49 protein-coding genes and 2 tRNA genes (1 of these 51 running past the window's edge) are annotated in these 56,560 nt (G+C 69.4%); 17 read left to right on the forward strand and 34 right to left on the reverse strand.

Annotation, left to right across the window (positions count from 1 at the left end):
* Positions 1–55 precede the first annotated feature (55 nt).
* From ACT53R_RS16635 to ACT53R_RS16645, 3 genes are read right to left on the reverse strand one after another with little or no spacing between them, the layout of a single operon-like run.
* Positions 56–1,423, reverse strand: coding sequence for an aspartate aminotransferase family protein (locus ACT53R_RS16635; protein WP_476173032.1), 1,368 nt, complete (start codon positions 1,421–1,423; stop codon positions 56–58).
* A gap of 22 nt (positions 1,424–1,445) precedes the next feature.
* Positions 1,446–2,858: a glutamine synthetase family protein gene (locus ACT53R_RS16640; protein WP_476173033.1), complete on the reverse strand. Its 1,413-nt coding sequence runs from the start codon at positions 2,856–2,858 to the stop codon at positions 1,446–1,448.
* 4 nt (positions 2,859–2,862) lie between these two features.
* Positions 2,863–3,645 (reverse strand): gamma-glutamyl-gamma-aminobutyrate hydrolase family protein, encoded by a 783-nt coding sequence (locus tag ACT53R_RS16645; RefSeq protein WP_476173034.1) that lies wholly within the window; start codon positions 3,643–3,645, stop codon positions 2,863–2,865.
* Positions 3,646–3,884: 239 nt separating this feature from the next.
* Here ACT53R_RS16645 and ACT53R_RS16650 point away from each other — a divergent pair, with 239 nt between their 5' ends.
* The 4 genes from ACT53R_RS16650 (at position 3,885) to ACT53R_RS16665 (ending at position 6,860) form a co-directional block, all read left to right on the forward strand.
* Positions 3,885–5,249: a glutamine synthetase family protein gene (locus ACT53R_RS16650; RefSeq protein ID WP_476173035.1), complete on the forward strand. Its 1,365-nt coding sequence runs from the start codon at positions 3,885–3,887 to the stop codon at positions 5,247–5,249.
* 40 nt (positions 5,250–5,289) lie between these two features.
* Positions 5,290–6,573, forward strand: a complete 1,284-nt coding sequence (locus ACT53R_RS16655; protein WP_476173036.1) for an NAD(P)/FAD-dependent oxidoreductase — start codon at positions 5,290–5,292, stop codon at positions 6,571–6,573.
* 88 nt (positions 6,574–6,661) lie between these two features.
* Positions 6,662–6,737, forward strand: a tRNA-Ala gene (locus tag ACT53R_RS16660).
* A gap of 47 nt (positions 6,738–6,784) precedes the next feature.
* Positions 6,785–6,860 (forward strand) — tRNA-Glu (locus tag ACT53R_RS16665).
* A 50-nt stretch (positions 6,861–6,910) separates the two neighbouring features.
* On the opposite strand, the gene ACT53R_RS16670 is transcribed toward ACT53R_RS16665, so the two are convergent.
* The 3 genes from ACT53R_RS16670 to ppsR all read right to left on the reverse strand — a co-directional run bounded on the left by ACT53R_RS16670 (position 6,911) and on the right by ppsR (position 9,545).
* The gene (locus ACT53R_RS16670; protein WP_476173037.1) at positions 6,911–7,915 is read right to left on the reverse strand and encodes a hypothetical protein; all 1,005 of its coding nucleotides are present in this window, start codon (positions 7,913–7,915) and stop codon (positions 6,911–6,913) included.
* A gap of 182 nt (positions 7,916–8,097) precedes the next feature.
* On the reverse strand, positions 8,098–8,589 hold the full coding sequence (locus ACT53R_RS16675; RefSeq protein WP_476173038.1) for a DUF1249 domain-containing protein: 492 nt from the start codon (positions 8,587–8,589) through the stop codon (positions 8,098–8,100).
* A gap of 134 nt (positions 8,590–8,723) precedes the next feature.
* A complete protein-coding gene (ppsR, locus tag ACT53R_RS16680; protein WP_476173039.1) occupies positions 8,724–9,545 on the reverse strand; it encodes a posphoenolpyruvate synthetase regulatory kinase/phosphorylase PpsR in 822 nt (273 codons plus the stop codon).
* A gap of 96 nt (positions 9,546–9,641) precedes the next feature.
* Between ppsR and ppsA the strand changes: the two genes are divergently transcribed.
* Together ppsA and ACT53R_RS16690 are read left to right on the forward strand one after the other, a co-directional pair.
* A complete protein-coding gene (gene ppsA / locus ACT53R_RS16685; protein ID WP_476173040.1) occupies positions 9,642–12,014 on the forward strand; it encodes a phosphoenolpyruvate synthase in 2,373 nt (790 codons plus the stop codon).
* A gap of 163 nt (positions 12,015–12,177) precedes the next feature.
* Entirely contained in the window at positions 12,178–12,582 is a 405-nt protein-coding gene (locus ACT53R_RS16690; RefSeq protein WP_476173041.1) for a hypothetical protein, read from the forward strand.
* A gap of 10 nt (positions 12,583–12,592) precedes the next feature.
* Here the strand turns inward: ACT53R_RS16690 and ACT53R_RS16695 are convergent, their stop codons facing one another.
* A complete protein-coding gene (locus ACT53R_RS16695) occupies positions 12,593–13,459 on the reverse strand; it encodes an EcsC family protein (RefSeq protein WP_476173042.1) in 867 nt (288 codons plus the stop codon).
* A 40-nt stretch (positions 13,460–13,499) separates the two neighbouring features.
* Positions 13,500–14,081 carry an oligoribonuclease gene (orn, locus tag ACT53R_RS16700; protein WP_476173043.1) on the reverse strand — a complete coding sequence of 194 codons (582 nt, stop codon included), beginning with the start codon at positions 14,079–14,081 and terminating at the stop codon, positions 13,500–13,502.
* 64 nt (positions 14,082–14,145) lie between these two features.
* Between orn and ACT53R_RS16705 the strand changes: the two genes are divergently transcribed.
* Positions 14,146–14,607 (forward strand): DUF2721 domain-containing protein, encoded by a 462-nt coding sequence (locus tag ACT53R_RS16705; RefSeq protein WP_476173044.1) that lies wholly within the window; start codon positions 14,146–14,148, stop codon positions 14,605–14,607.
* A 204-nt stretch (positions 14,608–14,811) separates the two neighbouring features.
* On the opposite strand, the gene tadA is transcribed toward ACT53R_RS16705, so the two are convergent.
* A complete protein-coding gene (gene tadA, locus ACT53R_RS16710; RefSeq protein WP_476173045.1) occupies positions 14,812–15,318 on the reverse strand; it encodes a tRNA adenosine(34) deaminase TadA in 507 nt (168 codons plus the stop codon).
* 153 nt (positions 15,319–15,471) lie between these two features.
* Here tadA and ACT53R_RS16715 point away from each other — a divergent pair, with 153 nt between their 5' ends.
* Positions 15,472–18,540, forward strand: coding sequence for a LodA/GoxA family CTQ-dependent oxidase (locus ACT53R_RS16715; protein ID WP_476173046.1), 3,069 nt, complete (start codon positions 15,472–15,474; stop codon positions 18,538–18,540).
* A gap of 13 nt (positions 18,541–18,553) precedes the next feature.
* Positions 18,554–19,663, forward strand: a complete 1,110-nt coding sequence (locus tag ACT53R_RS16720; protein WP_476173047.1) for an FAD-dependent monooxygenase — start codon at positions 18,554–18,556, stop codon at positions 19,661–19,663.
* A gap of 24 nt (positions 19,664–19,687) precedes the next feature.
* On the opposite strand, the gene ACT53R_RS16725 is transcribed toward ACT53R_RS16720, so the two are convergent.
* The 3 genes from ACT53R_RS16725 to adh all read right to left on the reverse strand — a co-directional run bounded on the left by ACT53R_RS16725 (position 19,688) and on the right by adh (position 22,511).
* Positions 19,688–20,065: a DUF779 domain-containing protein gene (locus ACT53R_RS16725; protein WP_476173048.1), complete on the reverse strand. Its 378-nt coding sequence runs from the start codon at positions 20,063–20,065 to the stop codon at positions 19,688–19,690.
* Positions 20,066–20,111: 46 nt separating this feature from the next.
* On the reverse strand, positions 20,112–20,810 hold the full coding sequence (locus ACT53R_RS16730) for a TorF family putative porin (protein ID WP_476173049.1): 699 nt from the start codon (positions 20,808–20,810) through the stop codon (positions 20,112–20,114).
* Between the two features lie 177 nt (positions 20,811–20,987).
* A complete protein-coding gene (gene adh, locus ACT53R_RS16735; RefSeq protein WP_476173050.1) occupies positions 20,988–22,511 on the reverse strand; it encodes an aldehyde dehydrogenase in 1,524 nt (507 codons plus the stop codon).
* Between the two features lie 220 nt (positions 22,512–22,731).
* Here adh and ACT53R_RS16740 point away from each other — a divergent pair, with 220 nt between their 5' ends.
* On the forward strand, positions 22,732–24,627 hold the full coding sequence (locus ACT53R_RS16740; RefSeq protein WP_476173051.1) for a sigma-54-dependent Fis family transcriptional regulator: 1,896 nt from the start codon (positions 22,732–22,734) through the stop codon (positions 24,625–24,627).
* Positions 24,628–24,643: 16 nt separating this feature from the next.
* Here the strand turns inward: ACT53R_RS16740 and ACT53R_RS16745 are convergent, their stop codons facing one another.
* From ACT53R_RS16745 to folD, 4 genes are all read right to left on the reverse strand, one after another.
* A complete protein-coding gene (locus tag ACT53R_RS16745; protein ID WP_476173052.1) occupies positions 24,644–25,147 on the reverse strand; it encodes a hypothetical protein in 504 nt (167 codons plus the stop codon).
* A 116-nt stretch (positions 25,148–25,263) separates the two neighbouring features.
* Positions 25,264–26,841, reverse strand: coding sequence for a glutamine-hydrolyzing GMP synthase (gene guaA, locus ACT53R_RS16750; RefSeq protein ID WP_476173053.1), 1,578 nt, complete (start codon positions 26,839–26,841; stop codon positions 25,264–25,266).
* 245 nt (positions 26,842–27,086) lie between these two features.
* Positions 27,087–28,544, reverse strand: coding sequence for an IMP dehydrogenase (gene guaB / locus ACT53R_RS16755; protein WP_476173054.1), 1,458 nt, complete (start codon positions 28,542–28,544; stop codon positions 27,087–27,089).
* Between the two features lie 60 nt (positions 28,545–28,604).
* Positions 28,605–29,483 carry a bifunctional methylenetetrahydrofolate dehydrogenase/methenyltetrahydrofolate cyclohydrolase FolD gene (folD, locus tag ACT53R_RS16760; RefSeq protein WP_476173055.1) on the reverse strand — a complete coding sequence of 293 codons (879 nt, stop codon included), beginning with the start codon at positions 29,481–29,483 and terminating at the stop codon, positions 28,605–28,607.
* Between the two features lie 79 nt (positions 29,484–29,562).
* On the opposite strand from folD, the gene ACT53R_RS16765 reads away from it, so the two are divergent.
* Genes ACT53R_RS16765 through ACT53R_RS16775 form a run of 3 tightly spaced genes read left to right on the forward strand, consistent with a single transcriptional unit; the run spans position 29,563 to position 30,958 of the window.
* Positions 29,563–29,865, forward strand: a complete 303-nt coding sequence (locus ACT53R_RS16765) for a hypothetical protein (protein WP_476173056.1) — start codon at positions 29,563–29,565, stop codon at positions 29,863–29,865.
* A 7-nt stretch (positions 29,866–29,872) separates the two neighbouring features.
* Positions 29,873–30,175, forward strand: a complete 303-nt coding sequence (locus tag ACT53R_RS16770; protein ID WP_476173057.1) for a DUF1244 domain-containing protein — start codon at positions 29,873–29,875, stop codon at positions 30,173–30,175.
* 6 nt (positions 30,176–30,181) lie between these two features.
* Entirely contained in the window at positions 30,182–30,958 is a 777-nt protein-coding gene (locus tag ACT53R_RS16775; RefSeq protein WP_476173058.1) for an alpha/beta hydrolase, read from the forward strand.
* Between the two features lie 18 nt (positions 30,959–30,976).
* Here the strand turns inward: ACT53R_RS16775 and ACT53R_RS16780 are convergent, their stop codons facing one another.
* From ACT53R_RS16780 to ndk, 10 genes are all read right to left on the reverse strand, one after another.
* Positions 30,977–31,870, reverse strand: coding sequence for a DUF2272 domain-containing protein (locus ACT53R_RS16780; RefSeq protein ID WP_476173059.1), 894 nt, complete (start codon positions 31,868–31,870; stop codon positions 30,977–30,979).
* 5 nt (positions 31,871–31,875) lie between these two features.
* Positions 31,876–33,069, reverse strand: a complete 1,194-nt coding sequence (moeB, locus tag ACT53R_RS16785) for a molybdopterin-synthase adenylyltransferase MoeB (RefSeq protein ID WP_476173060.1) — start codon at positions 33,067–33,069, stop codon at positions 31,876–31,878.
* Positions 33,070–33,187: 118 nt separating this feature from the next.
* The gene (locus ACT53R_RS16790; RefSeq protein WP_476173061.1) at positions 33,188–34,438 is read right to left on the reverse strand and encodes a molybdopterin molybdotransferase MoeA; all 1,251 of its coding nucleotides are present in this window, start codon (positions 34,436–34,438) and stop codon (positions 33,188–33,190) included.
* The gene (mobA, locus tag ACT53R_RS16795) at positions 34,435–35,040 is read right to left on the reverse strand and encodes a molybdenum cofactor guanylyltransferase (RefSeq protein WP_476173062.1); all 606 of its coding nucleotides are present in this window, start codon (positions 35,038–35,040) and stop codon (positions 34,435–34,437) included. The genes ACT53R_RS16790 and mobA overlap by 4 nt, the downstream gene beginning before the upstream one ends.
* 26 nt (positions 35,041–35,066) lie before the next feature.
* Positions 35,067–36,467, reverse strand: a complete 1,401-nt coding sequence (gene der / locus ACT53R_RS16800; protein WP_476173063.1) for a ribosome biogenesis GTPase Der — start codon at positions 36,465–36,467, stop codon at positions 35,067–35,069.
* An 84-nt stretch (positions 36,468–36,551) separates the two neighbouring features.
* Positions 36,552–37,772: an outer membrane protein assembly factor BamB gene (gene bamB, locus ACT53R_RS16805; RefSeq protein ID WP_476173064.1), complete on the reverse strand. Its 1,221-nt coding sequence runs from the start codon at positions 37,770–37,772 to the stop codon at positions 36,552–36,554.
* Between the two features lie 13 nt (positions 37,773–37,785).
* Positions 37,786–38,418: a YfgM family protein gene (locus ACT53R_RS16810; RefSeq protein WP_476173065.1), complete on the reverse strand. Its 633-nt coding sequence runs from the start codon at positions 38,416–38,418 to the stop codon at positions 37,786–37,788.
* 241 nt (positions 38,419–38,659) lie between these two features.
* Complete coding sequence (locus ACT53R_RS16815) at positions 38,660–39,487, reverse strand: helix-turn-helix domain-containing protein (protein WP_476173066.1); 828 nt, start codon at positions 39,485–39,487, stop codon at positions 38,660–38,662.
* Between the two features lie 87 nt (positions 39,488–39,574).
* Positions 39,575–40,753 carry a dual-specificity RNA methyltransferase RlmN gene (rlmN, locus tag ACT53R_RS16820; protein WP_476173067.1) on the reverse strand — a complete coding sequence of 393 codons (1,179 nt, stop codon included), beginning with the start codon at positions 40,751–40,753 and terminating at the stop codon, positions 39,575–39,577.
* A 22-nt stretch (positions 40,754–40,775) separates the two neighbouring features.
* On the reverse strand, positions 40,776–41,201 hold the full coding sequence (ndk, locus tag ACT53R_RS16825) for a nucleoside-diphosphate kinase (protein WP_476173068.1): 426 nt from the start codon (positions 41,199–41,201) through the stop codon (positions 40,776–40,778).
* 249 nt (positions 41,202–41,450) lie between these two features.
* On the opposite strand from ndk, the gene ACT53R_RS16830 reads away from it, so the two are divergent.
* From ACT53R_RS16830 to ACT53R_RS16840, 3 genes are all read left to right on the forward strand, one after another.
* Positions 41,451–42,080: a TetR family transcriptional regulator gene (locus tag ACT53R_RS16830; RefSeq protein ID WP_476173069.1), complete on the forward strand. Its 630-nt coding sequence runs from the start codon at positions 41,451–41,453 to the stop codon at positions 42,078–42,080.
* A gap of 66 nt (positions 42,081–42,146) precedes the next feature.
* Entirely contained in the window at positions 42,147–44,519 is a 2,373-nt protein-coding gene (locus ACT53R_RS16835) for a 3-hydroxyacyl-CoA dehydrogenase/enoyl-CoA hydratase family protein (RefSeq protein WP_476173070.1), read from the forward strand.
* A gap of 122 nt (positions 44,520–44,641) precedes the next feature.
* Entirely contained in the window at positions 44,642–45,850 is a 1,209-nt protein-coding gene (locus tag ACT53R_RS16840) for an acetyl-CoA C-acyltransferase (protein ID WP_476173071.1), read from the forward strand.
* A gap of 79 nt (positions 45,851–45,929) precedes the next feature.
* Here the strand turns inward: ACT53R_RS16840 and ACT53R_RS16845 are convergent, their stop codons facing one another.
* Complete coding sequence (locus ACT53R_RS16845) at positions 45,930–47,420, reverse strand: GGDEF domain-containing protein (RefSeq protein WP_476173072.1); 1,491 nt, start codon at positions 47,418–47,420, stop codon at positions 45,930–45,932.
* A 309-nt stretch (positions 47,421–47,729) separates the two neighbouring features.
* Between ACT53R_RS16845 and ACT53R_RS16850 the strand changes: the two genes are divergently transcribed.
* On the forward strand, positions 47,730–49,484 hold the full coding sequence (locus ACT53R_RS16850) for an ABC transporter transmembrane domain-containing protein (protein WP_476173073.1): 1,755 nt from the start codon (positions 47,730–47,732) through the stop codon (positions 49,482–49,484).
* 8 nt (positions 49,485–49,492) lie between these two features.
* Here the strand turns inward: ACT53R_RS16850 and ACT53R_RS16855 are convergent, their stop codons facing one another.
* From ACT53R_RS16855 to lapB, 7 genes are all read right to left on the reverse strand, one after another.
* Complete coding sequence (locus ACT53R_RS16855) at positions 49,493–50,086, reverse strand: TlpA family protein disulfide reductase (protein WP_476173074.1); 594 nt, start codon at positions 50,084–50,086, stop codon at positions 49,493–49,495.
* A gap of 16 nt (positions 50,087–50,102) precedes the next feature.
* Entirely contained in the window at positions 50,103–50,627 is a 525-nt protein-coding gene (locus tag ACT53R_RS16860) for a MauE/DoxX family redox-associated membrane protein (RefSeq protein WP_476173075.1), read from the reverse strand.
* Positions 50,624–51,469 (reverse strand): hypothetical protein, encoded by an 846-nt coding sequence (locus ACT53R_RS16865; protein WP_476173076.1) that lies wholly within the window; start codon positions 51,467–51,469, stop codon positions 50,624–50,626. Before ACT53R_RS16865 ends, ACT53R_RS16860 begins: the two co-directional genes overlap by 4 nt.
* Positions 51,470–51,671: 202 nt before the next feature.
* Positions 51,672–52,568, reverse strand: a complete 897-nt coding sequence (galU, locus tag ACT53R_RS16870; protein ID WP_476173077.1) for a UTP--glucose-1-phosphate uridylyltransferase GalU — start codon at positions 52,566–52,568, stop codon at positions 51,672–51,674.
* A 33-nt stretch (positions 52,569–52,601) separates the two neighbouring features.
* Positions 52,602–54,515 carry a polysaccharide biosynthesis protein gene (locus ACT53R_RS16875; protein WP_476173078.1) on the reverse strand — a complete coding sequence of 638 codons (1,914 nt, stop codon included), beginning with the start codon at positions 54,513–54,515 and terminating at the stop codon, positions 52,602–52,604.
* Entirely contained in the window at positions 54,512–55,582 is a 1,071-nt protein-coding gene (locus tag ACT53R_RS16880) for an MraY family glycosyltransferase (RefSeq protein WP_476173079.1), read from the reverse strand. The genes ACT53R_RS16875 and ACT53R_RS16880 overlap by 4 nt, the downstream gene beginning before the upstream one ends.
* Positions 55,522–56,560 carry the 3' portion of a lipopolysaccharide assembly protein LapB gene (gene lapB / locus ACT53R_RS16885; protein WP_476173080.1) on the reverse strand. Its footprint extends 140 nt past the window's final position, so 1,039 of the gene's 1,179 nt are visible here — the last part of the coding sequence; the start codon falls outside the window, past its right edge; it ends in the stop codon at positions 55,522–55,524. The genes ACT53R_RS16880 and lapB overlap by 61 nt, the downstream gene beginning before the upstream one ends.

Below are 56,560 nucleotides of genomic sequence, written 5' to 3' on the forward strand. Positions count from 1 at the left end.
GTGAATGGTCGGACGCATCCGATTAGGGCACAGATCGCGGGCCGGCGGAAGCGGATCAGGCGATGCCGATCGCGTCCGCGGTCTCGTCGAGCGACTTCCATGCCTTCTCGAACAGTTCGTCCACCTGCGTCCGATCCAGGATCAGAGGCGGCGACAGCAGCATTGAATCATAGGTGGCGCGCAGGATCAGCCCGTTGCGCAGCGCGTTGTCGCGACACATCACGCCGACCGTCCCGCGCTCGTCGAAGAACCGGCGCTCGCCCTTGCGCGGCACCAGTTCCAGCGCGCCGACCATGCCGGCGATGCGGGCCTCGCCGACCAGCCGGTGTTCGCCCAGTTCGGCCCAGCGCTGCGCCAGGTACGGGGCGATCTCGTCGCGGGCGCGTTCGACGATCCGCTCTTCCTGCAGGATGCGGATGTTCTCCAGCGCCACCGCCGTGCACACGGGGTGGCCCGAGTACGTGCAGCCGTGGGCCAGTTCGCCGCCCTGCGTCTTGAGCACGCCGGCGACGCGGTCGTTGAACATCGCCGCGCCCAGCGGGATGTAGCCGGAGGTGATGCCCTTGGCGAGGGTCATCACGTCTGGGGTGATGCCGAAGTACTGCGAGCCGAACCACTCGCCGGTGCGGCCGAACCCGCAGATCACTTCGTCGGCGATCAGCAGCACGTCGTACTGGCGACAGATCCGCTCGATCTCCGGCCAGTAGGTCATCGGCGGGATGTAGACGCCGATCGCGCCCATGATCGGTTCGCCGATGAAGGCGGCGACGCGCTCCGGCCCGAGTTCGAGGATCTTCGCCTCCAGCCGGCGCGCGGCGAGCAGGCCGTATTCCTCGGGCGAGAGGTCGCCGCCGTCGGCGAACCAGAACGGCGGATCGATGTGGTGGATGTCGGGGATCGGCAGCCCGCCCTGCTTGTGCATGCTGGCCATGCCGCCGAGGCTGGCGCCGGCCATCGTGGTGCCGTGGTAGCCGTTGTGGCGGCCGATGAAGATGTTCTTCTGCGGCTTGTCCTGCACCGCCCAGAAATGGCGGACCAGGCGCAGGATGGTGTCGTTGGCCTCGGAACCGGAGTTGGTGAAGAAGGCGTGGTTGAGGTCGGCCGGCGTGAGTTCGGCGAGCTTGGCCGAGAGTTCGATTGTCGGCTCGACCGTGCACTGGAAGAAGCTGTTGTAGTAGGCCAGCCGGTCCATCTGCTTGCGCGCGGCCTCGCCCAGTTCGCGGCGGCCGTAGCCGAGGTTCACGCACCACAGCCCGGCAAAGGCGTCCAGCAGCTTGTGGCCTTCGGCGTCCCAGACGTAGGCGCCCTCGCCCTTCACGAGGATGCGGGTACCCTTTTTCGCCAGCGCGGCGTTGTCGTTGAACGGGTGCAGGTGGTGCTCGGCGTCGAGCTGCTGCAGGCGGGCGATGTCGGCGTGGTCCATGGGGGCTCCGGAAAGGTCGGCGTCAGACGTTGAGCAGCAGGAACTCGCGTTCCCACGAACTGATGACGCGGAAGAAGGTTTCGTATTCCTTGCGCTTGACCGAGATGTAGGCGCGGACGAAGCGCGCGCCCATCATGTCGTGCAGGGGCTTGCAGCCCTCCAGCTTGTCGAGCGCCTCGCCCAGCGAGCGCGGCAGCTCGAAACCGACGTCCTGCGCGCTGGTGGACAGCGGCTCGGTCGGCTCCAGTTGCCCGCGCAGGCCCATCAGGCCGCAGGCCAGGGTCGCGGCCATCGCGAGGTAGGGATTGGCGTCGGAACCGGCGAAGCGGCTCTCGACGCGGGTGTTCTCGGGCGTGTCCATCGGCACGCGCAGGCCGCAGGTGCGGTTGTCGTAGCCCCACTGCACGTTGATCGGCGCCACCTGCCCCAGCGCCAGCCGGCGGTAGGAATTCACGTTCGGCCCGAAGAACGCCATCGCCATCGGCACGTACTGCTGCAGGCCGCCGAGGTAGTGCTCGAACGCCTTGCTGTGCTCGCCCGACTTGCGGCCGGCGAAGATGTTGCGCCCCCTGCGGTCGAGCACGCTCTGGTGGATGTGCATCGCGCTGCCGGGCTCGTTCTCCATCGGCTTGGCGAGGAAGGTCGCGTACACGCCGTGGCGCAGTGCGGCCTCGCGCATGGTGCGCTTGAACAGGAACACCTGGTCGGCGCGCGACATGGCGTCGGCGTGCAGGAAGTTGACCTCCAGCTGCGCGGCGCCGGATTCGTGGATCAGCGTGTCCACGTCCAGCTCCATCGCGTCGCTGTAGTCGTACATCAGGTCGAGGATCGGGTCGAACTCGTTGACCGCGTCGATCGAGTACGACTGGCGCGCGGTCTCCGGGCGACCCGAGCGGCCGGCGGGCGGCTGCAACGGGAAATCCGGGTCGGTGTTCTTCTGCACGAGGAAGAACTCGACCTCCGGCGCGACCACCGGGCGCAGGCCCTCGGCCTCGTAGGCGTCGAGCACGCGCTTGAGCACGTTGCGCGGCGCCAGTTCGTGGCGCTCGCCATCCTTCGTGTAGCAGTCGTGGATGACCTGTGCGGTGGGATCGGTGGCCCACGGCACCAGGCGCACGGTGTCCGGGTCCGGGCGCAGCAGCATGTCGGCGTCGGAGGGCGTGGTTAGGTCGTAGTAGTCGTCGGGGAAATCGCCGGTGACGGTGGTCGCGAAGATGCCTTCGGGCAGGCGCGTGCCGTAATCGTGCGAGAACTTGGCGGCCGGGATGATCTTGCCGCGGGCGTTGCCGGTGATGTCCGGCACGAGGCATTCGACCTCGGTGATGCGGCGGTCCTTCAGCCAGCGGACCAGCGCGTGTTCGCCGGCGGTGGCGGAGGGCGCGGCGCGGACACCGCGCCGGGCGGAAGGCTTGCGGGAAGACTTTTTCGGGCTCATGCGTTCATCGTAGCCGCTGCGCGGTCTGTTGTCGGGCGGCGCGCTGCCGGCAGGCGTCGCCGAACGCGCGGAAGATGCCGTGGTAGAAGGCGTTCTCGGTGACGCGCCACTCGGGATGCCACTGCACCGCAAGCAGGAAACCATCGCCGTCGCGGCGGAACGCTTCGACCAGCCCGTCGGGTGCGGTCGCTTCCACCGTCAGCCCGTCACCCAACCGAGCGATGCCCTGCCCGTGCAGCGAGTTCACGCGCGCCTTTTCCGTGCCGGCGATGCAGGCGAGCAGCCCGCCCGGCGCGAGCGCGATCTCGTGCGCCGGCGCGTACTGCACGTCGAGCGGGTCGTCGGTGTTCTCGCGGTGGTCGCGCATGCCCGGCAGCGCGTGCACTTTCTGGTGCAGGCGGCCGCCGAAGGCGACGTTGATCTCCTGGAAGCCGCGGCAGATGGCCAAGATTGGCAGGCCGAGTTCGATCGCCATCGGGATCAGCGCGAGGGTGTTGGCATCGCGCACCGGGTCGTGGAGGTTGCCCTCCCAGCTCGGCTCGTCGGAATAGTGGTGTGGCTCGATGTTGCTGACCGCCCCGGTCAGCAGCAGCCCGTCCAGCCCCTCCAGCATCTGGCGCAGGCCGACCGGCGGTTGCAGGCCGGGCAGCAGCACCGGGAGGCACTCGGCGCCGTCGACCACCGCCCGGACGTACTTCTCCCCCACCGCCAGGAACGGATGCGGACCGATCGTCTTCCGGTCCGTCGGCAGGCCGACCAGAGGCATCCGGGGAGAGGTTCGGGGCATGCGGGACGCTCGTGGTGCGTTTCCGGGAGGGCTTCCGCACGGTAACGGGGCCGTTCGATTTCTGCAACATCCCCGCCGGAAATCCGATTCGAGCCTCCGCATTTGCTGCGTCGCGACATCGGATCCATGCGCATTTGAGGCCAAACGGTGGCATGATCCCCGTTGAGTATTATTGACAATTCGCCGACGCAGCCCGCTGCTGTCACACTGTCGCCCGCCTTTCGAGTCCCTCCGACATCATGCCCGACACCTTCACGCCCGATGATCGACTGAGCCTGCAGCAATTGCCGGACTGCGAGCAGGTCGACCTGCTCCTGCCCGACATGAACGGCCTGCTGCGCGGCAAGCGCATCGCCCGCAGCGCACTGGAGAAGGTCTACGCCGACGGCGTCTGCCTGCCGATGTCGCTGATCGCCACCGACATCACCGGCAACACGGTCGAGGAGACCGGCCTGGGCTACGACATCGGCGACGAGGACCGGATCTGCCGGCCGATCCCCGGCACCCTGCGCCCCGTGCCGTGGTCGCCGCGGCCGATGGCGCAGGTCCTGCTGGGCATGGAGGACGCGCAGGGCGGCATGTTCGAGGCCAACCCGCGCGAAGTGCTGAGGCGCGTGCTGGCGCGCTACGAGGCCCTCGGCCTGCGGCCGGTGGTGGCGGTGGAACTGGAGTTCTACCTGTTCGACCGCCTGCCCGACGCCCACGGCCGGCCGCAGCCGCCGGTCAACGCACACACCGGGGCGCGCAACACCAGCACGCAGGTCTACTACATCGAGGACCTGGACGATTTCCGGCCCTTCATCGACGGCGTCGCCGCCGCCTGCCGCGCGCAGGGCGTGCCCGCCGACACCGCGGTCGCCGAATACGCGCCCGGGCAGTTCGAGATCAACCTCAAGCACCGCGACGACGCCCTGCTGGCCTGCGACGACGCGATCTACCTCAAGCGCGCGATCAAGGCCGTGGCGCGGCAGCAGGGCTACCAGGCCAGCTTCATGGCCAAGCCGCTGGCCGACCAGGCCGGCAGCGGCCTGCACGTGCACGTCAGCGTGCTCGACCGCAACGGCGACAACATCTTCGCCTGCTCGCCGGAGCAGCCGGCCGAGGCGCTGAAGCATGCGATCGGCGGCCTGCAGCGCAGCGCGAAGGACTGCCTGCTGCTGTTCGCCCCCAACGCCAACAGCTATCGGCGCTTCGTGCTCAACGCGTTCGTGCCCTTGAACGAGGTCTGGGGCTTCAACAACCGCACCGTCGCCATGCGCATCCCGCACAGCGACGAGAAGAACACCCGCATCGAGCACCGCATCGCCGGCGCCGACGCCAACGTCTACCTCGCGACCGCCGCGGTGCTGGCCGGCATGCTGGAAGGCATCGAACGCGGCCACGATCCGGGCCCGCCGATCGTCGGCAACGCCTACGACCAGACCGAGATCCGCACGCCGTACTGGCGCGACACCATCGCGGACTTCATGGACAGCGATTTCGCCGCCCGCCACTTCGGCGAGACCTTCCGCCACATCTACGGCCAGCAGAAGCTCAAGGAACTGCACACGTTCTATCGCGAAGTGACCACGCTGGAATACGAGTGGTACCTGCGGTCGGTGTGAGCCGGTCGCCGTCACGCCGACCCTCGCGAGGAGCCTGCCCTTGACCCCAGCCGCCTACCCGCCCAGCTGGTACGCCGCCAGCGCCGAGCCCCTGCCGCCGCAGCCGCGGCTGGAAGGCGACATCGACGCCGACGTCTGCATCCTCGGCGCGGGTTACGTGGGCTTGTCGGCCGCGCTGGAACTGGCCGAGGCCGGCTACCGGGTCGTGGTGCTGGAGGCGCAGCGCATCGGCTGGGGCGCATCGGGCCGCAACGGCGGCCAGGTGATCTTCGGCTTCGGCTGCGGCGAGGCGAAGCTGGCGGCGCTGCTCGGCCGCGAGGACGCCCGCAAGCTGTTCGACTGGTCGGTCGAAGGTGTGCAGATGATCCACGAGCGCCGCGGCCGCTACGGCATCGACTGCGACTGGCGCGACGGCCACATGCACGTGGCGATCAAGCCGCGGCAAGTGACCGAACTGCAGACCTGGCAGCGCGAACTCGAGCACGACTACGGCTATCCCCTGCCTTGGTGGGATCGCGACCAGCTGCGTGCGCAACTGGATTCCCCGCGCTACCTCGGCGGCCTGTACGACGTGCGCTCCGGCCATCTGCATCCGCTGAAGTACGCGCTGGGCCTGGCACGTGCCGCACTGGCGGCCGGCGTGCGCATCTTCGAACACAGCCCGGTGCTGGACATCGCGCATGGCCCGCGCCCGCAGCTGCGCACGGCGCACGGCACGGTGCGCGGCGATTTCGCGATCCTTGCCGGCAACGCACTGGTGAAGGGCGTGGCGCCGGAACTCGATCGCAAGATCATGCCGGTCGGCACCTACATCGCCGCCACCCGCCCGCTCGGCGAAGCGCGTGCCCGTGAGCTGATCCGCAACGACATGGCCGTGGCCGACGTGAACTGGGCGCTGGACTATTTCCGCCTCGGCGCCGACCACCGTCTGCTCTTCGGCGGCCGCGCCAGCTACTCCAACTTCCAGCCACCGAACCTGGCGTGGGTGATGGCCCGACGCATGCGCAAGGTGTTCCCGCAGCTCGCCGGCGAACCGTTCGAGCACGTCTGGGGCGGCACCATCGATATCAGCTTCAATCGTGCCCCGCACTGGGGCCGCATCGGCCGCGACAACGTCTATTTCGCGCAGGGCTTCTCGGGACACGGCGTCGCAGCCGCGGGCCTCGCGGGCCGGGTGATCGCGGAAGCCGTGCGCGGCCAGGGCGAACGCCTCGATGTCTTCGCGCGGATCCCGCATCTGGATTTCCCCGGAGGCCGCACCTTCCGCACGCCGATGCTGGTCGCCGCGATGGGCTGGTACAAGCTGCGCGATGCGTTGTGGTGACGGGCCCGGATCGCCGCATTCACTTTTTTGCATCGCAACGCTTGACGATCCCGAAGGGCCTTCCTAAAATGTCGGTTCTCCAGCAAGTGGGGCCATAGCTCAGCTGGGAGAGCGCCTGCATGGCATGCAGGAGGTCGCCGGTTCGATCCCGGCTGGCTCCACCAACTTCCGAACCACCAGGCCGGTTCGAGAAGGGAAGCAGTTACACGACGTCCCCATCGTCTAGAGGCCTAGGACATTACCCTTTCACGGTAGCGACCGGGGTTCGAATCCCCGTGGGGACGCCAACGTTTCAACGACGAAGCCCGCCTCGCGCGGGCTTCGTCGTTTTCGTGCGTCACATCCGGCGATACACCCAGAAGCTGCCGACGTTCATGCCGATGTGGCCGCGACCGCTGCCGGTGTAGATCTCGGGCCCCACGAGTGCATAACGCAGGACGTAGTTCGATGCCGTCGTGGAATAGCCGAGGCCGTAGCGGCCGTTGATGTCGCTCAGCATGCGGTTGAACTGGGTCGGGCTGATGCAGAAGCCGCGATCCTTGTCACCCGCCACGACACTGCCCTTGCGGAACGGTTCCAGCGGGTTGCCGTATCCCGGCACTGGCGAGCTGTACACGGAACCGTTCTGGTTCTGCGTCTGCAGATGGGTGATCACGATCGGCTTGTGCGCGCTGTTGACGTCGGTGTCGACCAGCAGCGCGTCGGTCGCGGAGTAGCCGGAGCGCGAATCGAACATCATCACGTTGACGTGGAAGCCCTGCGCGGTGTTCGCCTGGTTCTCGAAATACAGCGTGACCATCGCCTGGTTCACCGAGCCGGCGGTGTAGGACGAGGCGAGGTTCATCGTGCCGCTGACACACAGCAGGTCGGACTTGTTCCAGACGACGCGGTTGAGATCGACGCGGTACTGCAGCGAGTGGTGTTGCGCACCGCCCGGGAACCCGGCCGGGCCGAAGGTGTTCAGATGCATGCCGACGGCGGTGCCGTTGCGCTGGACGATCGTGGCGCCGTAGCCCGGCGCGGTCTCCGCGGCGCCCTTGGCGGCGCGCTGGCTGGCGGTGCTGCGATCGGCCGGATCGAGCCCGGTCCAGGGGGCACCGGACCACGTGTTCGGGCTGAGCCAGGCGAAGGTCGCGCCCGCGCTGACGTCGAGGAAGTTGTTGGCGAGCAGATTGAGCCCGGCGACCGGAGCCGATGACAGATAGCCCGGGTTGTTGACGATGAGCCGCGAGAGATCGGGCGTCTGCGGGGTGTAGTAGAACTCGGTGTTGGTCCACGCGCCCGCCTCGGCTGACAGCGACAGCAGTACGACGGCGGCGGCAGTGGTGAAGCGTTTGGACATGGCGTGACTCCTTTCGTGGCAGCGGGAACCTTCCCGGGAACCTCCAGTCTGGGCGCAGACCATCGCGTGAAACGAGATCGCGTTGGCGGAGGCGTCATGCCGGATGTTGCCCGCCTCCGCCACGGTCGTATCCGGCCGGGCGTCGTCTGCATCCCCGCGTTTCCGGTGCTTCCCGCCCGGGATCACGGCGAGAGACTGCGCTCCGGCCTGTCGCTGGTGCGCATCAGCGTCCCCACCCCGTGCCCGCGCTCGGCGAGGTATTGCAGCCACTTGCCGAGGAAGGTGTTCATGCGCAGGCGGTGGTCGAGCACTTCCGCCGGCGGCGGGTGCAGGCCGATGGCGTCCTGCCAGCGGCGACCGATGTAGCAGTGGGTGGCTTCGACCAGTTGCGCGTCGCGGTACAGGCGCAGGAAGGCGGACGGGTCGGGCTCGCCGGTGACCGGATCGAGCAGCGCGTAGCTCAGGCGGTACTCGACGGTGTAGGCGTGCTGCGCCATGACTTCGAGGTGCAGGTCGAGGCCGTCGCCGATCGAGGACACGTATCGTCCTTCGGTCAGCAGCGCCGGTGCGAACAGGCGCTGCAGGCGCTGGTGGTTCTCTGAATACAGCGCCATCAGCCACGAAAAACGGCTGATTTTCTGGGCTTCGATGGGGCGGGCAACGACGTGCGACATGCGTGGATCGTACACAGCGCACCGTGGCCGCGACAGCATTGACGACATCGATGGCCGGCGGCGATGATGGGCAGGCCCCGCGCGTTCGCGATCCGAACGAATCCTCGGAACCGATCGCCTCGGAACCGATCGCCTCAGAACATCCCGCGCTGGATCCCCAATGTCGTCATCACCTTGCTCGCGATCTCCTCGATGGAGGTGTGCGTGGTGCTGAGCGTGGGGATGCGCTCGGCGCGCAGCATGGCCTCGGCAGCGGCCACCTCGCGACGGCAGGTGTCGAGCTGGGCATAGCGCGAATTCGGCCGCCGTTCCTGGCGGATCTGCGCCAGCCGTTCCGGATCGATCGTCAGCCCGAACAGCTTGCGCCGGTGCGCGCGCAGCCGCGGCGGTAGGCGGTCGTGCTCCAGGTCCTCGTCGGTCAGCGGATAGTTTGCCGCACGTACGCCGTGATGCAGGGCGAGGTAGACGCAGGTCGGCGTCTTGCCCGCGCGCGAGACCGCAACCAGGATCACATCCGCCTCGTCGTAGTTGGTGGCGATGCCGTCGTCATGGGTCAGCGCGAAGTTCATCGCGTTGATGCGGCGGTGGTAGGTGTCGAAGTCGACCAGGCCGTGCGCCTGCCCCACGCGCGGAAGCCGCTGCTGGCCCAGTTCGCGCTCCAGCGGCTCGATGAAGGGGGCGAACACGTCCAGCATCAGCGCCCCGCTCTCGGCCAGGGCTGCGGTCAGGCGGGCGTCGACGCAGGAATTGACCACGATCGGGCGCAGACCATCGCGCTCGCCGGCGGCGCGGATGCGGGCCGCGGCCTCGGTCGCCTTCTCGGGCGTGTCGACGAAGGGCATCCGGTGGGTCCGGAAATCGGTGCCGTTGAACTGGGTCAGCAGGCTGTGGCCGATGGTTTCGGCGGTGATGCCGGTGCCATCGGAGACGTAGAAGACCGGTCGGACGAGGGTCATGGGGCGCTTGGGACGGAAGTCGAAGGCGGCGCGGAAGCCGGTGTTGCTAAAATACCGCTTTCCCCGGCCCCCCGCCGCGCCCGTCCGGAGCACCCCTTGAACGAGAACATCCTCTGGCTGCAGGCCCTGCGCCTGTCCGACCTTGCCCGCGTGGGCGGCAAGAACGCCTCCCTCGGCGAAATGATCGGCCATCTGGCCGGGCTGGGGGTCTCGGTACCGGGGGGCTTCGCCACCACCGCCGAGGCGTTCAAGGCCTTCATCGCCCACAACGACCTGCACCAGCGCATCTACGACAAACTGGCGACGCTGGACGTGGACGACGTCCCCGCCCTCACCGCCGCCGGCGGCGAGATCCGCGGCTGGGTGATCGACGCGCCGCTGCAACCCGAACTCGACCGCGACATCCGCGCCGCCTACGCCCAGCTCTCCGCCGAGAACGGCGGCACGGACATCGCCGTCGCCGTGCGCTCCTCCGCCACCGCCGAGGACCTGCCCGACGCCTCGTTCGCCGGCCAGCAGGAGACCTTCCTCAACGTGACCGGCGCCGACGAGGTCGTGCACAAGGTCAAGGAAGTGTTCGCCAGCCTCTACAACGACCGGGCCATTGCCTACCGGGTGCACCACGGCTTCAAGCACGAGGACGTGTTCCTCTCCGCCGGCGTGCAGTTGATGGTCCGCTCCGACGTCGGTGCCTCCGGCGTGCTGTTCACGCTCGACACCGAATCCGGCTTCCGCGACGTGGTGTTCGTGACCGCCAGCTACGGCCTCGGCGAGATGGTCGTGCAGGGCGCGGTCAACCCCGACGAGTTCTACGTCTACAAGCCGACCCTGCGCCAGGGCAAGCCGGCGATCCTGCGCCGCGCGCTGGGCAGCAAGGCCATCCGCATGGTCTATTCCGACAAGCCCGGCGAGCGCGTGCGCACCGAGGACGTCCCCACCGACCTGCGCGGCAGGTTCTCGATCACCGACGCCGACGTGCAGGAGCTGTCGAAGCAGGCGCTGGTCATCGAACAGCACTACGGCCGCCCGATGGACGTCGAATGGGCGAAGGACGGCGTCACCGGCAAGCTGTTCATCGTGCAGGCGCGCCCGGAAACCGTGAAGTCCCGCGCGCACGCGACCCAGATCGAACGCTACAGCCTCGAAGCGCGCGGCGAGATCGTCGCCGAAGGCCGCGCCATCGGCCACAAGATCGGCAGCGGCACCGCGCGCGTCGTGCGCTCGCTCGCCGACATGAACCGCGTGCAGCCGGGCGACGTGCTGGTCGCCGACATGACCGACCCCGACTGGGAGCCGGTGATGAAGCGCGCCGCGGCGATCGTGACCAACCGCGGCGGCCGCACCTGCCACGCGGCGATCATCGCTCGCGAACTGGGCGTGCCCGCCGTCGTCGGCACCGGCAACGCGCTGGACCGCATCGAGGACGGCCAGACCGTCACCGTGAGCTGCGCGGAAGGCGACACCGGCTTCATCTACGCCGGCGCCCTGCCCTTCGAGCGCATCGTCACCGACCTCGACAACATGCCGCCGGCGCCGCTGAAGATCATGATGAACGTGGCGAACCCGGAGCGCGCGTTCGACTTCGCGATGCTGCCGAACGCCGGCATCGGTCTGGCACGGCTGGAGATGATCATCGCCAGCCACATCGGCGTGCATCCCAAGGCGCTGCTGGAGTACGCCGACCAGGACATCGAGACGAAGCGCAGGATCGACGCGCGCATGGCCGGCTACGCCAGCCCGGTCGATTTCTACGTCGACCGCCTCGCCGAAGGCATCGCCACCATCACCGCCTCGGCCGCACCGAATCCGGTGATCGTGCGCCTGTCGGACTTCAAGTCGAACGAATACGCCAACCTCATCGGCGGCAGCCGCTACGAGCCGCACGAAGAGAATCCGATGATCGGGTTCCGCGGCGCCAGCCGTTACGTCGACCCGTCGTTCCGCGAGGCGTTCGCGCTGGAATGCCGCGCCGTGCGCAAGGTCCGCGAGACCATGGGCCTGACCAACTGCTGGGTGATGATCCCGTTCGTCCGCACGCTGGAAGAAGGCCGCAAGGTCGTCGAGGTGCTGCGCGAGAATGGCCTGGAGCAAGGCAAGGACGGGCTGAAGATCATCATGATGTGCGAGGTGCCGTCGAACGCGCTGCTGGCCGACGAATTCCTCGACATCTTCGACGGCTTCTCGATCGGCTCCAACGACATGACGCAGTTGACGCTGGGCCTGGACCGCGACTCGGCGATCGTCGCCGAGCTGTTCGACGAGCGGAACCCGGCGGTGAAGAAGATGCTGTCGATGGCCATCCAGGCCGCGAAGCGCAAGGGCAAATACGTCGGCATCTGCGGCCAGGGCCCGAGCGACCATCCCGATCTCGCACAGTGGCTGATGGAGGAAGGCATCGAGTCGGTGTCGCTCAACCCGGACACCGTGGTCGACACCTGGCTGAAGCTGGCGAAGGCGAAGAAGGGCTGATCGCACGCGGCGACGCCTGCGCGATCGACTCCGGAAAAGGGCGCCGCTGGCGCCCTTTTTCGTGCATGCCGGACGTCATCGTGCCGAACGACAGGCGCCGGACGCACGCGTTGCGCAGTACGGTCGTCGCCATCGCCCTCCGCGGGCATCACGGACATCGCGCATGGACGAGGTCTCGACCTTCCGGCTCAACCTGATGCGTGCGCTCTACCTGCTGATGTTCGTCGGCCAGGCGGTCGTCACCGGGCCGGCGATCCTGCATCCGCCCGCGGATCTCGATCTGCCGCACAGCGTGATCCAGAGCTTCCTCGGCACGATCTCGCTGCTGTCGATCCTCGGCTTGCGCCATCCGCTGAAGATGCTGCCGCTGCTGCTGTTCGAATTCACGTGGAAGGCGCTGTGGGTCGGCGCGTTCTGGCTGCGGCTGTGGTACGGCCACGTGACGACGCCGGCGATCGATGAGACCTTCTTCGAGATCATGCTGGGCGTGGTGCTGGTGCCCTTGGTGATCCCGTGGGGTCACGTCTGGCGCCGTTACATCACGGCGCCTGCGGAACGCTGGCGCTGAGGCGGCGCCGTCAGCCGGAACGCGGTACCGGCAGGCGCCTTTCCTCTGCGATCCTGCGGTAGGTGGCCTCGACGACGTCCGCACCGTGCCTCGCTTCGAGCCGCTTGACGATGAAATGGCCGCGGGCGACGTCCTGGTAGTAGTCGACGAACAGCGCGTTCAGCGCCGCGCCGCTGAGCGCGCCGATCACCGGCACCGCCTGTGCGGCGAATTTCTCGGTGACCACCACGCCGAAGCGCGAGGCGATCTTCTCGATCACGGACGCCAGCCACTTCGCCGCATGCTTCGAGGTCGCGCCCGACGCATGCCCGCTGCCGTGTTTCGCGGCGACCTGCGCCAGTTCCTTCGACAGATGGCGCATGGCGTCGGTGGTGAACCCGCGCACCGCGTAGTAGCCGACGTCGCCGGCATCGTCAGCGGTCGACGGACCGCCGAATGCGAACACTTCGAGGCAGGCCTGCTTCGTCGCGAGATCGTGCAGGTCGAAGCCTTCGCTGCGCGCCACGTCGGCGACCGCCCGCATCATCATCGTGGTGGTGACCGGCAGTTCGATGAACAGCGCGGCGAAGCCGAATGCGCCACCGACCGCGCCGGTGCCGGCCGCGGCGAGCTTGTGCAGGCGCGTGGATGCGGGTTTGCCCGGGGCGTTGTCCATCGACCACAGCGCGGCGCCGGCCGCCTTGGCGAGGGCCGCCTCGACGGCGCCGTGGACCCGCGACGCCACCGGGCGCGGCAGCCGCTTCACCAAGCCTTCGACCGGCGAACCCACGAGGCTGGCGATGCGCATCGCGAGCGACGGCGATTCCAGCAGCGCGACGGCGCGACGCAGGTCGTCCGTGTCGGCGGGCGACAGCGCCGCGGGAACGAGTTCGGTCATGGTGTTCCACTCCCCTCGCGGATGACGCTGGCCCGCGGGTTCACTCCGGCGATGCGAGCTGTGCCAGCCGCGCGCGGTAGTGGCGCAGTTCGGCGATCGAATCGCGGACGTCGCTCAGCGCGGTGTGCGCGGATTCCTTCTGCACGCCCTGCAGCACCTGCGGCGCCCAGCGCCGGGCCAGTTCCTTCAGCGTGCTGACGTCGAGGTTGCGGTAGTGGAAGAACTTCTCCAGCTCCGGCATCTGCCGGTGCAGGAAACGCCGGTCCTGGCAGATCGAGTTGCCGCAGATCGGCGACGCCTTCGGCGCGACCCAGGCCTGCAGGAACTCGAGCGTGCGGCGCTCGGCCTCGGCCATGGACACGCCCTGCGTCAGCACGCGGTCCCATAACCCGGACTTGCGGTGCTGATTGCGGTTCCAGTCGTCCATCGCCTCGAGCGTGGCAAGGTCGTGGGCGATGGCGAACTCCGGTCCCTCGGCCAGCAGGTTGAGCTGCGCGTCGGTCACCGCGGTGGCGATCTCGATGATCGAATCGCGGTCGGTGTCGAGCCCGGTCATCTCCAGGTCGATCCAGATCAGGCGGCCTTCGGACGCCAGGCTTTCGGTCGCGGGTGAAGTCGCCATGCGCTCGCAGGATGATTCGGGAAGCCGCATGATAGCCCACCCGTCCGCAGCATCCGGGTCCGCCATGGCACTCCACATCCCGACCGACCACCAGACCATCCTCGGCGCGATGCTGGCCCCGGCGCTGTTGATGGCCGCCACCGGGTCGCTGCTGGTCTCGGCCAACGCCCGGCTGGCACGCGTCGTCGACCGGCTGCGTTCGCTGATCGTGGCCTGGGAGCACGACGCCCCAGACCGCAACGAGCGTGACACCCAGATCCGCCGCCACCGGCATCGGTCGGCGCTGGTGCTGCGCGCCTGCCGGCTGCTGTACGCGGCGCTGGCCTGCTTCATCGGCACCAGCCTCGCGCTGGCCGCGGACGCGCTGCTCGGTTTTCCGTTCGTGGGCGCCGTGCCGACCGTGCTGGCCGTGGCCGGCATGGCCTGCCTGCTCGGCGCCAGCCTGACGATGGGCCGCGAGGTCAGCTTGTCGGTGCGCAGCTTCGACGAGGAACTGGACCAGGAACTCGCGCGCAAGCGCAATTGACCGGCCGGCGTTGTCGAGGACTGCTGCTCTTGGCAAGCATCGGTAGAGCGGCCTTCAGGCCGCTGATCCTCGCGAGGCAGGATCAACAGCAGCGGCCTGAAGGCCGCTCTACCGAAAGCAAAGCGGCCTGGTGTCCAACCGCCGAATGGCGGGTCAGGCCGCCCGACCGAAAGCAATGCGTTGCGATGACGCGCGGGTGACGCCTCACACCGGCGGCTTGCCGCGCTTGCGCCGGAAGTAGTTGGTGAGCATCGTCCCCGCCTCCTCGGCCAGCAGACCGCCGTCGACGGCGACGCGGTGGTTGTGGCGCGGGTCGACCAGCAGGTCGAACACGCTGCCGGCGGCGCCGGTCTTGGGATCGGTCGCGGCGTAGACCACGCGCGCCACCCGTGCATGTACCGCCGCCATCGCGCACATCGCGCAGGGCTCCAGCGTGACGTACAGCGTGCAGCCGGTCAGGCGATGGTTGCCCAGCGTGCGGCCGCCTGCGCGCATGGCGACGATCTCCGCGTGGGCGCTGGGATCGTGATCGCCAATGTTGCGGTTCCAGCCCTCGCCGACCACGCGCCCATCGGCGTCGACCAGCACCGCGCCGACCGGGATCTCGTCGTGCTCGCGCTCGGCGCGGACGGCGAGCGCCAGCGCGTGGCGCATCCAGTGCAGATCGGCGTCGGTCCACGCCGGCGTCGAGGCGTCGTCGGCGGCCGTCATCGGGCCGCTCCGGTCTGGTTTCCACGTTGCATCGGCCAATGATGGGCATTCGCTCGGCCTGTGTCATCTTGCAGGTTCGCGGCGCACGCGGCAGCGGCTACGCTCCGTGTCTCGAAGGATTCCGCGCCACGTGCGCACGACAGGGGACGTTCCATGACCGCACCGACCACTCCATCCGCCGCCGCATCCGCCGGCGGCTGCACGCCCACGCCCGTCCGCCTGCCGCCGACGCTGCCGCCGGAACCGTGCTGCTGCGACAGCGACCCGATCGAAGGCCTGAAGCAGCTCTTCGTCGACTACTTCCAGGGCCGCGGCATGGCCGCCGGGCGTGATCCGGCGACGCGGCCGGTGTTCCTGCGCCTGCACGGCGCGGCGCACGGCCGCTTCCTCGTCGATCCCGACCTGCCGCAAGACCTGCGCGTCGGCGTGTTCGGCCAGAAGACCGAATACCCGGCCTGGGTGCGCTTCTCCTCCGACGTCCAGCCCGGCACGCCCGACCTCAAGGGCACCTGCGGCATCGGCATCAAGCTGTTCGGCGTCGACGGCGAGAAGCTGCTGGCGCCCGACCGCGAGGCGACCACGCAGGACTTCATCCTGCAGAATCACGACGTGTTCTTCGTCGACACCGCGAAGGACATGTGCGAATTCACCTGCGCGTCGCTGCACGGCAAGGGCGATGCCTACCTCGCCGCGCATCCGGTGACGCAGCAGGTGCTGGACGCGATGGAGAAGGTCGTCGATTCGGTGCTGACCACGCCCTACTGGAGCGTGCTGCCGTACCGCTTCGGCGAATCGCGCTACGTGAAGTACTGGCTGGAGCCGCTGGAGGCGCCGCCGGCCGACGCCGCGCCGGACTTCGACGATCCGTTCTACCTGCGCGCCGACCTGCACGCGCGGATGCGCAAGGGCGCGGCACGGTTCCGCTTCCTCGCGCAGTTCCGCACCGACGACGCGACGATGCCGCTCGACGCCGCGACCGTGCGCTGGAGCGCCGAGGCCAGCCCGCCGGTGGCGCTGGGCGTCCTCGAACTGCCGATGCAGGACCTCGACGCCCGCGGCCAGTCGACCTACGGCGAGAACCTCGCCTGGAACCCGTGGCATGCGCTGCCCGAGCACGCGCCGGTCGGCAGCATTTCCGACGCGCGCAAGGTGGTGTACCGCGCCTCGGCCGACAACCGTCGCAACGTCAACGGCGTGCCGCTGGCCGAACCCGCGGCGCCGCGCCCGGCCGAGTACGCGCCCGGCGTGCCCTACCCGGCCGCGAAGGACACCCGCGTCGTGCGCGCGGCGATCCATCCGGCGATCGGCATCGCCCGCGTCGGCAACAGCCTCGACGCGTACTACATCGGCCCGCAGGTCATCGACCCGCCGCCGCAGCCGCTCGGCTTCTACCGTGACCCCACCGGTGCGCTGAAGCGCGAGGCCGCACAGTTCCGGATCTACGGCTACAACGCCGCGGGCGAAGTGGTGCGCGAACTCACCTCCGACTGGGCCGACATCAGTTGGACGGTGCACCTCGCCAACCGCAAGGCGGCCTGGTACCAGTGGCAGATCGCGATGGACATCCCCGAGGCGGCGACCACCGTGTTGCCGCGCCGCAACGCCAAGGTGAAGGATCGCGACAGCCTCGTCATCGACGCCGGCCCGCAGCAGATCGCCGGCCGCGACACCGCGCCGGTGACCTGCGCCGGGATGTTCACCGACGTGCCGGTGACAATCGGCGAGCTGCGCACCGACGCCAGCGGCCGCCTGCTGGTGCTGCCCGGCCACGGCATCTCCGCCTCGCCCACCGGCGCGCCGATCTTCATCCCCAGCGACGGCAACTCCTTCATCAACGCCGACGGCTGGTATGACGACACCTGCGACGGCACTGTGGAGGCGACGGTGAACATCGAAGGCCGCGCGATCCCGGTCGAAGCGGCATGGGTCGTCACCGCGCCGCCGAACTACGCGCCGCAGGTGAAGGCCGAGCGCACGTTGTACGACCTGCTGCACGATCTCTACGTGCAGGCGGCGTGGCTGCCGGCGCCAGCGACGGTGTCGTTCACCGACGACGTCTACCCGATCCTCCAGCGCCTCAGCGGCCTGCAGTGGGTGAACCAGGGTTTCGCCACGCTGTTCGGCCACGGCGGGCAGTACGACTTCGAGTCGCCGGCACTGATCGCGCGCCTCTCCGCACTGCCGCCGCCGGGCGAGTACGACCCGAACGCGGAATTCCGCCGCCAGGTGTTCAACAGCTTCCGCCCGCCGAATCCGCCCGACGGCAACCAGTTGCCGTGGCCATGGCTGTACGGCGATGCGATGACCGTGCCGGCCGGCGAAAGCCCGCGCCAGAACGCCGCGATCACCACCACGCAGTGGACGGTGCTGCAGCGCTGGGCGAACGGCGAATTCGTCGCCGACTGGAATCCCGCGTCCGTGCCGCCGGCGAACATCGACGCCGTGCCGCTGGCGAAGCAGCCGGCGATGCTGGATCGCGCCGCGCTCGACTTCTGTCTCGCCGACGCCTTCCATCCCGGCTGCGAAATGACGTGGCCGATGCGACACCTGTCGCTGTACGAAGCGCCGTTCCGCATCCGCCGCCGCCCGCCGGGCACGCCGGAACCCGACTACGGCAGTACGCTCGACCAGACGACCACGCTGTCTGCGGACGGCCCGCTGCACGCGCAGGGCCCGGGCGACATCAATCGCTGGATGGGTTTGCCGTGGCAGGCAGACACCGCCTACTGCCGCGCCGGCTACGATCCCGACTACGACCCGTTCGCGCCGACGTTCTGGCCCGCGCGCGTGCCCAACCACGTGCTGACCGCCGACGACTACGCGATCGTGGTCGATCCGTCGCAGCCGATGTCGCGCCGCATCGCCGCGTTCTCCGACCGCACCAGCTGGAACAAGCCGCTGCACGGCACCACGGTCGAACAGATGCTGCAGATGGTGCGGATGTTCGGCTCGATGGGCCTGGTGGAAGTGCGTCCCGGCGTGCAGGGCGATCCCGCGTTCCCGGCGACGATGATGGTCGCGTCCTACGGCCCGGGCGTGGCACCGGCCGACGCCGCCACCATCGCGCACGCCCCGCCGGACGCGCCGAGGCTGAAGGCCGCAGCCGACGGCGACGCGGCACACCTCAAGGCGCGTCGCCTGCCGCACGGCGCGAACTTCGCCAGCCGCGAGGACGCCGACGCCGCGCCGCTGCCGGTGCGCCACGGCAAGCCGCGCGATTGAGCGTGGCGTGGCGATGACGACGGTCGATGTCGCCATCGCCGGCGGCGGCCCCGCGGGCGCCGCCGCCGGCCTTGCGCTCGCCCGCGCGGGGCTGCGCGTGCGCCTGTGCGAGCACGACGCCACGCGCCCGTTCCGCGTGGGCGAAGGCCTGCCGCCGTCGGCGCGCTCACTGCTGCGCGATCTCGGCGTGCTCGACCGCATGGCCACCGACGGCCATCGCCCCAGCCCCGGCACGCTGGCGTTCTGGGGCAGCGACGCGGCGCACGCCGAAGACACGCTGTTCGGCGTGCATGGCCACGGCTGGCAGCTGGATCGCGTCCGTTTCGACGCGAGGCTGCGCGAGACGGCAATGGCAGCCGGTGCGGACGTGCACACCGCGACGCTGCGGCTGGATGCAGCGGGCGATGCGCAGACGCCGCATCGGCTCGTCGCGCCCGATGCGCGCGGCGACGAAGAAATCATCGAGGCGCGCTGGCTGATCGATGCGAGCGGCCGCGCAGCGACGTTCGCACGCGCACTCGGTGCGCAGCGCATCGCGCACGATCGGCTGTTCGCGGTGCACCAGCGGCTGCACGGTGGCGCCGAGCGCGATCACGACGGCCGCACCTGGGTCGAATCGGTCGCGGACGGCTGGTGGTACAGCGTGCTGCTGCCGTCGGGCGAACGGCTGATCGCCTTTCTCTGTGATGCCGACGCGGACGATCGCCGACGCCTGCTCGACGGCGATGGTCTGTGGTGCCACCTCTCGGGGGCGCCGCAGTTGCACGCGCTGTGCACGGCGCACGGCTGGACGCCGCACGGACGCGCGCACGGCGCCGAGGCATCGAGCGTCGAACTCGATCGCGCCGCCGGCGAGCGCTGGCTGGCGGTCGGCGATGCCGCCCTCGCCTTCGATCCGCTGTCGTCGAAAGGGATTTCCAGCGCGCTCTACACCGGCCTGCGCGCCGCGCAGGCGCTGCTGGCCTGCGAACGCGGCGATGTCACGGCCCTCGATGCCTATGCGCAGCATCTTCGCGACATCCACCGGGTCTACCGCACGCAGTTGCGCGCCTTCCACGCGATGGAAACACGCTGGCCGACGTCGCCGTTCTGGCAGCGACGGCAGCGGGACGCCGCGGCCTGAGACCGATCGGTCGGTGTCGGCCGCCTAGACGTGGCCCGCCGCTTCCAGCGCCGCGTATTCGTCGTCGCCGAACAGGCGCGAACGCACCAGGAAACGCACGCCCTCGCCGTTTTCCAGCGAGAACATGCCGCCGCGGCCTTCGACCACGTCGATGATCAGCTGTGTGTGTTTCCAGTATTCGAACTGCGGGCGGCTGATGTAGAACGGTGCGCCGCCGATCTCGCCCAGCTGCACATCGTTGTCGCCGACGAGGAAGTCGTCCTGCGGGAAGCACATCGGCGAGGAGCCGTCGCAGCAACCGCCGGATTGATGGAACAGCACCGGCCCGTGCCGCGTGCGCAGCTTGTCGATCAGCGCGAGCGCGGGCAGCGTGGCGATCACCTGCAGGGGCAGCGTCGGCATGGCGATGATTCTCCGGCGCCCGGCCCTCGGGCCGGGCGCCCTGTGGTCAGAACGCGACCTTCACGGTGCCGACGAGGCGGCTGTCGAACAGGTCGCCGAGATCGTGCTGGTCGGTGTCGTGGTAGCGCACGTCGAAACTCACGTGCTTGAACGGAGCGTAGCCCACGCCGACGTTCCAGGTCGAATAGTCGATCGTCTTCGACGTGTCCTGGCGACCGACGGCGCCGCTGATCGACCACTGGTCGTTGAGCGGGACGCTGCCGTTCACTTCGTAGTACGTGCCCGAGCCATCGCTGCCGAAGTAGTCCGGCGTGTGCAGCACGGCGCCGCCGAGGCTGCCCTTGCCCACCGGATGGCTGACCGCGACCTTGTATTCGACGGTGTCGATGTCGACGCCGGCCGGCTGGTTGCGGTAGCCGTAGCGCACCACGCCGAGATCGAAGGTGAAATCGCCGGCCTTGGGCTTCCAGCCGACCCAGGCGTCGTATTCGAGGTCGATGTCGTTGCCGAAGTCGACGTTCTCGGCGCCGATGCCGCCGTAGAAATCGCCGGCGGTGACGTCGAGCGTGCCGAAGACGAAGGGATCCTCGTTGGTCTGGCTGACGCCGCGGAACACGTAGTCGGTGGCGGCGCCGAGGGAGCCGCTGACCTTCACGTCGGATTCGGCGTGGGCGGCGCCGGCAAGGCCGGACAGCAGCAGGAAGGGCGCGGCGAGGCGCGCGACGGGAAGACGGGGTCGGTGCATGGTCGGTCCTGGGTGCGTGGTAGTGGAATACGGAACCCGGGCCGAGCGCATCCTGCCCGGGCCGGAACCCGGGAGCGATGCGTCGGACGGGAAGGCCTCTCGACGTGGGGGAGGACAGGCCTTCGGGAGTGGCCTTGTGGAGCAGGCCTGCGAGAGATCAGGCCGGAGCACCGGCGATCAGAAGAAGCCGAGCGCCTTCGGCGAGTAGCTGACCAGCAGGTTCTTGGTCTGCTGGTAGTGGTCGAGCATCATCTTGTGGGTCTCGCGACCGATGCCCGACTGCTTGTAGCCACCGAACGCGGCGTGCGCCGGATAGGCGTGGTAGCAGTTGGTCCACACGCGGCCGGCCTGGATCGCGCGACCGAAGCGGTACAGGCGGCTGGCATCGCGGCTCCACACGCCGGCGCCGAGGCCGTACAGCGTGTCGTTGGCGATTTCCAGCGCTTCGGCCTCGGTCTTGAAGGTCGTGACCGACACCACCGGCCCGAAGATCTCTTCCTGGAAGATGCGCATCTTGTTGTGGCCCTTGAACACCGTCGGCTTGACGTAATAGCCGCCGGCGAGGTCACCGCCGAGTTCGTTGCGCTCGCCACCGATCAGCACTTCGGCGCCTTCCTGCTTGCCGATGTCGATGTAGCTGAGGATCTTCTCGAGCTGCTCGCCGGAGGCCTGCGCGCCGATCATGGTGTTCGGGTCGAGCGGGTCGCCCTGCTTGATCGCGGCGACGCGGGCGATCACCTTCTCCATGAACTTCTCGTAGATCGATTCCTGGATCAGCGCGCGCGACGGGCAGGTGCAGACCTCGCCCTGGTTGAAGGCGAACAGCACGAAGCCTTCCACCGCCTTGTCGAGGAAATCGTCGTCCTCGGCCATCACGTCGGCGAAGAAGATGTTCGGCGACTTGCCGCCGAGTTCCAGCGTCACCGGGATCAGGTTCTGGCTGGCGTACTGCATGATCAGGCGGCCGGTGGTGGTCTCGCCGGTGAACGCGATCTTCGCGATGCGCGGGCTCGACGCCAGCGGCTTGCCCGCTTCCAGGCCAAAACCATTCACGACGTTCAGCACGCCCGGCGGCAGCAGGTCGCCGATGATCTCCATCAGCACGAGGATGCTCGCCGGGGTCTGCTCGGCGGGCTTGAGCACCACGCAGTTGCCCGCGGCCAGCGCCGGCGCCAGCTTCCACGCGGCCATCAGCAGCGGGAAGTTCCACGGGATGATCTGGCCGACCACGCCCAGCGGCTCATGGAAGTGGTAGGCGATGGTGTCGTGGTCGATCTCGCCGACGGTGCCTTCCTGCACGCGCACCGCCGAGGCGAAGTAGCGGAAGTGGTCGGCCATCAGCGGGATGTCGGCGTTGAGCGTCTCGCGGATCGGCTTGCCGTTGTCCCAGGTCTCGGCATGCGCCAGCAGTTCGAGGTTCTGCTCGATGCGGTCGGCGACCTTGTTGAGGATGTTCGCGCGCTCGGTGGCGGACATCTTGCCCCACGCATCCTTCGCGGCGTGGGCGGCGTCGAGCGCGAGTTCGATGTCGTCCTTGCTGGAACGCGGGATGCGGGTGAAGGCCTTGCCGGTGATCGGGGTGATGTCGTCGAAATATTCGCCGCCCTTCGGCGCGACCCATTGGCCACCGATGTAGTTGCCGTACTGGGCCTTGAAGATGCGGGAATGGTCGTGCAGGTGCGGCTTGGCCATCGCGTTCATGGAACAACTCCGAAAGGTGGTGGTGTCCCCGCATACCGCAAGGCCGGTGCCAAGTGCCGCATGGTGCGACGCAGCAGCGACGAATGCCTGATGCGGCGGGCAGTTGCGTCGTCGCATGTTGCAACGCACAACAAGCGACCCTTGCGCGGCGCGGTTTCGTGTGTTGTTTATCGGAACAGCCGCCACTGCGACTGTCGCAGAATGCGACACAGGAGCCGCCATGACCCGCATGCGCCCCATCGACGAACTCGCCCACGCCCGCCGGTCGTTCTTCGAGCGTGGCAACGCCGTCGGCGCCGGCGAACTGCCGCAGACGATCCTGCGCTCGTGGCAGCGCTGCCGCCGCCTCGGCCTGCCGGAACGCGACACGCCGTCGATCGAGCCGGTGCCGGAAAGCCGCCTGCACGAGATGCGCGAGCGCAACGAACGCCTGCGCCGGCTGGCGCGCGCGGAGCTGGAACAGCTCGCCGCCGATGCCGACGGCAGCGGCAGCATCGTCGTGCTGACCGACGACACCGGCTGGATCCTCGACGCCACCGGCCATCCGCAGTTCCTCGACAAGGCCAGCCGCGTGGCGCTGCGTCCCGGCGCGTGCTGGAACGAATCGCAGGCCGGTACGAATGCGATCGGTACCGCGATCGTCGAGCGCCGCGCGGTCGAAGTGCGCGGCGGCGAGCACTACCGCGCGCCGCACGGCATCCTCACCTGCACCGCCACGCCGATCCACGACCCGTACGGCCAGCTCGTCGGCGTGCTCGACATCAGCGGCGATGCCCGCGCCCAGCACCTGCACGCGCTGGGGCTGGTGCGGATGGCGGTGGCGAACATCGAGCACCGGTTCTTCGAGGGCGGGCTCGACGGCTGCGAACTGCTGCGGCTGCAGCGCGACCCCGCCCTGCTCGGCTCGACCCGCGAAGGCCTGCTCGCCTTCCGCAACGGCACGCTGGTCGCGGCGAACCAGACCGGACTGGCGCTGGCGGGGATCACGCGCGACGACCTCGGCCGCGTCGCCTACGACCTGCTGTTCGACGATCCGCTCTCGCGCCTGCGCAGCGAAGGCGCGCTGCGCGATCGTTGCGGCCGCGCGCTGTACGGCCGCGTGGACGGCGCGCCGTCGCGCGTGCAGATCGCGCTGCCACCCGCACGCGCGGGCGAGGCGCGCCCGCGCACCGCGCCGCCGCGTCCGCCGGTGGACGACGGCCCATTCTTCGACGCGGCTTGCGCCGCCGCGCTGGAGCGCGCGCGCCGGGTCCTCGACGCCGGCCTGCCGGTGCTGGTGCAGGGCGAGACCGGCAGCGGCAAGGAAGTCTTCGCACGCGCCCTGCATGCCCGCTGCGCGCGCGCCGGCAAGCCGTTCATCGCGGTGAACTGCGCGGCGCTGCCGGAAGGGCTGATCGAGGCCGAACTGTTCGGTTACGAGGAAGGCGCCTTCACCGGCGCACGCCGCCAGGGCAGCCCCGGCTTGCTGCGTCAGGCGCAGGGCGGCGTGCTGTTCCTCGACGAGATCGGCGACATGCCGCTGGCACTGCAACCGCGGCTGCTGCGCGTGCTGCAGGAGCGCGAACTCTCGCCGCTGGGCGGCGGCAAGCCGGTGAAACTCGACTTCGACCTCGTTTGCGCGACGCATTGCGATCTCGACGCCGCAGTCGAGGCCGGCCGCTTCCGCGCCGACCTGTTCTACCGCATCGCCCACCATCGCGTGCGGCTGGTGCCGCTGCGCGACTCCGCCGAACGCGGGGCGATCGTCGATGCGCTGTGGCGGCGGGTCGCGGCCGGACGCACGCTCTGCGCGGATGCCCGGGCGGCCTTGGCCGCGCACCGCTGGCCCGGCAACCTGCGCCAGCTCGACGCCTGCCTGCGCACGCTGGTCGCGCTGAGCGATCCGGGTGAATGCGTCGGCATGGACGCCCTGCCCGCCGAACTGCAGACGCATGTCGCGTCCGAACCGGCGCCGGTCCGTCCCGGCGGCATCGCCCAGCTCGACGTGCTGGAGGAAACCGCCATGCGCGATGCCCTCGCCGCCTGCGGCGGCAACGTCGCCCGCGCCGCGCGCCTGCTCGGCGTCAACCGCAGCACGCTGTATCGCCGTGTCGGTCGCCCGCAGCGGACGCAGTGAGCGCGCCGCTCCGGGGTCAGCGCATCTTCATCGAGGCGCGGCCTTCGGAGGCGATCGAACGGACCTCGCCGAGGTTGCGCACCAGCGTTTCGGTGCCGGTGGATTCGAGCGACACGCGACGGCCGATCTTCAGCGAAGACCGCAGCTTCACCACCGCCTGCCGTCGATCCGGTGACAACGTCACCGATTCGATCGTGTACTTCACGTCGGGCGCGGTCTTCGTCGGCTTGGCGATCTTGTAGAGCACCCGCATCGACTCGCGCGTGGCGGCACAGGCGGCATCGCGATCGAGCTCGATCCGCTGCTCGCCCTTGGGGGTGCGATCGATCACCACCTGGCGGTAGTCCTTCGCCATCGTCGCGCACAGGGCCTTGGCATCCAGCCGGCGCAGCGCGTTCACTTCGTCCTGGTAGTGGGCATAGACGATGTCCTCGTCCAGCCGGCTCATCTTGCGCTGGATGGCGTACATGCCGACCACCGCGGCCGCCAGCACACCCACACTGACGATCATCGTCCTCATCGCATGTCCCGTGTTTCGTCGCCCCTGTCCCGGGGCGATCATACCCCAGTGCCCGCCGGGTGCAGACGGGCACGCAGCGGGCGGACCGGGCCACCGCGGCGGCCCGCGTCAGCCGCTCACTCCCACTCGATCGTCGCCGGCGGCTTGCCGCTGATGTCGTAGACCACGCGCGAGATGCCGCGCAGTTCGTTGATGATGCGGCGCGAGACTTCGTCGAGGAAGTCGTACGGCAGGTGCGCCCAGTGCGCGGTCATGAAGTCGATGGTCTCGACCGCACGCAGCGCGATCACCCATTCGTACGCACGCGCGTCGCCGACCACGCCGACCGACTTCACCGGCAGGAACACCGCGAACGCCTGCGAGGTCTTGTCGTACCAGCCCCACTTGCGCAATTCGTCGATGAAGATCGCGTCGGCCTGCGCCAGCAGTTCGGCGTACTCCGGCTTCACTTCGCCGAGGATGCGCACGCCGAGGCCGGGGCCCGGGAACGGGTGGCGGTAGACCATCTCGCGCGGCAGACCGAGTTCGACGCCGAGGCGACGCACTTCGTCCTTGAACAGTTCGCGCAGCGGCTCGACCAGGCCGAGCTTCATGTGCTCCGGCAGGCCGCCGACGTTGTGGTGGCTCTTGATGACGTGCGCCTTGCCGGTCTTGCTGCCGGCGGACTCGATCACGTCCGGATAGATCGTGCCCTGCGCCAGCCAGCGCGCGTTCGCGAGCTTGTTCGATTCTTCCTCGAAGATCTCGACGAACAGGTTGCCGATGATCTTGCGCTTGGCTTCCGGATCGGTGACGCCAGTGAGCGCACTGAAATAGCGGTCGGCGGCGTTCACGCGGATCACTTTGACGCCCATGTGCTCGGCGAACATCGCCATCACCTGGTCGCCTTCCTTCCAGCGCAGCAGGCCGGTGTCGACGAACACGCAGGTCAGCTGCTCGCCGATCGCGCGGTGCAGCAGCGCCGCGACCACCGACGAATCGACGCCGCCGGACAGGCCGAGGATCACCTCGTCGCTGCCGACCTGAGCGCGCACGCGCGCGATCTGGTCGTCGATGATGTTCGCCGCCGTCCACAGCACCTGGCAGCCGCAGATGTCGAGCACGAAGCGGCGCAGCAGCGTCTCGCCCTGCTTGGTGTGCGTCACTTCCGGATGGAACTGCACGCCGTACCAGCGGCGCGCCTCGTCGGCCATCGCGATGATCGGCACGCTGTCGGTGCGGCCGGTGACGCTGAAACCATCGGGGATCTGCGTGACGCGATCGCCGTGGCTCATCCACACGTCCAGACCGTGGCGGCCCGGGTGGTCGGTCAGCGCGCCGAGCAACTTGTCGTTGCCGAGCACCTCGACTTGGGCGTAACCGAATTCGCGATGATGCCCGCCCTCGACCAGACCACCGAGCTGCATCGCCATCGTCTGCATGCCGTAGCAGATGCCCAGCAGCGGCAGCCCGCTGTCGTAGACCTGCTGCGGCGCGCGCGGCGAACCGGCTTCCGTCGTCGACTCCGGCCCGCCCGACAGGATGATGCCCTTCGGGTTGAACGCCGCGATGTCGGCAGGGTCGTGGTCCCACGCCCAGATCTCGCAGTAGACCCCGATCTCGCGGATGCGCCGCGCGATCAGCTGCGTGTACTGCGCGCCGAAGTCGAGGATGAGGATGCGGTGGGCGTGGATGTCGCTGTGGAGGTCGGTCATGGGGCCGTGACTCGGAAAGCCGGGGATCGGAACGTCGCTGTCATCCCGAGCGCAGCGAGGGACCTGCTTCTGCTTGCTCGCGGCGGGAAAAGCAGGTCCCTCGCTGCGCTCGGGATGACAGCGGAAATGCATGTGTCGCGATGCCATCCGTGGCGGCACAGCGTCGGACGGGAGATCGCCCGGCCCATCCATCCGTGGACGGGCGTTCGGCGACGCGCGAGCCGGTGGCTCGCAAGCGCGTCGCCTCACCCCATCCTGTAATTCGGCGGTTCCTTGGTGATCTGCACGTCATGCACATGGCTTTCGCGCTGGCCGGCGCCGGTGACCTTCACGAAATACGGCTTCTTGCGCATCTCGTCGATCGTGGCGCAGCCGACGTAGCCCATCGTCGCGCGCAGGCCGCCGGCGAGTTGGTGCACCACGTTGCCGAGCGGGCCGCGATACGGCACGCGGCCTTCGATGCCTTCGGGCACCAGCTTGTCGGCGTCGCTGGCGTCCTGGAAATAGCGGTCCTTCGACCCTTTCTCCATCGCGCCCAGCGAGCCCATGCCGCGGTAGCTCTTGTAGCTGCGGCCCTGGAAGAGTTCGGTGTCGCCCGGGGCTTCCTCGGTGCCGGCGAAGAGGCCGCCGATCATGATCGACGACGCGCCGGCGACGATCGCCTTGCCGATGTCGCCCGAGTAGCGGATGCCGCCGTCGGCGATCAGCGGGATGCGATCCTGCAGCGCCTCGGCCACCATCGACACCGCGGTGACCTGCGGCACGCCGACACCGGCGACGATGCGGGTCGTGCAGATCGAACCGGGACCCACGCCGACCTTCACCGCGTCCGCGCCCGCGCCTTCCAGCGCCAGCGCCGCGTCGCCGGTGACGATGTTGCCGCCGATGACCTGCAGGTTCGGGTACTGCTTCTTCGCCCAGGCCACGCGATCGATCACGCCCTGCGAATGGCCGTGCGCGGTGTCGACGATGATCACGTCGACGCCGGCTTCGACCAGCGCTTCGATGCGCTGCTCGGTGTCGCCGCCGACGCCGACCGCGGCACCGACCAGCAGGCGTTCGCTGAGGTCGTAGGCGGCGTTCGGGTTGTCGCGCTTCTTCTGGATGTCCTTCACGGTGATCAGGCCGCGCAGGTGGAAACCGTCGTTGACCACCAGCACCTTCTCGATGCGGTGCTTGTGCAGCAGTTCCAGCACTTCCTCGTCGCTGGCGCCCTCGCGCACCGTGACCAGCTTGTCCTGCTTGGTCATGATGTGGCTGACCGGATCGTCCAGCTTCTTCTCGAAGCGCATGTCGCGGCCGGTGACGATGCCGACCAGCTGGCCGCCATCCACCACCGGCACGCCGGAGATGTTGCGCGCCCGGGTGAGCTTGAGCACGTCGCCGATGGTGGCGTCGGGGCCCACGGTGAAGGGCTCCTTGATCACGCCGGCCTCGAATTTCTTGACCTTCGCGACCTCGGCGGCCTGCTGCTGCCAGGTGAGGTTCTTGTGGATGATGCCGATGCCGCCGAGCTGGGCCATCGCGATCGCGAGGCGGGCTTCGGTGACCGTATCCATGGCGGCCGACACGATCGGCAGATTCAGCCGCAGGTCGCGGGTGAGCCGGGTGGCGAGGGAAACGTCCTTCGGGAGGACGGTGGAATGCGCGGGGACGAGCGAAACGTCGTCGTACGTGAGCGCTTCAGCCTGGATGCGGAGCATGGCCGGTCCGGAGGGGATGAAGCGCGACATTCTAACCCGCCGGCGCCCCTGCCCGCACGCTCAGGCCGCGGAACCGGCCGTCCCGTCGGCGGCCTCGGCCGCCTCCAGCGTGTTCTGCATGAGGGTCGCGACCGTCATCGGGCCCACGCCGCCCGGGACCGGGGTGATCCAGCTGGCGCGTTCCGCCGCCGCGGCGAACTGGACATCGCCGACCAGCCGGCCATCGTCCAGGCGGTTGATGCCGACGTCGATCACCACCGCACCCGGTTTCACCCACTCGCCCGGGATCAAGGCCGGCTTGCCGACCGCGACCACGAGGATGTCGGCCTCGCCCACGTGCCGGCGCAGCACGTCCGCCGGGGTGAACTTGTGGCAGCTGGTGACGGTGCAGCCGGCGATCAGCAGTTCCAGCGCCATCGGCCGGCCAACGTGGTTGCTCACGCCGACGATGGTGGCGCTCTGCCCGCGCACCGGGCGGTCGGTGTAGGCCAGCAGGGTGGTGATGCCGCGCGGGGTGCAGGGCCGCAGGCCGAACTGGCGCAGGGCCAGGTGGCCGACGTTCTCGGGATGGAAGCCGTCGACGTCCTTGCGCGGGTCGATGCGGTGGATCAGCCGGGTCGCGTCCGGGATGCCCGGCAGCGGCAGCTGCACGAGGATGCCGTGGACCGTCGGATCGGCATTGAGGCGGTCGATCAGCGCCAGCAGCTCGGCCTCGGACGTGCCCGACGGCAGGTCGAAGTCGAAGGCGCGGATGCCGACCTTCTCCGCCGCCCGGCGCTTGTTGCGCACGTACGATTGCGAGGCCGGGTCGCTGCCGACCAGCACCACCGCCAGCCCCGGCCGGGCCTTGCCGGCGGTCACGCGGGCATCGACCTGGGCGCGGAGGTCGTCGAGCAGCGAATCGGCGATGCGTTTGCCGTCGAGGATGCGTGCGGTCATGGACACGTTGTTGCAGGAACGGGCCGCCATTATCGCCGAAGAGGCGGGCTAAGACCGCAAAGACCGCAGGAGACATGTCGTGAATCGACCGCAGGCCCGTGACGTCGCCGCAGGCTTCGCCGCCGCCCGGCGCCGGTTCTTCCTCCTGACCGCGCTCGAAATGGCGGTCTTCCTGGCGCTGCTGGCAGGCTGGGCGTTCCTGCTCATGCCGCGGGTGCATGTCTTCTGGCTGCTCGTCCCGGCGCTGCCGCTGCATCTGCTGTTCGCATGGATCACGCGCCGCCGGATCGTCTGCCCGGCCTGCCGCGCACCGCTGGCCGGCGACGACGGATTCGCGCCGTTCGCCGAAGCCTGCGACCATTGCGGCGCCCGTTTCCGATGAACCCGCCATGGACCCGCAGACCGTCACCGAACTCGAAGCCGCCGCCTTCCGCCGCCTGCGCGATCACCTCATGCACCAACGCCCGGACGTGCAGAACATCGACCTGATGATCCTCGCCGGCTTCTGCCGCAACTGCCTCGCCGACTGGTACCGCGAGGCCGCCGCCGAACGCGGGATCGGGATGACCAAGGACGCCGCCCGCGAGACCGTCTACGGCATGCCCTTCGCCGACTGGAAGGCGCGGCACCAGCGCGAGGCCACGCCGGAGCAGCTGGCCGCGTTCGAGGCGGCGACGAAGCGGCACGCGTAAGTCGTCATGCGCGTCTTCCTGATCATCGTCGCGACCCTCGCGCTGCTCGGCTATGCCGGCGCCTGCGCCTTCCTGTACGCGAAGCAGCGCGAGCTGATGTACTACGGCTGGGCGACGGCCGTCGACGCCAACGGCACCGATTACACACTGCGCCGCCCGGATACGGTGCTGCGCGGCTGGGTCGTGCAGCCGGAGGCCGGGGCGCCCGTTCTCTATTTCGGTGGGAACGCCGAGCACGTCGAGCAGAACCGCGAGGATTTCGCGCAGTGGTTCCCGGGCCGCAGCCTGTATTTCCTCGCGTATCGCGGCTACGGCGCCAGCGACGGCGCGCCGTCGCAGGACGCGCTGGTCGCGGACGCCGTGGCCTTCTTCGACGACGTGCAGGCGCGGCATCCCGGGCAGCCGATCGACGTCGTCGCGCGCAGTCTCGGCACCGGCATCGCCAGCCAGCTCGCGGCGCGGCGCCCGCTGGCGCGGCTGGTGCTGGTCACGCCGTTCGACAGCATGCGCGCCACCGCGCAGGCGCACTACCCGGCCTTCCCGATCCGCTGGCTGCTGAAGGACAGCTACGATTCGGCGTCGGCGCTGCACGGGTTCCGCGGGCCGCTGCTGATCGTGCACGGCGGCCGCGACGACGTGGTGCCGGAAGCGAACACGCAGGCGCTGATCGCGTCGCTGCCGGCGCGGCCGACCGTCGTGCGCATTCCGACCGCCGACCACAACGACATCGCGGCGCATCCGGAATTCGGGCCGGCGCTGGCGGCGTTCCTGCGCCGGCCGTGACGCCGGGCGCGGCCCCGCTCAGTCGCGCAGTTTGAGCAGCGCCACCCACGCCTTCGCGTTGAGGCTGCACGCGCGTTCGCGATTGATGCGGCACGTGGCATCGTCGGGCGCGGCGCGCGGCGGCACGAAACGGCCCGCGGCGTTGAGCGACAGCTTGCGCAGCATCACCGTCTGCAGCACGTTGCCGCCGATCGTGTAGAGCTTGCGATCGCCGTTGAGGTCGACGCCCACGACGATGTCGCAATGCGTCTTCAGGCCGATGCCGCCCGCATCGAGGAAGGCGACGAGGTCGGCATGGGTCGCCACCCGCGCCTCGCGCGAGTAGCACAGCAGGTCGCCGACTTCGGGACGCTCGCGATCGGGCGCGACGAGGCGATAGCGCGGCCGTTCGGCCTTCGCGGCATGCGCCGCACGCAGATAGGTGATGTGTTCCGCCGAGAACGCGAAGTCGTCGACGCCGGCGCGCTTCATCACGTACGACACGAACGCAGCGGACCACGGGTGATCGAGGATGAAGGCGCGGCAGGCCGCACTGTCTTGCCAGGCACCGGACGGTGCCTCGCATTCCTTCGCGCCGTTGGCGCCGCGCAGGTTGTCCAGCGCCGGCGTCGAACGCCAATACTCGGCCACGCGCCGCCATGGTGTGCCGCCGCTGGCGAGCTTCTCGCTGCCGCCTTCGGCCTCCATCGGAATGTGGCCGTCCCGCCAGCCGACGCGGCCCTCTGCGTTGATGAAGGGCGCGTACCACTCGGCATTCTCGCGACAGGCGGTTTCGGCGATGCGCTGGCGAAGTCCGCCCGGCGCATCCGCATCGTCGGGAAATTCGCAGGGCAGCACCGTCGCACCGGCGCGTGCGGACAGCGCCAGCGCGCAGCAGACGAACAACGCGCGCCAGCGCGACATCGCGCGCATGTGCTTCATCCCTGTCCCGCGCAGAACGCGGCGTAGTCGATGTAGCCCGGGAAATCGCGTCCCGGCGCGCAAACGGGACAGTCGGGGTCGGGCGACAGCCGCAACTCGCGGAAACGCATCGCCAGCGCATCGAACTGCAGCAGCCGGCCGGTCAGCGGCGCGCCGATGCCGAGCAGGAGCTTCAGCGCCTCGGTCGCCTGCACCAGACCGATCACGCCGGGCAGCACGCCGAGCACGCCGGCCTCGGCGCAGTTGGGCGCGTCCTCGGCCGACGGCGGCTCGGGGAACAGGCAGCGGTAGCACGGCGCTTCGCCACGATGGCGGCCGGCATCGAACACGCTGGCCTGCCCCTCGAAGCGATGCACGGCACCGTACACCAGCGGTTTGCCGAGCTTCACGCAGGCGTCGTTGAGCAGGTAGCGCGCGGCGAAATTGTCGGCACCGTCGATCACCACGTCGACGCCGTCGAGCAGGCGTTCGACATTGTCCGACGTCACTCGCTCGCGCACGGCCTCGATGCGCGTCCGTGGATTCAGCGCCGACAGCGCGGCCGCGGCGGAGTCGACCTTCGGCGTGCCGATCGCGGCCTCGGTATGCAGGATCTGGCGCTGGAGATTGCTGCGATCGACCACGTCGTCGTCGGCGATGCGCAGATGGCCGACGCCCGCCGCCGCGAGATAGAACGCCACCGGCGAGCCGAGTCCACCCGCGCCGACCAGCAGCACGCGCGCGGCTTCGAGCCGCTTCTGCCCGTCGATGCCGACCTGCGGCAGGCGCAGGTGGCGCGAATAGCGCTCGGCGAAGTCGGCGTCGATGCCGGCGTCGGGCAACACCGTCGGCAGGCCATCCGCGATCCAGCGCGCGGTGCCGCCGGCGACCGACGCGACATCGGCGTAACCCTGCTCGGCGAGCGCGGCCGCGGCGATCATCGACCGCCGGCCGCTCTGGCAGATCAGCAGGATCGCGGCGTTGCGGTCCGGCAGGTGCGCAGCGGGATCGGCCAGCAGCGCGCCCATCGGCAGCGCGAGCGCGCCTTCGGCCATGCCGGTCGCGTGCTCGTGCGGTTCGCGCACGTCGACGAGGAGGCTGCCGCCGCGCTGGCGGTCGCGGGCGTCCTGCGGAGCCGGTTCGGGAATCGCGGTCATGGCGTGCATTCTCCCATGCTCGTGGCTGCGAAGTGGCCGCATCTCCGTTGTCATCCCGAGCGGAGCGAGGGACCTGCTTCATCGTGCGACGCATGCCATGGGAAAAGCAGGTCCCTCGCTGCGCTCGGGATGACAAGAAAACGCTCCGCTGCTGCGGCCTTTGCTCCTGGCCTCAATACGTCAGCACATCGACGACCGCGCCGGCGTCGAGCGCGCATTCGCCCTCGCCCAGCACGATCAGCGCGTCGGAATCGGCGGCGGCGCGCATGCGGTGCGAGCCGTCGGCGGGGTTGGGTTCGACCCACAGCGCGCCGTCGTCGTCGCAGGCCAGCCGGCCGCGCAGGAATTCGAGGCGGTCGTGGGTCTTGCGCCACGGCGCGCGCAGGCGCGCACGCAGCCGCGGGCGGGCGTCGGCGCGCCCCTGCAGGCCTTCGAGCAACGTGCGGCCCAGCGTCAGGTAGGTCGCCAGCACCGACACCGGATTGCCCGGCAAGCCCAGGAACAGCGCGTCGCCGAGGCCGCCGCTGCCGGGATTCTCCAGCGCCGAATGCGAGCCGGCGAACAGCACCGGCATGCCCGGCTTCATCCGCACCTTCCAGAAATGGATGACGCCCTCGCGCCGGAACAGTTCGGGCAGGTGGTCCTTCTCGCCGGCCGACACGCCGCCGCAGGTGATGACGACGTCGAAGGCGTGCCCCGCGTGGCGCAGCGCGTTCTCGATGGCCGCCGGATCGTCCGGCAGCCGCGGCCACGCCACCGGCTCGAAGCCGTCGGCGCGCAGCAGGCCCATCAGCAGTTCGCGGTTGCTGTCGTACAGCTCGCCGGGGCGCAGCGGCAGGCCGGGTTCGACCAGTTCGTCGCCGGTGGTGAACACCGCCACGGTCGGCCGCTTCGCCACGTCGAGTCGGTCCATGCCCTGCCCCGCGGCCAGCGCGACGCGAGACGGCGTCAGCACCTGCCCCGCCGACAGCAGCGCATCGCCGACGCGCACGTCCTCGCCGGCGCGGCGCACGTGCTGGCCGGGCTTCGGTGCGATTCGCACGGTCACACGATCGCTTTCGACCAGCGTGTTTTCCTTCATCACCACCGTGTCCGCGCCCGCCGGCAGCAGCGCGCCGGTGGTGATGCGCAGGCATTCGCCGGTGCCGACGACGCGATCCGCCGCCAGCCCGGCGAACTGTTCGCCGACGAGGCGCAGCGTCGTCTCGCCGTCCGCGGCCAGATCGGCATGGCGCAGCGCGAAGCCGTCCATCGCCGAATTGTCGAAACCGGGCTGGTCGACGACCGCGGCGAGGTCCTGCGCGAGCACGCGGCCGTGCGCGCGCGCCAGCGGCACGCGCTCGGCAGGCAGGCGGCGGTCCGCGGCCACGCGCGCGAGGATGGCGCGGGCCTCGTCGAAGGCGATGCGTGTCGGAAAGGTCATGGCGTGGCGCGTGTCGGGGGCGGATCGAAGCCCGCGGCGTGGAGGTCGTCGGGCGTGTTGAGGTTGCCGAAGCGGAAGCCGGAGAACGTCACCGGCGGCAGATCGAGGCGTTCGCGCAGCGCGTGCACGGCGCGCGCGTCCGCGGCGATTGCCGCGGCGCAGGCGTCGCGCAGCGCGTCGACGCGCCACAGCGCGACCAGCGGCTGCGGGCCGTCGTCGTCGATCGCGAACGCGCCATCGGCGCCGCGCTTCGACGCGAGCGTGCGGATCAGGCAGTCGTTGGCGCCGACCAGATCGACCGGCAGCGTGAGCAGCCACGGCGTCGTGCAGGCCGCGGCCAGCGCGTCGAGGCCACCGAGCGGGCCGAGGCCGGGCGTGCGGTCGGCGACGGCGGTCATGCCTTCGGCGGCGTAGCGATCGGGATCGCGATTCGCCGACACCAGCACCGGCCCGTGTTCGCCCGGCCAGCGTCGCGCCCAGCGCAGCACCTGCGGCACGCCGTTGCGCGTCAGCCAGGCCTTGTCGATGCTGCCGAGGCGCGATGCGTTGCCGCCGGCCAGCAGGCCGAGGGTGAGATCTGTTGGCGGAATCGACGATGCCACGCGAGGACGGCGGGCCGGGGCCCGCCCTACTTGTTCCGCTTGTGATGCCGGATCATCCGCTGGCGCTTCTTGAGCTGACCCTCGGTCAGGACGTTCTTCTTGTCCTTGTACGGGTTGTCGCCTTCCTTGAAGACGAAACGCACCGGGGTGCCGATCAGCTTGAAACGGCGGCGGAAGAAGTTCTCGAGGTAGCGCCGGTAGCTTTCCGGCAGCGTGCGCAATCGCGTGCCATGCACCACGAACGTCGGCGGGTTCTCGCCGCCCGGATGCGCGAAACGCAGCTTCGAGACGTGGCCGCGGATCGACGGCGGCGGATTGGTCTCGTAGGCGATCTCCATCGCCTGGGTCACTTCGGAGGTGCTGAACTTGTGCGTGGCCGAGCGGTGCGCGCGATGGACCGCGGCGAACAGTTCGCGCAGGCCCGAGCCGTGCTTCGCGCTGATGTGCACGGCCTCGGCCCAGTTCACGAAGGACAGTTTGCGCGACAGCAGGCCGTCGGTCTGCTCGCGCTGGTACTGCGACAGGCCGTCCCACTTGTTGACCGCCACCACCAGCGCGCGGCCGGCGTCGAGCACCGCGCCGAGCACGCTGGCGTCCTGCTCGGTCACGCCTTCGCTGGCGTCGAGCATGATCACCGCGACCTGGCACTGCTCGATCGCCTGCAGCGTCTTCACGATCGAGAACTTCTCGACGGCTTCCTCCACCTTCGATTTGCGGCGGATGCCGGCGGTGTCGATCAGGCGGTACTTGCGGCCGTCGCGTTCGAGGTCCACCGCGATCGAATCGCGGGTGGTGCCGGGCACGTCGGAGGCGATCATCCGCTCCTCGCCGAGGATGCGGTTCACCAGCGTCGACTTGCCGACGTTGGGGCGGCCGACGAAGGCGATGCGGACGCGTTCGGGATCGTTGTCGAGCACCTCGGTGCCGCCTTCGGCGGGCAGCCGCGACAGGACGTCGGCGAGCAGCTTGTCGAGGCCGGTGCGGTGCGCCGAGGAAATCGCGATCGACTCGGCGATGCCGTAGCGCGCGAATTCGGCGATCGCGGCGCGGCTGTCGATGCCGTCGGTCTTGTTGACCACCAGTAGCGTCGGCCGGTCGGCCTTGCGCAGCCAGCGCAGGATCTCGTCGTCCAGCGCCGACGGGCCTTCACGGCCGTCGACGATGAACAGGACGAGGTCGGCCTCTTCGGCCGCGGCCCGCGACTGGCGCGCGGTGGCGCCGGCCAGGCCTTCCTCTTCGCCGGCGATGCCGCCGGTGTCGACGATCACGAACGACCGCGCCTCGTCGAGGCGACAGACGCCATAGTTGCGGTCGCGGGTGACTCCCGGCTCGTCGTGGACGAGCGCGTCGCGGGTACGGGTCAGGGCGTTGAACAGCGTCGATTTGCCGACGTTGGGACGGCCCACGAGGGCGACGAGAGGCAACATGGCAGGGAGATCACGAAAGAGTCGGAAACGCGCGACCCCGGGCAGTCAGCCTACCCGGGGCCGCGAAGGTTGACCAGCGGGGGCTCAGTTCAGGCGCCAGGCGCTGAGCTTGCCGTCCACGGTCTCGACCACGAGCACGCCGTTCGCCACGACCGGCGCGGCGCGCACGGCGTCGCGGGCGACGCGGGTGCGGGCGGCGAAGTCGCCGTTGTCCAGGCGCAGCCAGTGCAGGTAGCCCTCGGCATCGCCGACCACGGCGAATTCGCCCTGGACCGCGACGCCGCTCAGGCCGCGACGGGCCAGACCCGCTTGCTGCCACACCGCCGAGCCGCCCGACTTGTCGAGCGCCCAGACCGTGCCGGCGGGATCGGACACCACGACGCGGTCGGCGGCCACGCCGATGCGACCGGGGCCGCCGTGTTCCTGCGACCACAGGGCGCGGCCGCTGGGGCCATCCACCGCGACGGTCTGCTTCTTGTAGCTGGTGGCGTACAGCGTGGCGCCGTCCAGTGCGGGCGTGCCGTCGACGTCGGCCATGCGGTCGAGCTCGGTGCGGCCGTCGGGCTGGCCGACCGGCACGCTCCACAGCGGCCGGCCATCGAGTAGCGACAGCGCGGAAAGCGTGCCGTCGTCGTTGCCCACGAACACGAAGCCCGGGCCGAGCACCGGCGCATCGTTGCCACGCACGCTGAGCGACGGCAGGTCGTGGTTCCAGAACCAGCGGCGTTCGCCGGTGCTGGCGTCGAACGCGGTGATGCGACCGTCGTTCGAACGCACCAGCACCGCGCCCTGGCCGATGGTCGGCGCGGCGATGACTTCATTGGTGACCTTGGCGGTCCACTTCTCGGTGCCGGTCGCCGCGTCGAGCGCGATGACGCCGCCATCAAGCGTGCCCACCACCACGAGGCCGTCGCCGGCGCCCGGGCCGCCCGTCAGCGCCTGCTTCTTGGTGCGGTATTCCCAGATGCGGGCGCCGGTCTGCAGGTCGAACGCGCGGACAGCGTCATCGGCCGCCGCGGCATAGACATGGCCGTCGGCGATCGCCGGGCCCTGCACCACGCCCAGCTTGGGCTGGCCGCCGCCGGCATCGGCGGACCACATCCGCGCGACGGTGGCGGACGGGACGAACTCGGTCAGTTCGGCCGGCTTCGCGGCCGCCTTGGCCTCCGCGGTCTTGCCGACCTCGAACCAGCCCTTCACGGTCTTGCAGCCGGGCAAGGCGACCATCACGGCGGCCAGCAGGGCGACGCGGAGCAGTGCGCCGCGCGGCGCGGAAGAAACGGGGTGCAACCGATTGGGAGTCATCGTGCGGGTCTGATCAGGAAGCGGAGTCGGATTTCTTCGGAGTGCCGCCGGCCTGCGACAACTTCAGCTCGATGACCGGCCGCAGCTGCGAGCCCTCGTCGAGCCCGGTGAGGGCCTGTTCGTAGGCCTTCTGTGCCTGCTCGCGGCGGCCGAGGGCGAACAGCGCGTCGCCGCGGACTTCATGGGCGAGCGGTTCGTCGATGCCGTCGAGCAGCGAGAGCGCTTCCTGGCCCTTGCCGGCGTCGATCAGCAGTCGCGCGAGGCGTTGCGACACCACCGCCTTGAGCGCGGTGTCTTCGGTCTTCACGGCGCGAAGGGTGGCGATGGCGTCGTCACGCTTGCCGCCATCGATCTGGGCCTTGGCGATGTCCAGCGCGGCGAGCGCGGCAAAGGAAGTGTCCTTCAGGCCCGCGGAAGCGGCCTGCGCTTCCTTGAGCTTGCCGGCCTTCAGATCGGTGATCAGCGCCTGGTACTGGTCGCCGGCCTTGCGCTGCTGGGCGCTCTGCTGGTCCTGCCACCAGAACCAGCCGTAGATGGCCGCGAGGCCGAGGGCGACGCCGCCGACGAGGCCTGCGGCATTGTTGCGCAGCCAGATGCGGACGCGTTCGCTCTGTTCGTGTTCGTCGAGAAGGTCGTCGATCGCCATGGGTCGGTTGTGGTCTCGGAAGTGCGGCTGACGTGGTGGGCATCCGGACGCCGACCGCGGGTTGCGCGAACGCCGCGATGTTGTAGCAGGCGGCGCCTGAATCGATCACCGCCGGCGGCGGGAAGGAAGCAGGCGGCGGGTCGGGATCCGGGATCCGCCCCTGCACGGCGACCGCGGGCGGGTCGCCGGAGGAATGTCGGACGCGCGCCCGTGGCGCTGCGCCGTGACCTGCCGGGACCCCTCAGCGATCGACCGGCTGGAGAGAACCGTCAGAGGATACCGTAAAGCGCACCACGTTCGCGCGGATGTACGGGGTGAGGTCCACCGGCTGGCCGTGCACGCGCACGCTGATCGCCTGGGCGTTGCCGAGCACGGCCTTGCCCAGTTCGCCGGTGCGGAAGGCGCGCGTCTGGCCCGAAGCGACCAGCGCCTGTTCGATCACGTTGCCGTCGGCGCCGCTCAGGCGCACCCAGCTTTCGCCGGAGAACGTGATGGCGAGATCCGTCGCCGCTGCCGGCTGGGCGGACATCGGCGGGGTCATCGACGCCACCAGCGGGCCCTGCGGCGCGGGGGGCGGCGCAGGCTGGTCACCGGACGTCCCCGGCTTGCCGGCCGGCGCCACCGGCAGAGGCGAACTGTCCAGCGAGACCGTGTCGACCTTCGTGTCGAGATGGGAGCGCGTGGCCAACCAGATCGGTACTGCGATACTCGCGGTGATGACGACGTAGACGAGCCGGCGCGCCGTCTGTTCGACCGCACGCTGCGCCCACGGGGTATAGGTGCGCGGCACCAGCTCCGGCACTTGCGGCGCGGGCACGGCGGCGTTCGCGGCCATCGCGTCCTCGGGCAGGCCCAGCAAGCGCGCGTAGCTGCGCAGGTGGCCGCGGACGAAAACCGGTGCGCCGATCCGCGCCCAGTCCTCGCGCTCCAGCGCCTCGACCACGTGGGTTGGGGTCCTGAGCTTCTGCCCGGCCTCGGCCGGCGTCAGCCCGGCGCGGACGCGGGCCTGACGCAGTTTCTCGCCGATGCCGCGCACGGTCTCGGGCATGGCGGTGTCGTTGGATGTCATCGCGAAGCGCTCCCCAAAGCAAAGCATCCATTCATTGCAGCGACGCTCGCCGGAGCGCCGGGTCCGATGGTCGGAAGGGGCCGCGGCTCATGCCGCATCCGCTGCCCCGGTCGTGATGTCGTCCGCGTCGCGCCCCCCGGGCGTCGCGAGCGTCTTGCGGAATTCGGCCTGCCGGCGGGTGCGGTCGACGACCTGCCCCTTCAGCTGGCCGCAGGCCGCGTCGATGTCGTCGCCGCGGGTGCGACGGACCGGCGCGATCATGCCGGCCTCGTTGAGCAGCTTCTGGAACGCGCGGATGGCCGCGTCGTCCGGGCGCTGGTAACGGGTGCCGGGAAACGGGTTGAACGGGATCAGGTTGATCTTGGCCGCGTCCTTCATCTGCACCGCGCGGTCGAACGCGCGCAGCAGGCGGACCAGTTCGCGCGCATGCGCGGGCTGGTCGTTCACGTCCTTCATCAACGTGTATTCGAACGTCACCGATTCGCCCTTCTTGCGCAGCGCATAGCGCACGCAGGCATCCATGAGTTCGGCGATCGGATATTTTTTGTTCAGCGGCACGAGCTGGTCGCGCAGTGCGTCATTGGGCGCATGCAGCGACACCGCGAGCGACACGTCGCTTTCCTGCGCGAGGCGGTCGATCATCGGCACCATGCCGGCGGTCGACAGGGTCACGCGCTTGTTGGCGAGGCCATAGCCGAGGTCGTCGCGCATCACGCTCATCGCGCGGACGACGTTGTCGAAGTTCGCCAGCGGCTCGCCCATGCCCATCATCACGACGTTGGTGAGCCGACGCTGCTTGTGCGGCACGTTGCCGAGGTGGCGCGCGGCGGTCCACACCTGGCCGACGATTTCGGCGGTGGACAGGTTGCGGTTGAAGCCCTGCGTGGCGGTCGAACAGAACGTGCAGTTCAGCGCGCACCCGACCTGCGAGGACACGCACAGCGTGCCGCGGCCCTTGTCGGGGATGTAGACGGTTTCGATGGCGTTCTTGCCGTCCATGCCCAGCAGCCACTTGTGGGTGCCGTCTTCGGACGGTTTGTCGAACTGGACCGTCGGCACGCGCACTTCGGCGTGCGTTTCGAGCTTGGCGCGCAGCGCCTTGCCGAGGTCGGTCATCTCGTCGAACGTGGTGACGTGGCGATGGTGGATCCACTTCATCACCTGGTGGGCGCGGAAGCGCTTCTCGCCGAGGGTCTCGGCGAAGAAGCGCTCCAGGCCCTCGCGATCGAGGTCGAGCAGGTTCTGTTTTTGCGCGGCCTCGTTCACGTCGTGCGTTTCTTCGGCCGGATTACCGCGGGCACAGCTCGGTGGCGCTGAAGAAGTACGCGGTTTCGATCGCCGCGTTCTCCAGCGAGTCGGAACCATGCACGGCGTTGGCGTCGATCGACTGCGCGAAGTCGGCGCGGATCGTGCCCGGCGCCGCGTCCTTCGGGTTGGTCGCGCCCATCAGTTCGCGGTTCTTGGCGACGGCGTTATCGCCTTCCAGCACCTGGATCATCACCGGGCCCGAGGTCATGAACTCGACCAGCGCGCCGAAGAAGGGACGTTCGCGATGCACGGCGTAGAAGCCTTCGGCTTCCTTGCGCGAGAGATGCTTCATCTTCGCGGCGACGACCGTGAGGCCGGCCTTCTCGAAACGCGAATAGATTTCGCCGATGACGTTCTTGGCGACGGCATCGGGCTTGATGATCGAAATGGTGCGCTCAAGCGCCATGACAGTGGGTCTCCGGGGGTAGACGACCGCAGTCGAGCGGCCGAACGATAACATGTGTGGGCAGGAAAAACCCGCGTGGGGACGCGGGTTTAGCCGATTCGGCTGGAGAGGATTCTAACCCGGCGCGGGGTCTCTCTGCATCCTTGGCGACGATCACGTTTTGCGGGCCCGGGGGAAAGGGCGTATCCTGCGCCCGCGCTCAAACAAGCGTTTGATTCAGCCCACCCCTTGCCGGAACCCGGAGGCCCCATGAGCAAAGCCCAGTTCTCGACCAAGGAAAGGATTCTCGACGCCGCGGAAACCCTGTTCGCCCAGTACGGCTTCGGCGGGACCTCGCTCCGCCAGGTCACCAGCCAGGCGGACGTCAACATCGCGGCGGTGAACTACCACTTCGGCAGCAAGGAGAACCTCGTCAACGAGGTGTTCCGCCGCCGCATGGACGAAATGAGTGCCCAGCGCCTCGGCCGGCTCAAGGCCGCGACCGATGCCGACGCGGCCGACCTCGACGGCATCCTCGCCGCCTTCGTCGAGCCGCCGCTGGCGATGGCCCAGGACCGCCACGGCGGCGGCGCCTTCATCCGCGTGATCGCCCGCGCCTACGCCGAGAAGAACGACGGCCTGCGCCGCTTCCTTTCCGAACAGTACGGCCACGTCCTGCGCGAGTTCGCCCGCGCCATCTCCCGCTGCCTGCCCGGTCTGAGCAAGGAGGAGCTGTACTGGCGGCTCGACTTCCTCGCCGGTGCCCTGACCTACGCCATGGCCGACTTCGGGATGATCAAGCGCCCGGCCGGCATCAGCGAGGTCGAGCACCGCCAGCGCGCGGCGAAGGAACTCATCCGCTTCGCCTGCGCCGGCTTCCGCGCCGGCCAGGTCAACTGACCCCAGCCTTTCCGAACTCCGACATTCCGATCCGGAAAACCCCACGCAATCAACAGGATGCAGAACATGTCCCAGAAACCGCTGATCCGTCGCGTCGCCGTCCTCGGGGCGGGCGTCATGGGCGCGCAGATCGCCGCGCACCTCACCAACGCCGGCGTCGACACCGTGCTGTTCGACCTCGCCGCGAAGGAAGGCCATCCGGACGGCGTGGTGCTGAAGGCGCTCGCCAACCTCGGCAAGCTCTCGCCTGCCCCGCTCGCCTCGAAGTCGCTGGCCGAAGCGATCACCCCGGCCAACTACGACACCGGGCTGGAGCACCTGCGCGGCTGCGACCTGATCATCGAAGCGATCGCCGAACGGATGGACTGGAAGCAGGACCTGTACAAGAAGATCGCCCCGTTCGTGCCCGCGCACACCGTGCTGGCCAGCAACACCTCGGGCCTGGGCATCAACAAGCTGTCGGAAGTGCTGCCCGAGGAACTGCGCCACCGCTTCTGCGGCGTGCACTTCTTCAACCCGCCGCGCTACATGCACCTGGCGGAACTCATTCCGGCCGCGACCACCGACCGCGCCATCCTCGAAGGCCTCGAGACCTTCCTGGTGACCACCCTCGGCAAGGGCGTGGTCTACGCCAAGGACACCCCGAACTTCATCGGCAACCGCATCGGCGTGTTCTCGATCCTGGCGACGATCCACCACACCGCCGCGTTCGGCCTGGGCTTCGACGAAGTCGACGGCATCACCGGCCCGCTGGTCGGCCGCCCGAAGTCGGCGACCTACCGCACCTCCGACGTGGTCGGCCTGGACACCATGGCCCACGTCATCAAGACCATGGCCGACACCCTGCCGGACGATCCGTGGCACAAGTACTTCAACGCCCCGGCGTGGCTGGGCGCGATGATCCAGAAGGGCGCGCTGGGCCAGAAGACCGGCGCCGGCATCTTCCGCAAGGTCGGCAAGGACATCGTCGTCGTCGATCTGGAGAAGCAGGACTACCGCCCGGCCGACCGCGGCGCGGCGCCGGAGGTGGTCGAGATCCTCAAGACGAAGAACCCGGCCGAGAAGTTCGCGAAGCTGCGCGCCAGCGAGCATCCGCAGGCGAAGTTCCTGTGGGCGATGTTCCGTGATCTGTTCCACTACAGCGCCTACCACCTGGCCGACATCGCCGACACCGCGCGCGACGTCGACCTCGCCATTCGCTGGGGCTACGGCTGGTCGTTGGGCCCGTTCGAGACCTGGCAGGCCGCCGGCTGGAAGCAGGTCGCGGCGTGGATCGCCGAGGACATCGCCGCGGGCAAGGCCATGAGCGACGCCGCGCTGCCGGCGTGGGTCACCGACGGCCGCGACGGCGTGCACGGCGCGACCGGCAGCTACAGCCCGGGCAAGGGCGCGGACGTGCCGCGCTCGTCCAACCCGGTCTATCTGCGCCAGCGCTTCCCCGATCCGCTGCTGGGTGAGCGTTTCGCCCCGGGCGAGACGGTGTACGAAAACGAAGGCGTCCGCCTGTGGCATGACGGCGACGGCATCGCGGTGGCGTCGTTCAAGACCAAGATGCACACCGTGAACAACCATGTGCTCGATGGCCTGCAGGAAGCGATCGGGATCGCGGAGCGCGACTTCCGCGGCATGGTGATCTGGCAGCCGAAGGAACCGTTCTCGGCCGGCGCGGACCTCGCCGGTGCCCTTGGCCTGCTCGCCGCGGGCGACGTGAAGGGCTTCGAGGCGATGGTCGCCAACTTCCAGGCGACCAGCCAGCGCATCAAGTACGCGCTGGTGCCGGTGGTCGGCGCGGTGCGCGGCCTCGCCCTCGGCGGCGGCTGCGAGTTCCAGATGCACACCGCGCGCACCGTGGCGCACCTCGAAAGCTACATCGGCCTGGTCGAAGCGGGCGTGGGCCTGCTGCCGGCCGGCGGCGGTCTGAAGGAATTCGCGGTCCGCGCCTCGCAGGCGGCCGGTCCGGGCGGCGACGTGTTCGCCCAGCTCAAGCCGCTGTTCGAGAACGTGGCGATGGCCAAGGTCTCCGCCTCCGCGCTCGAAGCGAAGGAGATGGGCCTGCTGCGCAAGGACGACGTGATCGCCTTCAACGCGTACGAGCTGCTGCACATCGCCAAGCAGCAGGCGCTGGCGCTGGCCGAATCCGGCTACCGTCCGCCGATGCCCGCGCGCCGCGTGCAGGTCGCCGGCAACGTCGGGATCGCCACCTTCAAGATGATGCTGGTGAACATGCTGGAAGGCCGCTTCATCTCCGAACACGACTACGAGATCGCCTCGCGCATCGCCACCGTGCTGTGCGGCGGCGAGGTGGACCGCGGTGCGATCGTCGACGAGGAGTGGCTGATCCGCCTGGAGCGCGAGCACTTCGTCGCGCTGGCGCAGATGCCGAAGACGCAGGCCCGGATCAAGCACATGCTCGAAACCGGCAAGCCCCTCCGCAACTGACACCCACGCCTCCTCTCCCGCTCGCGGGGGAGGACCGAGGTGGGGGCCGTTGCCGCAGGCGCCGCTCCCATCCCGACCTTCCCCCGCACGCGGGGGAAGGAGACCATCGAGGACACGAGACCATGACCAAGATCGTTCAAGACGCCTACATCGTCGCCGCCACCCGCACCCCGGTCGGCAAGGCCCCCAAGGGCGTCTTCCGCAACACCCGCCCCGACGAAATGCTCGCGCACGTGCTGCGCAACGTCGTCGCCCAGGCCCCGGGCATCGACACCTCGCGCATCGACGACGCCATCATCGGCTGCGCGATGCCCGAGGGCGAACAGGGCATGAACGTCGCCCGCATCGGTGCGCTGCTCGCGGGCCTGCCGAACACCGTCGCCGCGCAGACCGTCAACCGCTTCTGCTCGTCCGGCCTGCAGGCCGTGGCGCTGGCCGCCGACCAGATCCGCCTCGGCCACGCCGACCTCATGCTCGCCGGCGGCACCGAATCGATGTCGATGGTGCCGATGATGGGCAACAAGGTCGCGCTCAGCCCGGAAGTGTTCGCGAAGAACGAGAACGTCGCGATCGCCTACGGCATGGGCATCACCGCCGAGAAGGTCGCCGAGGAATGGAAGATCTCGCGCGAGGACCAGGACGCGTTCGCCCTCGCCTCGCACCAGAAGGCGATGGCTGCGATCCAGGCCGGCGAGTTCAAGTCGGAAATTTCGCCGTATGAAGTCATCGCCCGCATCCCCGACCTCGCCGGCAATGCGGTGAAGGTTAAGAAGACGCTGGTCGAGATCGACGAGGGCCCGCGTCCGGATTCGTCGATCGAAGGCCTCGCCAAGCTCAAGCCGGTCTTCCGCAACGGCATGTTCGGCGGCACCGTCACCGCCGGCAACGCCTCGCAGATGAGCGACGGCGCCGGCGCGGTGCTGCTGGCCTCCGAACAGGCGATCAAGGACTACGGCCTGACGCCCCTCGCCCGCTTCGTCAGCTTCTCGGTCGCCGGCGTGCGCCCGGAAGTGATGGGCATCGGCCCGATCGCCGCGATCCCGAAGGCGCTGAAGCAGGCCGGCCTGACGAAGGACCAGCTCGACTGGATCGAGCTCAACGAAGCCTTCGCCGCTCAGGCGCTGGCGGTGATCCGCGACCTCGGCCTCGACCCGTCGAAGGTCAACCCGCTGGGCGGCGCGATCGCCCTCGGCCATCCGCTGGGTGCCACCGGCGCGATCCGCACCGCCACCATCGTGCACGGTCTGCGTCGCCGCCAGCAGAAGTACGGCATGGTGACGATGTGCATCGGCACCGGCATGGGCGCCGCGGGCATCTTCGAAGCGCTCTGATCGGCAGACGCTGCATCTGGCTGTACCGCGACGGGGCGCTTCGGCGCCCCGTCGCTTTCCGGGACATGCCCGGATGCCGTCAGCAGCCCTCTTCCTGCGCGATCCGGTCGCGGCCGCCGCGCTTGGCCACGTACAGCGCCGAGTCCGCGCGCAACCACAGGCTTTCGTAATCCTCGCCGCTGTCCTGCACGGTCGCGACGCCGATGCTCAGGCTGGGGCGCAGGTCGGTGAGGAACGTATAACGCGCCGCACGGACCGCGGCCAGCAGTCGCTCGGCCGTCTGCGCGGCGCGTGCCGCGTCGCTGCCGGGCAGCAGCACGCAGAATTCATCGCCGCCGAGTCGGCCGAGCAGGTCCTTGCCGCCAAGCGCCTCCATGCACACGCGGACCACCAGCGACAGCGCGTGGTCGCCGGCGGCGTGTCCATGGCGATCGTTGATGTCCTTGAGGTTGTCGAGGTCGATCATCAGCATCGACACCGGTTCGCCGCGCGCCCGCGACTGCTCGATCGCCTTCTCCGACATCTCGACGAAGAAATGCCGGTTGTAGGCACCGGTCAGCGCATCCTGGATCAACAGCCGGCGCAGGCGCGCGTTGTCGGCGTAGAGATTGGGCACGGCCATGCCGAAATAGCTGCCGGCCGCCAGCGTGACCATCGCGAATTGCAGCACCAGCGCGTGGTCGATCAACTGCAGCACGCGCACCAGCACCACCAGCATCAGGCTGAACACACCCACCGAGATCAGCGATTCGGTCGCGCCCTGGGTATGGACGATCCACAGTTGCAGCACGATCGCGACAGAGATCAGGAACAGCAGCGGCTGGTTGGCGGGCATCGCCGCCATGGCCAGCAACGACAATGCGCTGGCGCCCAGCACCAGCAGCAGCTTCATCAGCAGTCCGAACGGATTGCGCAGCGGGCGCGGCACGTCGTCGAACGCGTGCAGGCGATGCGGGCAGCGGATCGCGAGGCGGTCGGCGAACGCGCGGAAGGCCAGCACCAGCAGCGGCCCCAGCGCCACGAGGCCGGTGTAGTCGCCGACCAGCAGCGGCAGCGTCAGCGGCCAGATGCCGTCCCGGGACAGCAGCCCCAGCGCCGAGGTCACCCAGGCCGAAGCACCGGCGGCCATCAACGCCGCCAGCAGGCCGGCGATCAGGAACGTGGCCACCGCACGCGGCAGCGCCGACGCGGCATGGCTGCGCGGGATCGAGCGCAGCACGCATTCACCGAGGATCCAGTACGGCATGCCGTGGGCCAGCGCATAGCCGAGGCCGGCGACCAGCGTGTGCGACGCATCGAAACCGGCGCCAGCGGCGATCAGCGTCTGCCGGGAAATCCACAGGTTCGCCAGCACGACGGCCGGCCATGCACGCCAGCGGAACACCACGAAGGCCGCGAAGCCGACCGCGGCCGGCGGATACCAGAGACTGGCGGTGCCGTGATATTCGAGCAGTGACGCGGCATGGAACGCCAGCAGCCAGCACGCGACGACGAGCCCGGTGATCCACGCGCCATTGGACAATGCGTCCCGCCAGCGCCGGCTGCCGTCGTACCCCTTCGCTTCCCCCATCCGACGCCGCCCCCACTGCCCGGCCCATGATCGATCGCGGCATCCCGGCCCGTGCATCCCGAGGCCCTCCCGTGCCCCGGTCGATGGAGCATAGCCCAGCCCGCCTTGCCTGAACGACCGCGTCGGGCACATTGCGTGAGGCCCGTTCAGGAAATCGGCGCATCCGGCGAGCCAGCCGTGCGGCCGGGGCCGGACCACCGGCGACGATCGGAAAACCCGATAGACTGCGGCGTCGGGCCGCCGTCGGCGCCCGCTTCGTTTCGGGCCAGGGACGGCTGTCGTCGGGCTCGCTCGTCCCGCGTACCGTCGATGCCCGCCCCCACACCGCCCCGCGTCACTCTCGTCGCCCTCCGTCATCTCTGGCCCTTCCTGCGGCGTCAGGGCTGGCTGCTCGCGCTGTGGCTGCTCAGTCTCGCCGCCTCCAGCGCGGCCACGCTGGCGGTGCCGAAGACGCTGGGTGTGATGATCGACGAGGGTTTCCGCCAGGGCGCCACCGTCGACCACGCCTTCACGCTGATGCTGCTGGTGTCGGTCGCCTTCGGTGCCAGCGCCGCCGCGCAGTTCTGGTGCATGTCCTACCTCGGCGAACGCGTGGTCGGCGACCTGCGCATGCGGCTGTACGGCCATCTCATCGGGCTGGACGCCGGTTTCCACGACGCCAACCGCAGTGGCGAACTCCTGTCGCGGCTGGGCGCCGATGCCGAACTGCTGCGCCACGTCATCGGCACGTCGCTGCCTGCCGCGATCGGCAGCGGCATCGCGGGCATCGGCAGCGCCTGGCTGCTGATCGCCACCAGCCCGGGGCTGGCGGCGTGGTCACTGATCGCGATCCCGCTCGCGGTCATCCCGGTGCTGATGAACGGCAAGCGCATCGCCGCGGTCGCGCGCAATGCGCAGGATCGCCTGGCCGAAGCCAACGCCGGTGCCACCGAATCGCTGGGCGCGGTCGATACCGTCCGTGCGCATGCCCGCGAGCGGCACGAGCGCGCGCGCTACGCCGCCGCGCTGCATCGCGCGGTGGGCGCCGCCGATCGCCGCATCATCCTGCAGGCGCTGATCACCTTCGTCGCGGTGGCGCTGGTGTTCACCGTGCTGCTGACCGTGCTGTGGCGCGGCGTGCGCGGCGTGATCGAGCACAATCTGACCGTCGGTGGCCTCGGCCAGTTCGTCGGCTACGCGATGGTCTGCGCGATGTCCGTGGGCGACCTGGCGGAAGTGTGGAACGACGTGCAGCGCGCCGCCGGCGGCATGGGCCGCATCGGTGACCTGCTGGCGCGGCCCCCGGCCATCCTGCCGCCCGCCCGGCCGACGCCGGTGCCGCAACCGATGCGCGGCGAACTGCGTTTCGAGGACGTGACGTTCCACTACCCGCAGCGGCCGGACGCGCCTGCGCTCGACCATTTCGACCTGCATGTCCGGCCCGGCGAGACCGTGGCGCTGGTCGGTCCTTCCGGCGCCGGCAAGAGTACGGTGCTGTCGCTGCTGCTGCGCTTCCACGATCCGTCCTCGGGCCGCGTCACCGCCGACGGGATCGACCTGCGCGCATTCGATCCCGTGGCCTGGCGCGGCGCACTGGCGATGGTGCCGCAGTCACCGACGCTGTTCGCCGCCACCGTCGCCGAGAACCTGCGCTACGCCCGCCTCGATGCCGACGACGCGGCGCTGGTCGACGCGCTGCGGGCCGCGCATGCGCTGGATTTCGTCGACGCCTTGCCGCAGGGGCTGGAGACCGCGCTCGGCGAACGCGGCGTGCTGCTGTCGGGCGGACAGCGCCAGCGCATCGCGATCGCCCGCGCGGTGCTCGCCGACGCGCCGGTGTTGCTGCTGGACGAAGCGACGAGCGCGCTCGACGCGCAAAGCGAGCGCGCGATCCAGGACGCGCTCGACACGCTCATGCACGGCCGCACGACGCTGGTCGTGGCCCATCGACTGGCAACGGTGAAGAAAGCGGACCGGATCGTGGTGATGGACCGCGGCCGCATCGTCGCCGAAGGCACCCACGCCAGCCTGCTCGCAGAAGGCGGGCTCTATGCGGACCTCGCGCGACTGCAACTGCTGTCCTGAGGCGGGATTCAGACCGACGTGACGCCGGCGGTCTCCGCATCGGCCACATCGCCCTCCGGATCGGCGTATTCGCGCATCTGCTCGCGGAAACTCCGCCAGTCGGGATCGCCGGCGAAATGGCTGGCGATCACCCGCCCTTCGGGATCGACGAACAGGTAGAACGGCGCCGCGATGCGCGGGTTGAGCTTCGCGCTCGTCGCCTTGTCGATGCGCATGGCGTGCGGCGCCAGCGGCGTGTCGCGCAGGTAGTCGCGCGCCTGCGCCTGCTTCGCGTTGACGAACACCCACAGCGCGATGCCGGCGCGCTGCATCGCCGGGTGCATGTCGATCAGTTCTTCGCGTCGCGCCTTGCATTCGCCGCAGCCGGGGGACAGGAAGACCAGCACCGCGGGCGCGCCCAGCAGCGACGACGACGCGGCCACGCGACCGTCGACGGTGCGCGCCGTGAACGCCGGCAACGGCATACCGGCGGGCAGCGACAGCGGCAGGCGGTCCTGCTCCTGTGCGTTGACGATCGCCGCAAGCCGCAGCGTCAACACGAAGTTCAGCGCCACGGAAACGGCGAGCAGGCCGAGGACGACGGTGATGAATTGCGGATCCATGCCCATCCCCTTCGACTCAGTTCGCCGGCTTCGCGCGCAGCAGCCAGGCCAGGTCGCGCAGCCAGACCGAAGCGGCCACGCCGATGGCGGCCAGTCCTGCCAGCACCAGTTCGACCGGCCACGGCATCGCCGGCATGCCATGTGCCAATGCGATCGCGGCCGCCGTGGTCAGCACCAGGTTGCGGACGACATCGAGATGGCCGACGCGGTGCGTCGACGTGCCGAAGCAACTGCACACGATCGCGCGGCCGCGGACGATCGAAGTGCCGATCACCGCGGTGAAGACGACGAACATCGCCAGCGCGGCCGCCATCCCGAGGCGGGCGACCGGACCACCGGCCAGCAGGGCCAGCGCGATCAGCCACTCGGCCGCGACGATGCCCGCCGCCATCGCCCCATGGAACCGGGCGAGCGACGGGAAGGATCGCGCGAGGCTGTCGCGGAACGCGGAAAAATCGAAGGATTTGCCGGCGGCCGCGGCCAGCAGCGCCAGCAGCACGTACCAGCGGCTGCCTTCTGCCAGGTAATCGAGCCCGTTCATGCGACCTGCTCCCAGAGACCTGCGGGTGCGTGCCTGCGCCGTCGGCGTCGTTGCGCGCCGTCAGCGGTCGCGATCACCGCATCGCAGCCGTCGTCGTCGTGTTCGTTCGATGCCGGCCCGGCGAGTCGCTCCAGCGCGAGCAGGCATGCGCGGGCCTCGGCATCGAGCGCGGGCGCCTCGACCACGGGCAATCCGAGACGATGCAGCTCGGCCGCGGCCAGTGCGCGACCCTGCCCGTCCAGCAGCGCCTGCACGATCCCGGCGCGGCGTTTCGCGGTGCGATCCGCCATGGGCAGCGACAGCAGCGCATCGGCGATGCGTTGCAGCTCCTGCGCTTGGCGATGGAAAGCGGTGAGCATGGTCGGGAAGACGTGATCGGCCAGCAGGTGCAACGTCTTCGTCCGCGCTGCCGTCTCGTCGAGGCCGAAGGCATCGCGGACATCGCGCCACGTCTCGCGCAGGGCCTGCACCGGGAGTGCCGAGGGGCCCTCGGCGCCTTCGACCGGAAGCGGACGATCGACCGACGCGAAGGTCGTCGACGGAGAGACGACGATCTCGTGCGCGGCGAAGGCCAGCAGCGTGCCCGCCACGCCGCAGGCCTGCGGCGCCAGCAGCACCAGGCGGTCGGTGCCGGCATGCAGCCGCAACGCGACCCGGCGCATGGCGTTGGCTTCGCCGCCATGGCCGTGGAGCAGCACGAGCAATCGTTCGCAGCGCCCGAAGGCGCACAGCGTGTCATGGAGCGCGGGCAGCAGGTCAAGGTCCAGGTTCGCGGCCGACAGCGCCAGCACCCGGCCGGCGCCCAGCGTTTCCAGTGCGCGGATGCGGGTCTGCAGCGACATGCGTGGGCTCCTGCGGCGCGTGCGAGCGGGCGCCGGCGACCCCCGCGACCGCCGGATGCGATCGCCGCGATCTCGATGCGGTGATCCACCGCGACGGCGCGTCCCGCGCCCGATCCAACCGGTCCTGCGCAACGCAACAGCGGCGCAGGACGGAACGCCGGTCGAGTGTATACCAGCGACGTGCAGGCGATGTGCCGGCCCGTCAGGCCAGGTCGACCACGCCCAGTTCGCTGAGCGCGTCCTGCATCATGCCGCGCGCGGCGTCGCTGAGTTTCTCGTTGTCCAGCGCGTAGCGGATGGTGGCCTCGATCAGGCCCAGATGTGTCCCGCAATCGAAGCGCGTGCCCTGGAAACGGTAGGCATGCACCGGCCGCTGCACGAGCAGCGCGGCGATGGCGTCGGTGAGCTGGATCTCGCCACCATTGCCCGGCGTGGTGTTTTCCAGCAGCCCGAAGATGCTGCCGTCCAGCACGTAGCGACCGACCACCGCCAGGTTGCTGGGTGCGACCTCGGGTTTCGGCTTCTCGACGATCGCGTGGATCGGCGCACTGCGACCGTCGAATTCGCCGGTCGCGACGATGCCGTAGCTGCCGGTCTTGTCGTGCGGCACGTCCTGCACCGCGATCACGCTGGCGCCCGTGGCCTCGGCCACATCGGCCATCTGGCGCAGCGCACCGGGGCCGCGATTCCAGATCAGGTCGTCCGGCAACAGCACCGCGAACGGTTCGTCGCCAACGATGGGCTTGGCGCACAGCACCGCGTGGCCCAGCCCCAATGCCTCGGCCTGGGTCACGAACACCGCGCGCACGTGCGGCGGCAGGATGTTGCGGACGAGGTCGAGCTGTTCGGTCTTGCCGGATTTCTCCAGCTTCTGCTCCAGCTCGTAGGCCTTGTCGAAATAGTCGGCCACCGCGTGCTTGTAGCGATTGGTGACGAAGATCAGCGTGTCGCAGCCGGCCTCGATCGCCTCGTCCACGGCGTACTGGATCAACGGCCGGTCGACGATCGGCAGCATCTCCTTGGGCACGGTCTTGGTGGCGGGCAGGAAACGGGTGCCGAGGCCGGCCACCGGGAACACGGCTTTGCGGATGCGGGTCATGCGGGACGGATCACGAGGGCGATGTGGTGGCGGTCAGGTCCTGCGCGCGTTGCGCGCGGGAAACGGTACCACGGTGGCCGCAGGCGAGGCGGAGGGTGCAGGCGGCGCCAGCGGCACGAATTCCGGCACCGCGTCACGCAGGGTCACCGCCAGCGCATCGAGATCGTAGGCCGTGGCCGCTTCGCGCAGGCACAGCAGTGCCTCGGCGATGGCGTCCGCGGGGACCTGCCGCGCGGCGGCCTGCAGGATTTTCGGATGCGAGGTCGGGCGATAGCGCTCGTCAGCGTGGAACAACGTCTCGTGCAGCTTTTCGCCGGGACGCAGGCCGGTGTAGACGATCGCGATGTCGCGCCCCGGTTGCTTGCCGGCGAGGCGGATCATCTGTTCCGCCAGCACGCGGATCGACACCGGCTCGCCCATGTCGAGGGTGTAGACCGCCTGCTGCGCACCGATCGCCGACGCCTGCAGGATCAACTGGCAGGCTTCGGGAATGGTCATGAAGAAGCGGGTGACGTCGGGGTCGGTGACGGTCACCGGGCCGCCGTTGCGGATCTGCTCGCGGAACAGCGGCACGACGCTGCCGGCGGAATCCAGCACGTTGCCGAAACGCACGGTCACGAAGCGCGTGGAGCGCGGATCGGCGAGCGACTGGCACAGCATCTCGGCCAGGCGCTTGGTCGCGCCGAGCACGTTCACCGGATCCACCGCCTTGTCGGTGGAGATCAGCACGAAGGTGCCGACGCCGGCGGCAGCGCTGGCACGGGCCACGGTCTCGGTCGCCAGCACGTTGTTGCGCACCGCCTCGCGCAACTGCGCTTCGAGCAGCGGCACCTGCTTGTATGCGGCGGCGTGGAACACGGCATCAGGCCCGGTCAGCGACAGCGCGTGGCGGATCACCGCCGGGTCGCCGCAGTCACCCAGCAGCGGGACGAGTTCGATCTCGGGGAAGTCGCGGCGCAACCGCATCTCGGTGGTGATCAGCGACAGTTCGTCGATCTCGACCAGTGCGATCCGGCGGGCGCCGTGGCGCGCGCACTGGCGGCAGAGTTCGGACCCGATCGAGCCGCCGGCACCGGTGACCAGCACGCTGCGGCCACCCAGCCAGTCGCGCATCGCCTTCCAGTCGGGCACCACCGGCGCGCGGCCGAGCAGGTCCTCGATCGCGACTTCCTTCAGTTCGCCCGGCAGCGAGCGGCCTTCGAGGATGTCGTTGAGGCGCGGCACCATGCGGAACGGGATGCCGGTCTGTTCGCAGATCTCGATGACCTCGCGCATGCGCCGCGCTTCCAGCGACGGCATCGCGATGACCAGCAGCTTGGCCGCGGTTTCCGGCGCGATGCGCACGACCTCGTCGATCCGGCCCAGCACCGGCACGCCGTGAAGGTGGCTGCCGCGCAGCTTCGCGGCATCGTCGAGGATGCCGACCGGCTGGTAGGCGCCGGTGCGGCGCAGGTCGCGCACCAGCGCCTCGCCGGCGCGGCCGGCACCGAGGATCAGCACCCTCACCGCCGCCTTGTCGCTGTTGATGCGCCCATGGTCCTTCCACGAGCGATACAACAGCCGCGGCGCGCCGAGCATCAGCGTGAGCACGAACGGATACATCACCAGCACCGAGCGCGGCACCACGCCCAGGCGGTTGTAGATGAAGAGAACGAAGAGGATGGCGAGCAGACCGAACATGCTCGCCTTGAGAATGTTCAGCAGGTCCGGGACGCTGGCGAAGCGCCACACACCGCGGTACAGGCCCACTTGCCAGAAGACGAGGCCCTGCGCGACCAGCACCAGCAGCGACTCGGTGCTCCACAGTAGCGGGCGCGCGGCCTGGTCGACGATCGCGTAGCGGAACTGGAGCAGACCGGTCCAGCACAGCCAGACCATGCACAAGTCGTGGACGACGATGGCCGCCCGCGGCATCGCGCCGGCGAAGCGGTCGCGGAGGCCGTTCACGCGTCGCCTCCGACGACCGACGACACGTCGGGACCGCGGCGAAGCCGGGCCCACAGCACGCATCCGATCGTCATCCACAGCGCAACCACCATCCCGAGTCCTCTCCCCTGCCGCATCGCCAGCCACGCCATCAGCGCGCACCCGGCCATTGTCCATGCCGCATATGACAGCGTGACCGGAATGTGGCTCCCGGCCCGCCGCGCCCAGCGCTGGTAGGCATGGCCGACATGCGGCGTCCACCAGCGCTCTCCTCGCAATGTCCTCTGCACCAGCGTCAGGCCCGCATCGAGCAGGAAGGCCGACGGCGGCAGCAGGGCCAGTGGCCACGCAGAAGACGGCAAGGTCTGCAGCACGGCACCAGCCAGCCACGCCAGGAGATATCCCAACGCCCCGCTGCCCACGTCGCCGAGGAAGATCCGAGCCCTCGGGAAGTTGAACGGAAGGAAGCCGAAGAGTGCCGCGATCAACGCCAACCCGACATGAACCGCCACGGCATCGCCGGTCAACCAGGCGAACGCCGCCGCGACCAGAATCGCCTGCGTGGACGCGAGTCCGTCGATGCCGTCCATGAAATTCCAGACGTTGACGAGCACCAGCGCGATGCCGAACACCAGCCCCGCGACGCGCGGCTCGGCACCGGAAAGATAGAAACCCGCCGCGAGCCAGCCGGCAGACAGCACATGCACCGCGAGCTTCGGCCATGGCGACAACGGACGATGATCGTCGAGCCAGCCGATGCCCGCGACCAGCAACAGGCCGAGGCCGCCGCACACCAGCAGCACGATCTCGCGCGGCACGCGCAGGATCAGCGCGGCGATCGCGAGCAGCACGGTGGACACGACCGCGATGCCACCGCCACGCGGCGTCGGCACGGTGTGGCTGCGACGCTCGCCAGGCAGGTCGAGCAGGCGGCGGCGCAGCGCGTACATCCGCGCCGCCCACGTGCCCGCGGCAGCGAGCGCCGCGAACAGCGCACACCACAGCGAGGTGCCGAGCGACAACGTCATCAGACGACGGCGTAGTTCAGCAGCGGCTTGACCGTGCCCCACTCCTTGCAGCTCGGGCATTGCCAGTGATGGCTGCGCGCACCGAAGCCGCAACGGTTGCAGCGGTAGCTGGGATTACGCACCAGCAGTTGTTCGGTGACGTGCTTGAGATCCTGCAGCGTGGCGACGGGATCGGTTTCATCGGCCAGACTGAGATCGATCAACGCCGCCTCGCCGCGCACCGACGGCCGCTCCTTCAGTTGCCGTGCGAGGTAATCGCGCGCGGCATGCACGCCCTCGCCCGCCTCGACCAGCCGGGTCAGCGCCAGCACCGGTGCGATGCCGCGGTAGTGCTCGCACATCTCGGTGAGGAACGTCCGCGCGCCACTCGGATCGCCGACCTTGTCGTAGCAGACGAGCAGGTTCGGCAGCACCTCGGGCAGATAATCGGGATCATGCCGCGCCGCACGTTCGTAGGCACGGATCGCGGAGGCGTGCTGGCCGGCCTCGAATTCGATGCGTCCTTCGAGCATGCCCGCGCGCACGGCGGTGGAGTCGGCGGCGTAGGCGCGGGCGATCGCGGCGCGCGCGGCATCGACTTCGCCCGCGGCGCGATGGCGCTCTGCGAGTTCGCACTCGAACTGCGCGATCAGCTTGCCCATCGGCTCGCCGGTCACCGCTTCGTAGCGCGAGGCCTTCTCGATCGCCTGCGACCAGTCGCGCTCGGCCTGATAGATGCCGATGAGGTGGCGCAGCGCCTGTGGCGCGCGATCGTCGAGCTTCGCGAGGTCGGTGAACACGGTTTCGGCACGATCGAGCAGGCCCGAACGCATGTAGTCCTCGCCCAGCGCCAGCAGCGCCTGCACGCGCTGGTGGTCGCTCAGGTCGGAACGCTGCACCAGCCCCTGATGCAGGCGGATCGCGCGATCGACCTCGCCGCGGCGGCGGAACAGGTGGCCCAGCGCGACCTGGGTCTCGAAGGTGTCCTTGTCGAGCTCGGCGACATGCAGGAACAGTTCGATCGCCTTGTCCGGCTGCTCGTTGAGCAGGTAGTTGAGG

Source organism: Lysobacter sp. DMC104 (genome assembly GCF_056313665.1).

Bases quoted from the DNA above. Each gene is read 5' to 3' on its own strand.
- ACT53R_RS16635 (WP_476173032.1), bottom strand. From the start codon at position 1,423: ATGGACCACGCCGACATCGCCCGCCTGCAGCAGCTCGACGCCGAGCAC.
- ACT53R_RS16640 (WP_476173033.1), bottom strand. From the start codon at position 2,858: ATGAGCCCGAAAAAGTCTTCCCGCAAGCCTTCCGCCCGGCGCGGTGTC.
- ACT53R_RS16645 (WP_476173034.1), bottom strand. From the start codon at position 3,645: ATGCCCCGAACCTCTCCCCGGATGCCTCTGGTCGGCCTGCCGACGGAC.
- ACT53R_RS16650 (WP_476173035.1), top strand. From the start codon at position 3,885: ATGCCCGACACCTTCACGCCCGATGATCGACTGAGCCTGCAGCAATTG.
- ACT53R_RS16670 (WP_476173037.1), bottom strand. From the start codon at position 7,915: ATGTCCAAACGCTTCACCACTGCCGCCGCCGTCGTACTGCTGTCGCTG.
- ACT53R_RS16675 (WP_476173038.1), bottom strand. From the start codon at position 8,589: ATGTCGCACGTCGTTGCCCGCCCCATCGAAGCCCAGAAAATCAGCCGT.
- ppsR (WP_476173039.1), bottom strand. From the start codon at position 9,545: ATGACCCTCGTCCGACCGGTCTTCTACGTCTCCGATGGCACCGGCATC.
- ACT53R_RS16690 (WP_476173041.1), top strand. From the start codon at position 12,178: ATGGACGAGGTCTCGACCTTCCGGCTCAACCTGATGCGTGCGCTCTAC.
- ACT53R_RS16695 (WP_476173042.1), bottom strand. From the start codon at position 13,459: ATGACCGAACTCGTTCCCGCGGCGCTGTCGCCCGCCGACACGGACGAC.
- orn (WP_476173043.1), bottom strand. From the start codon at position 14,081: ATGGCGACTTCACCCGCGACCGAAAGCCTGGCGTCCGAAGGCCGCCTG.
- ACT53R_RS16705 (WP_476173044.1), top strand. From the start codon at position 14,146: ATGGCACTCCACATCCCGACCGACCACCAGACCATCCTCGGCGCGATG.
- tadA (WP_476173045.1), bottom strand. From the start codon at position 15,318: ATGACGGCCGCCGACGACGCCTCGACGCCGGCGTGGACCGACGCCGAT.
- ACT53R_RS16715 (WP_476173046.1), top strand. From the start codon at position 15,472: ATGACCGCACCGACCACTCCATCCGCCGCCGCATCCGCCGGCGGCTGC.
- ACT53R_RS16720 (WP_476173047.1), top strand. From the start codon at position 18,554: ATGACGACGGTCGATGTCGCCATCGCCGGCGGCGGCCCCGCGGGCGCC.
- ACT53R_RS16725 (WP_476173048.1), bottom strand. From the start codon at position 20,065: ATGCCGACGCTGCCCCTGCAGGTGATCGCCACGCTGCCCGCGCTCGCG.
- ACT53R_RS16730 (WP_476173049.1), bottom strand. From the start codon at position 20,810: ATGCACCGACCCCGTCTTCCCGTCGCGCGCCTCGCCGCGCCCTTCCTG.
- adh (WP_476173050.1), bottom strand. From the start codon at position 22,511: ATGAACGCGATGGCCAAGCCGCACCTGCACGACCATTCCCGCATCTTC.
- ACT53R_RS16740 (WP_476173051.1), top strand. From the start codon at position 22,732: ATGACCCGCATGCGCCCCATCGACGAACTCGCCCACGCCCGCCGGTCG.
- ACT53R_RS16745 (WP_476173052.1), bottom strand. From the start codon at position 25,147: ATGAGGACGATGATCGTCAGTGTGGGTGTGCTGGCGGCCGCGGTGGTC.
- guaA (WP_476173053.1), bottom strand. From the start codon at position 26,841: ATGACCGACCTCCACAGCGACATCCACGCCCACCGCATCCTCATCCTC.
- guaB (WP_476173054.1), bottom strand. From the start codon at position 28,544: ATGCTCCGCATCCAGGCTGAAGCGCTCACGTACGACGACGTTTCGCTC.
- folD (WP_476173055.1), bottom strand. From the start codon at position 29,483: ATGACCGCACGCATCCTCGACGGCAAACGCATCGCCGATTCGCTGCTC.
- ACT53R_RS16770 (WP_476173057.1), top strand. From the start codon at position 29,873: ATGGACCCGCAGACCGTCACCGAACTCGAAGCCGCCGCCTTCCGCCGC.
- ACT53R_RS16775 (WP_476173058.1), top strand. From the start codon at position 30,182: ATGCGCGTCTTCCTGATCATCGTCGCGACCCTCGCGCTGCTCGGCTAT.
- ACT53R_RS16780 (WP_476173059.1), bottom strand. From the start codon at position 31,870: ATGCGCGCGATGTCGCGCTGGCGCGCGTTGTTCGTCTGCTGCGCGCTG.
- moeB (WP_476173060.1), bottom strand. From the start codon at position 33,069: ATGACAACGGAGATGCGGCCACTTCGCAGCCACGAGCATGGGAGAATG.
- ACT53R_RS16790 (WP_476173061.1), bottom strand. From the start codon at position 34,438: ATGACCTTTCCGACACGCATCGCCTTCGACGAGGCCCGCGCCATCCTC.
- der (WP_476173063.1), bottom strand. From the start codon at position 36,467: ATGTTGCCTCTCGTCGCCCTCGTGGGCCGTCCCAACGTCGGCAAATCG.
- bamB (WP_476173064.1), bottom strand. From the start codon at position 37,772: ATGACTCCCAATCGGTTGCACCCCGTTTCTTCCGCGCCGCGCGGCGCA.
- ACT53R_RS16810 (WP_476173065.1), bottom strand. From the start codon at position 38,418: ATGGCGATCGACGACCTTCTCGACGAACACGAACAGAGCGAACGCGTC.
- ACT53R_RS16815 (WP_476173066.1), bottom strand. From the start codon at position 39,487: ATGACATCCAACGACACCGCCATGCCCGAGACCGTGCGCGGCATCGGC.
- ndk (WP_476173068.1), bottom strand. From the start codon at position 41,201: ATGGCGCTTGAGCGCACCATTTCGATCATCAAGCCCGATGCCGTCGCC.
- ACT53R_RS16830 (WP_476173069.1), top strand. From the start codon at position 41,451: ATGAGCAAAGCCCAGTTCTCGACCAAGGAAAGGATTCTCGACGCCGCG.
- ACT53R_RS16835 (WP_476173070.1), top strand. From the start codon at position 42,147: ATGTCCCAGAAACCGCTGATCCGTCGCGTCGCCGTCCTCGGGGCGGGC.
- ACT53R_RS16840 (WP_476173071.1), top strand. From the start codon at position 44,642: ATGACCAAGATCGTTCAAGACGCCTACATCGTCGCCGCCACCCGCACC.
- ACT53R_RS16845 (WP_476173072.1), bottom strand. From the start codon at position 47,420: ATGGGGGAAGCGAAGGGGTACGACGGCAGCCGGCGCTGGCGGGACGCA.
- ACT53R_RS16850 (WP_476173073.1), top strand. From the start codon at position 47,730: ATGCCCGCCCCCACACCGCCCCGCGTCACTCTCGTCGCCCTCCGTCAT.
- ACT53R_RS16855 (WP_476173074.1), bottom strand. From the start codon at position 50,086: ATGGATCCGCAATTCATCACCGTCGTCCTCGGCCTGCTCGCCGTTTCC.
- ACT53R_RS16860 (WP_476173075.1), bottom strand. From the start codon at position 50,627: ATGAACGGGCTCGATTACCTGGCAGAAGGCAGCCGCTGGTACGTGCTG.
- ACT53R_RS16865 (WP_476173076.1), bottom strand. From the start codon at position 51,469: ATGTCGCTGCAGACCCGCATCCGCGCACTGGAAACGCTGGGCGCCGGC.
- galU (WP_476173077.1), bottom strand. From the start codon at position 52,568: ATGACCCGCATCCGCAAAGCCGTGTTCCCGGTGGCCGGCCTCGGCACC.
- ACT53R_RS16880 (WP_476173079.1), bottom strand. From the start codon at position 55,582: ATGCCCGAGCTGCAAGGAGTGGGGCACGGTCAAGCCGCTGCTGAACTA.